This window comes from Streptomyces smyrnaeus, from assembly GCF_017676345.1.
GTDB classification, from domain to species: domain Bacteria; phylum Actinomycetota; class Actinomycetes; order Streptomycetales; family Streptomycetaceae; genus Streptomyces; species Streptomyces smyrnaeus.
Genome location: NZ_JAFFZM010000013.1, coordinates 115,344 through 171,971, shown reverse-complemented (window position 1 = coordinate 171,971; position 56,628 = coordinate 115,344). Strand labels below are relative to the sequence as shown.

The following is a 56,628-nucleotide window of genomic DNA, read 5'->3' as shown; positions in this document are numbered from 1 at the left end:
GCGCGCGGCGAGTGGCTGCGCCGCGAGCGTCGGCGCAGGCTCGTCCTCGCGGTGCTCGTCGCGGTCGTGTTCACCCTGGCCACGCTGATCGGCCTGTGGGTGCTGAACCAGACGCCCTCGGAGCGGGGGGTCATCTTTTCCGGTGCGGGGTCCGGCAGCGGGGTTCTCGCGTCACTTCCCCGAACCCTCCCCGACTGCCTCGTGCCCTGCGCCTCAGCCGTGTGACCGCTCGACCGGTTTGCTGTCCTGCTTTGTTCGCGTAGTCGGCGAGGGAAGGGAGCCGCCGTAATGCCGGGGAGACCTCGAATGAAACCAGCGGTGATCACGCCGACCCGGGTAGTGATCGCCCTGTGTCTCGTCGCCCCGTTCGTCGCGATGCTGTGGGTCGGCTCCTACGCCAAGACCGACCCCGCCTTGATGGGCATCCCGTTCTTCTACTGGTACCAGCTGCTGTGGGTGCCGATTTCCGCAGTGCTGACGATGATTGCCTACCAACTCTGGCGGCGTGACCAGCGGGCACGTCGGGGCGGGGGCGCCGCGGAGTGAAACGGGGGCAGTGGCGTCCGGTGTGTGCGTCGCGCTGCTTGAAAGCCGGGCCGTCGAGGAAGTTCTCCGGACACGGCACAGTCGTCGCCCGCCAGGACAGCGGGGCGTGTTCGTGACGCCATGACCCGCCACCTGAAACTCGAGGAAATCTCCTGTCAACCGAACCGCAACCTCCGGCAACTCCTGAGCAGACCGCCGGGCGACCGGCTCGCGGCATCCAAGCAGGAGGTCAGGGGGCACCATTGGCAGACAGCGGGTACGGACTCGTGCCGGGCCGGATGGTGACCGACGGCTGCGGACAGGTGTGCGGACAGATGCGTGTGGCCGTGACGGAAGAGCTCCGCCACCGCCACGGCACAGTCGCCGCCCACCCGCAGCACCCCGTGACCGGATACACCGCCGAGCCGTGCAAAGCGGGCGCAGGCGCCCGATCCCCCGTTCCGGTCGCCGGTCTGACTCGGTCGAGGAAGGCCACGCTCCACCGTCCACGCTGTCTGCCTGCCAGGTGCACATCGTGCACATCCCGTGCAGGGCAACGGCTCAATTCCCCAGAACCCAGAGAGCGTCTCGCATGAACGCACTTCCGCTGCTGTTGATCGGCCTTGCGATATTCGCGGGCGGATACGTCCTCTACTCGAAATTCCTTGGCAACCGGGTCTACAAGCTCGACGCGTCCTTCAAGACACCCGCGCACGAGCTGCAGGACGGCGTGGACTACGTCCCGACCAACAAGTTCGTGCTGTGGGGTCACCACTTCACCTCGGTCGCGGGTGCAGCGCCGATCGTCGGCCCCGCAGTCGCCGTGATCTGGGGCTGGGTGCCCGCTTTCCTGTGGGTCACCCTCGGCACGGTTTTCTTCGCGGGCATGCACGACCTGGGTGCGCTGTGGGCCTCGGCACGCAACAAGGGCCGCTCGATGGGCACGCTCTCCAGCCGCTACATCGGCGCCCGGGGCGCGAACCTCTTCCTCGTCGTGATCTTCCTGCTGCTCCTGATGGTGATCGCGGCCTTCGCGGTGGTCATCAAGGACCTGCTGATCTCCACTCCCTCGGCGGTGATCCCCGCCTGGGGCGCGGTCGTGGTGGCGCTGCTGGTCGGCCAGGCGGTCTACCGCTACAGGATGAATCTGGGCCTGGTCACCGTGGTGGGCGTCGCGGCACTCTACGGCCTGGTCCTCCTCGGTGACGCCTTCCCTGTGGAGCTGCCCGACCCGATCCTGGGCATGTCCCCGGCGACCTTCTGGATCGTCTCCCTCTTCGTCTACGCGGGCGTAGCCTCCCTGTTGCCCGTGTGGGTGCTGCTCCAGCCGCGTGACTACATCAACGGCGTCCAGCTCTTCGTCGGGCTCGGCATCCTGTTCGTCGCGGTGGTGCTGAGCGCCCCGACGGTCGTCGCCCCGGCCTTCAACGACGCCGTGCCCGCGGGCACCCCGGACCTCCTGCCACTGCTGTTCGTGACCATCGCGTGCGGCGCGATCTCCGGCTTCCACGGCATGGTCTCCTCGGGCACCTCCTCGAAGCAGTTGGACAAGGAGACCGACGCCCGCTTCGTCGGCTACTTCGGCGCGGTCGGCGAGGGCATGCTCGCGCTCGGCGCGATCATCGCCGCCATCGCGGGCTATCGCACCATGGCCGACTGGAAGGCCGTCTACACCGCCTTCGGCGAGGGCGGCGTCGGAGCGTTCGTCACGGGCGGCGGCGAGATCGTCAACAGCGGCCTGGGCCTGTCGGCTTCGCTGAGCTCGACGGTCCTGGCCACAATGGCGATCCTGTTCGCCGCTACCACCATGGACACCGGCATGCGCCTGCTGCGCTTCGTCGTCCAGGAGGCCGGCGAGGCCGCGAAGTTGAAGATCAGCAATGGTGTCGGCACCCTCATCGCGCTCGCCGCCGGTATGGGACTGACCTTCAGCCAGGGCGCCGACGGCGCCGGCGGCCTCCGTATCTGGCCGCTGTTCGGCACCAGCAACCAGTTGCTGGCCTCCCTGACCCTGTCCATCGTCGCCGTCATGCTGATCCGCAAGCGGCGCAACCCGGCTCCTGCCCTGGTGCCGCTCGCGGTCGTGTTCGTGATGGCGTTCTGGGCCGCGCTCGCGCAGCTCGGCGACCTCTACGACGCCCGGGACTGGCTGCTGCTGACCATCGACGTCGTCATCATCGTCGCCGCCGTGTGGGTCGCCTTCGAAGCGGTCGTCGCGATGCGGCGGGCGTCCCAGGAGCCGCCTGAGGCCCCTGACGCCGATGTGACGGAGAAGGCCGAGGTGACAGGGTGACATCCCGCTGGGCCTCGTTCCGGGCCGGGCTGGAGGAGTTCTACGCCGGCCCCTACCGGCGTACCTTCGCCCGCGCCCGGCGCGAGGAGGACGACCTCTTCCGGATGGTCGTCCTCGCGGAGGCACTGGGCGTGCCGGACCCGGCGGCGTACTACACCGTCGAGCTGATGCCCGCCCTCTATGAGGACTTCCACGCCTGGCACCGCCGGATGGGCATGGACCGCTCGCCACTGGAGCATGTCGGGTGCTGCTAGATCTCATCGCCTCGCGCCGGGTCGTCTTCGTCGGCGGCAAGGGCGGGGTGGGCAAGACGTCCATCGCCGCGGCGCTCGCCCTCGGCCGTGCCAGGGCGGGCGCCCGCGTGCTGCTGGTTTCCACCGACCCCGCCCACAACCTCGGCCACCTCTGGGACCGCCTCGTGGGCGACGAGCCCACGCGCCTCGCCGGCCCCGGGGACCTCGCCCCCGGGGCCGGGACGGCGGGTTACGTCGACGGACTGGAGATCGACCCCGAGCGCACGGTCGAGCAGCACTTGTCCGCGGTCGCCGGGACGATGCGGCGGCTGCTGCCCGAGCGCATGCACGCACCGGCCGCCCGGCACCTGGAGCTGGCCCGGCTGGCACCCGGCACCCACGAGTCGGCGGTGCTGGAGCGGATCGCCGAGGCGGTGGAGCTCGGGGAGGAGGCGTACGACCTGGTCGTCTTCGACACCGCCCCGTCCGGCCACACGCTGCGGCTGCTCGCGCTGCCCGAACAGCTCACCTCCTGGACCGAGACCCTGCTCGCCAACCGTGACCGGTCCGAGCGGTTCGGCGCCGCGGTGCGCGGCCTCGGCGGCGGTGAGCAGTCGGACCGCGACGCCGACCTGCGCAGGATCCTGCTGCGCCGACGCGACCGCTTCTCCCGTTTGCGCGAGGTGGTGACGGACCCGGCACAGGCCGGGTTCGTACTCGTGCTGACCGCCGAGCTGCTCCCGATCGCCGAGACCATGGAGGTGTACGAGAAGCTCACCGGCCTCGGCGTCGAGGTGGCCGCACTCGTCGCCAACCGCCGTTCTCCGGCGGACGCCGGTGAGGTGCTCGCCCGGCGCCGGGGACAGGAGGACCGGCACCTCGTCCGACTGCGGCCGCAGGTGGACGTACCGCTGCTCGACATACCACTGCTGCCGGGAGATCTGGTGGGCACTCAGGCCCTTGCCGCGCTGGCCGACCTGCTCGGACCCTCCTCTTCCTGAGTTCCCGGATGATTCCGGACCACCGCCTGCTGGGCGGATGGACAGCTCTTCCGAATGATTCATCGTCGACAGGAAGGAACCGGCCTCCATCCTCCTGCCCCTGCCTCCGATGCAGGCGCGGCGGCAGGGTCCGGGCAACCACGAGGAGGCGGTCATCCGGAAGGAACGCCGACGGCCGCCTGGTGAGGTGGTTCGAGGATCTCTCGTCCAACCTGTCGGCGGGTGCGACACGACGTCGAACTCGCGTACGTGGACGGCGACGTCGTCCACGCGAGTCACGGCCGTACGGTTACCGCCCCCGAAGGCGTGACCTCATGGAGGCTGACGTTTCGTCACCCCTGCGGCATGCCGTCTTCACGAGCTGAGCCCTGGTGGCGCTGGAGTGCCGTCGGCACCGCGTCGACGACCGGATGACGGCTGAGGCGAACCGTCCCGTGGATCGCCGTTGCATGGCGGCCAGGTCACCGGACGGCAGTGGCCGGGTATCGGCCATTGGTCGTGCGCGCTTCATGAGCAGCTCACAGGCTCTTCGGCCGGCACTGTGACGATCGGGCGAGAAACCCCCTCCATCACCTGGGCGGAACTGTCCTGCCAGAGCCCGTCGAAGATGTCGACGGGCTCTGGCAGGTCTTCCTGCGGCGCTTCGACATCGAACACACCTTCCGGTTCCTCAAGCAGACCCTGGGCTGGACGTACCCCAAGATCCGTACACCCGATGCCTCCGCTCAATGGACGTGGCTGATCCTCGCCGTCCATGCCCAACTCCGTCCCGCCCGACCGCTGGCAGCCGACTTGCGACGGCCATGGGAGAGACCCAGCGAACCGCACCGGCTCACATCTGCCCGCGTCCGCCGCGACTTTCGGTACCTCCGCTTCAAGGCGACATGTCCGGCCAGAGCACCGAAACCCACCAGCCCAGGCCAGGACGGCCACCAAGCCGCAAGAACACGCGCCCCGCCCCACGCTACGACGTCCACACAGTCCGCAAAACGGACACTCGAAACGAAAGAAGAAGACGTCAACCACCCCTCGCCCACGGCGCACAGGTCAAAGATCAAGCTAGGGGCGCTGCTTCAAGCGGTCGACGATCGCCCACTCCACCGTGTGCGAGAGCTGGACGTACGTCCTGCCGGAAGCCGTGGACCCCTCGCTGCGGAAGCCCAGGAATTCGTAGGATTCCGCATCAAAGATGAGGTAGCTGCCCTTCTGGGCCCCCTGTCCGGTGTAAGCGATCCCCACTCCCGGGCGCCCGGCAGAGTCCTTCACGCCCGGAATCGCCTTGACCCCGGGCACCAGGGCCAGTGCCTCGTACGCGGCGGCACGCATCCCCGGGGGCAGCACCGGGTGCTTCAGGAGCTCACCGAGCAGGAAGTAGGCGCGGAACCAGTCGAAGCCGGAGAGGTCGTCGATCGACTGGTCGGTCGTGCCGCGGGCGGAGACGATGGCCGGAACGAGCTTCTCCGGATCGGTCGGGAGCTTCTTGAGCTTGCTCCACTCCCGGGGAGGCCACACGGAGCCGCCGTCCTTCATGGGCTCTTCCCAGATCACGTTGCCGCGCTCCATGGTCAAGGAGCGCTTGGAGCCGTCCACCGAGTCCCAGTTCACGTCCACAAAGGTCTTGACCTTGCCGGTCTTCCGGTCCCTCTCCTTGATGATCCGCTTCGAGTAGATGAACTGGTCGCCGCGCGGCGCAACGGGCGTCTCCTGATCGCCCGCGTACGCCGCCGCTCCTTTCAGCACCTTCGCAGCGGCGGCGTTGCGCATCTGCGGGGCTACCGTGCCCGCGCGGTCCGGGTCTTCGCCCTCGCTAGTGATCAGCACCGCCGTCCCCGTGATCGCCATGGCGACCACCCCGGCCGTCGCAAGGCGCAGCGCGCGGCGGCGGCCGAGTCCGGTGTCGGGGTGCCGCTCCGTGCGCGTGATCGTGTTGAGCAGTCGGTGCCGGGCCTGTGCCCGGGCCGGTTCGGTGAGCGGGGACGCGTCGGCGTCCCAGTCCCGCAGGAGTTCGAGTTCGTCAGTCATGGCCGGATGCCTCTCGCAGTGCCGTCGGATCGGATCCGCCCAACGCTTCGCGTAGCTTGCTGCGAGCCCGGTGCAGCCGTGACCTGACCGTGCCGATGGGGACACCGAGGGCCTGGGCCACCTCCTCGTAGCCGAGGCCGCCCCACGCCACCAGCAGCAGCACGTCCCGGTGCCGCGCGGGCAGTGCGGCCAGTGCCGCCGCCAAATCGCGGCGTACGGCCAGCGCTCCCACCCGGGCCGCAGCGCGTTCGGCCAGCGGCTCCTCGTGGTCGGCGGGAGCCGGAATGCGGGCCAGGGCCTTGAATCGGCGGGCCTCGGCCCGCCGGTGCCGGCCGACCAGGTTGGTCGCTATGCCGAACAGCCAGGGCCGGGCGCCGTCGCCCGTGGCCCGCGCGGGGTCGTACCGGTGCCGCTGCTGGAAAGCAGTGGTGAAGGTCTCCGCCATGAGGTCGTCGGCCGGCTCGCCGCCGAGCCTACGGGCCAGATAACGGTGTACCGCATCCGCGTGCCGGTCGAAGAGCACGGCGAATGCCTCGGGCTCATCCCGGGACCGCGCAATTACCGAGGCATCACTGTCCACCCCCGTGCGGACGCCTGGTTCGACGGTCATCGGGGCTCCTCTCGTTCTGGGGAACGCTTCGAAGGTTTGGGCTTTCATCTCTCCTTCGCCCGTCGCCCCCGGCGAGTTCCCTCGGGCCCCTGGCCGCTGGTCTCCAGGTCCTGTCTCCCCGATCACAAGTGGTCTTTACGAGCGGGATACTCCGTATGAATCCATCAAGCGGGCCAGTTGTCGGCTCGTCGCCCGTAGTGGTTCCTCGCTGCGGTTGACCTGGGCCGTCACTTCGGCGCCTTCCAGGGCGCCGATGATGGTGGTCGCCAACTCCCGGGCGTCGCGGGCCTGGAAGCCGGAGCGCAGGAGCTTGTCGGTGACCGTCTGCTCCCAGCTGCGCAGTGCGTTGACACATGCCTGCTGGATTTCGGAGTCGGTTCCCAGGGTTTCCAGTGCCGCTGCCGTGACCGGGCACCCGTCGGTCCAACCCGACGCGCGCAGTCCTTCGGCGAGCTGCCGGGCGCAGGCTTGAACGCCCGCGCCCGGATCCTCCTCGCTGTCCAGCGCGTCGCGGAGGACCGCCGCGAACTCCTGACTGCTGTACTTGATGGCGGCGACCGCAACGGCCTCCTTGCCGCCCGGGAAGAAGTGATAGACGGAGCCCAGTGTGGCCTCCGCCTCCTTGGCGATCTGCTTGATGCCCGTGCCGACATAGCCCTGGCGCTGCAGGAGGCGCGCTGCGGCGATGACGATCCGGTCCCGGGTGCTGGCCTGTCCCATGTGCACACCCTACTGGTTAGAGCGTTCGTTTTAGAGCCGTGTTACATTGCCTCCATACTCTAAATAGAGCGCTCGTTTTAGTCGCCTCGTCACTCGTACCGCGGAGGTCTTCCCAATGAGCAGCAAGCAGTCCGTGACCGTCATCGGACTCGGCCCCATGGGGCAGGCAATGGTGCACGCCTTGCTCGGCAAGGGTCACCAGGTCACCGTCTGGAACCGCACCCCATCCCGTGCCGATGCCCTCGTCGCGCGCGGCGCCGTACTCGCAAAGAGCGCCGAAGACGCCCTGAGCGCCAATGAGCTGGTCGTCCTGAGCCTCACCGACTACGACGCGATGTACGCCGTGCTGGAGCCTGCGTCCCACGCCCTGGCCGGTCGAGTGCTCGTCAATCTCAGCTCCGACACCCCGAAGAAGACCCGCGCTGGGGCGCGGTGGGTGTCCGAGCACGGCGGGGTCCACCTCACGGGTGGCGTCAACGCCTCGCCTTCCGGCATCGGACAGCCCGGGTCGTCCACCTTCTACAGCGGGCCGCGCCAGGTCTTCGATGCGCACCGATCCACCCTCGAAGTCCTGACCGGCACGGACTACCGGGGCGAGGACCCCGGCCTGGCCGCGCTCCTGTACCAGATGGGCATGGTCATGTTCTGGACGTCCACGCTCAGTTATTGGCAGGTCATCGCACTCGCCGACGCCAACGGACTCACGGCAACGGACGTCCTCCCGCACGCCACCGAGACCATGACCGGGATGCCGGACTTTCTCTCCTTCTACGCAGAGCGCATCGACGCCGGCGAGCATCCCGGCGACGTGGACCGCCTCGCCATGGGCATGGCCAGCGTCGAACACGTACTGCACACCAACGCCGACGCGGGCGTCGACACCACTCTGCCGGCCGCCGTGGCCGCTCTGTTCCGGCGCGGCATGGACGCCGGGCACGCGGCGGACAGCTTCTCCAGCCTGGTGGAGCTGATGAAGACGGCCAAGGCATAGTCGCGGCACAACGCGATGCCTGCAGGTCTGGACATGACCAGCAGGGGTGACTTGACCGACACGGGATCTTCCACCGGTTCAGCACCGGGGCGCAGTGGAGAGAGTTGCCCGGACGCTTCGGCCCACGGAAGACCGTGCACAAGCGGCACTTACCGTGGTCGGCCGATGGTGCCTGGGAGAGTCTCCTCCAGCACGTCCAGGCCCAGGCCGACGCCGAGGGTGACATCGCTTGGGACATCAACGTCGACTCCACCGCTGTCCGCGCCCACCTGCACGCCGCCGGGGCACCCAGGGCGGCACCGTCCGCACCACCGGGTTCCTCAGAAAGGAGGGCTCCGCGAAGATCAGTTCGCGGAGCTGATGAGGGCGAGTCCGCGGCTCCTCGTGAGTTGCACGGTGACCGCACATTTGCCCGATGCTTCCTGTGTCGTGAAGGTCAGGTTGCTCCACTGGTCCGGATCGCCCGGCAGGGGCGGTGTGCTTCAGCGCGATGGCTGGCGGGTGCGCGGTCATGAAGTTGCACTGGCAGGCCATCTCCGGGACCTGATGCGGCCAGGACCATCGTTCTGCACCACGGAGGCGTGGGCCCCAGAGAGTTGCCCCACGCGTCTCGTGCCGGTGCCCGAGTCGCCCATCAGGCAGAGCGGCTGCCCCCTCTTGATCCAGTCACAGCTGGTGACCCGACGCCAGATCCCGAACAGCGGGTTCCTGGATAGAGACCGGGATGAAATGAGCTTCTCAGTAGGACGGAGCGGCTGGGCGGGCGAAGCTTGTGATGTTTCCGCGGAACCGCTCGGAGTGCGGTGTGGCAGACAGGCTTCGTGCGAGGCGGCAGGCAGCCGCGGGATCTTCGTGCTGGTTATGGGAGACCGGGCGGGGCACGGTCGATAACGGTTTCATCGTCAGGCCCCACATCCTCAAACAGGGTGATCTCCGAGAATTCGGAGACGACATGAATTGGATATGTCGGTCCTTCATCACGGTACGAGTGCATGCGGTCAAGGTGGTCGTTCTGAAAGAGGACGGTACGTTCAGGGTGTTGCGCGACCCAGCGCGGAAAGAAGATCACGCCGTGGGAGAGTCGCGCGGCCGGCACCAAGGTGACGCACACTGATGTGCCGGTGGGTTCGTTCCAGGAAATCTTGTACACGCCCTCGGTGAGGGTGACGAGGTCGACTTTCTGGTCTTTGACCCAGCGGCCGCCGACCATGCCGCTGTGGATGCGGTAGTCGATGGTCGTGGCGTTCTTGACGTACATCTCGTAGCGCCAGCCGTTGGCATAGGTGTACTCGATCCGATGGCCGATGATGCCTTCGGTGTCCCTTTCGTCTGTCGTGCTGAGAGGGGATATCACTTGGTGCGTCATGCGTGGCTCCTGGGCGGGCGCTGGGCGGTCAGGGTTTGCGGGCGATGACGCCTGCGTTGGCGGTGGGTGCATGGATGCGGGTGACGTGGACGTCAGTGAAGCCTGTCCGGGTGAGCCAACTGGTGAGCTCGGCGGCGGTGAAGCTGCGGCCCCAGGTTTCCACCTGCATCGCGAGACCCATCAGGGCAGCGTCAAGGGGTCCGTCCTCGGTGTCATCGATCAACAGCTCGGCGATGACGAGCCGGCCGTTCGAGGGCAGGGCGGTGAAGGACCTGGCCAGCAGTTCGCGGCACTGCGCATCGGACCAGTCGTGCAGGACGGAGGAGACCAGGTGGGTGTCGTAGCCTTCGGGGAAGGATGTGTCAGCGAAGAAGTCGCCGGGGATGGTGGTGATGCGGTCCCCCAGGTTGGCCTGGTCGATCTTCTTCTGAGTGAGCTCGCACACATGCGGCAGGTCGTAGACTGCCGCACGCAGCGGCGGATGCATACGGCAGAGTTCGATGTCCCAGGCGGCACCACCTCCCCCCACGTCCAGCAGGGCGCGCGTCCGTGTGAGGTCGAGGCGGGAGCCGAGTTGGCGGGCAGTGACGGTGGAGACCGTCGTCATGGCTTCCCAGAACGTGTCGAGCATGACGGGGTCGGCGTTGTCGAAGAGGGAGTTTTGCTCGTCGGGATTCCAGGCGGTGGGTCGGTTGTGGCGTAGGGCGTCGTGCAGTTGCATCCAGCCCGGGTAGTCATGGCGGTCGAGCATCTCGACCCAGCCACCGAAGTAGTCGGGGCTCGTGCGCACGAGGTGACGCTGCGAGAGAGGGGTGTTGAAGCACTTCTCGCCGACGCGGGTCAGCAGGCCGAGCGCCGCGCAGGCGGCCAGGAGTGATCGCATGGGGCGGGCGGAGATGCCCAGCCGGTCGGCCAGTTCGGTGTGCGTCGCACCGGGGTGGGCGGCCAGGGCACCGAAGAGGTCCAGGTGCAGTGCAGTGGACAGGGTCTTGGAAGCCCACAGGCCGGAGGACAGCTCCATGATGCGCTGCGGCCCCTGTGCTTCGTTGGGCAAGTCCGTCATGAGCAAGCCTCCATGGTGAGGTGTTCGTCATTGCGCTTGCGGGTCAGAGTCAGGCCGTCCGCGATGGGAAGCATCACGTTCTCGACGCGGGGATCGTTGTGAACGTGAGCGTTGAAAGCCCGGATGGCCTGGGCGTTGCCGGTGGCGTCGGGGTTTGCCGCGTCGCCGGAGTAGAGCACGTTGTCGGCGAGGAGGACGCCTCCCGGACGGACACGAGGGAGCAGCTCCTCCCAGTAGTCGCAGTAGGAGGGCTTGTCCGCGTCGATGAAGGCCAGGTCGATGGTCGGCTCGTGGGGTAAGGAGCGCAGGGTCTCCAGTGCCGGGCCCAGGCGCAGCTCGATGCGGTCGGCGACGCCTGCCTGCTTCCATGCGTCCTGGGCGATGCCTGTCCACTCCGTGGAGGTGTCGCAGGTGATGACGCGACCGCCGGGAGGGGAGCCCAGGGCGAGAGCCAGGGCCGAATAGCCCGTAAAGGTACCGATGTCGATGATGTCGCGGGCAGCGGTCAATTTGGTGAGCAAGGTCAGAAGCGCCGCCTGCTCATGGGGGATCCGCATCTCGGCGACCGTCCCCAGGGCGTGGGTGTGGTCCATGAGGTCTTGCTGGACGCGGCTGGGCGCCATTGTGTGGCCGACCAGGTACCGGTGCAGAGCTGGGGTGATGGGCACGGTCTTCGTGTCGTCGGTCAGGGACGTCATCGCACCTCCCGTGTGCGTGCTGAGGTCGACGAGGCTGGGTGAGGAAGTCATGAGGAAGTCGGCCAGCTCTGTGAAGCGGCCGATGGTGGAGCCGAGCAGAGCGTCGAGGTCTGGCCGGTGCCGTGCTGCGACCTGGGGCGGTGGTTCCAGGTCGGTCAGGCCATAGCTACGGATGTCGCATACGACCTGGACGAGGCGCCGGATGGCCTGAGCGATGAACGCCTTCTCACAGATGGGCGCGCGCCGCACCTGGAAGAAGTCGTCGATGACATCACACTCGGCTTCCGTCGGCTGGACGCCTGCTTGCTTCCCGGCCTGTTGGAGGAGTGATTGGCCGCTGGGGACGAGCTTGCCCGCAACAGCCATGTGGATGTGGTGACTGCGTTTGACTGCCGCCGTGAGCGGAGCCAGCACGGACGCCGGGCAGCTGGCTCGCGCCTGGCGCAGCAGGTCGGGCAAGGCCATGTGGTCGCGGTGCCACTCACCGCTGAGCGCGGGGTCGTGGGCCGCCATGTCGGCCCGCACCGTCGCCGCGTAGCGTGCGGCCGAGCAGCTGCCGGTGTAGAGGAACAGCACGGTGTAGATGTCGTACAGCCGTGCTGCGCGTTCAGCGGCCTGGGGAGCTGAGGTGCGGATGAGTTCCTGCAGGGTGTGCCGGATCAGCCGCCAGACGGCGAAGGCCAGTTGATGGCCGATGAGCCACCGGTGGCGAATGCGGGCACCGGGGTCCGCAGGTGGCCGTTCGCCGGGGGGCGCCGGCCCGTGCACGACTTGGGTGAGAATGCTCAGGTCGCCTTTGATGTGCTGGGCAGCACGCGCGCACATATCGCCCGGACAACGGCGACAGGCGGTGAACTCCTCGTCCGGTAGAGGCAGTGTCAGCACAGCACCGTCGGCAGCGGTGCCGTGCGTGATAAGTGCGGGGCAGTGGCGGTCGGTCAAATGTGTCATTACAGGCCCTGCCCGTCGGTCAGATAGGTGTCGGCCATGTCGTCGAGGAGAGCGGCGGCGCGACGAACATCAGCATCCAGGGGGCGGTCCCCGTCGATGGGTGGGATCTCCGCACTGATCTTGCTGAGAAGCTCTGTGCACAGCGGCGCTGTTGGCTGACGCGTTCCCACACATGCGGCTTGGCGCAGGGCGACAGCAAGGGATCCGTGCAGGAGCCGCAGCTTTGTGGCGAGGTCGAGGGCGTTGAGCGCAGCCTGAGTACCGAACGGAATCACATCCTGGTTGTGGAGGTTCGTCGGCAGGCTCTGGGTCGAGGCAGGTATGGCGGCACGACGCATCGACGCAATGAGTGCCGTGGCCGCGAGTTGCACTCCCTGCACGGCATGTTGACGGCCCGGCTCGGGCGCCAGCATGGGCGGCAGTCCTCCGTTGCGGTGTGGATCGATGAGTAAGTCGAGTTGCCTCTCGGCCAGATTCCCGAGCTGCACGGCGGTCACGGCGAGCGCGTCCCCGCTGAACGCGGCCGGCTGCCCGAAGAAGTTACCGCCGTGCGCGACCACGTCCTGCTCCGGGAAGAACAGCGGATTGTCACTGATGGCGTTGATGTCATCGCACATCACCCCGGCGCAATGCTCCACGAAAGAGGCCGCGGCACCGATCAGCTGAGGAGCGCAGCGGATACTGTACGGCTCCTGCAATCCGCGCGTGCCCGAAGGAACGAGGCCCTTGAGCAGCTGGTTGAGGCGTTCACCTGCCAGAGCTGCGTGCGGGTGCCCGAAGGCGGCGAGCAGCCTCGCGTCCACGAACGCAGAGGAGCAGCCCAGGATGTCCACGAGCAACGCCACGAGCAGCACCGCACCGCGCAGCGACCTCTGCAGGGAGGACACGGCCAGGGCACCCGCACCCGCGGTCAAGGATGTTCCATTCACCAAGGCCAGAGCGTCACGCCCGTCGAGCTCCACCGGCTTCAGACCCAGCTCCGCGAGAGCCTCACCGGCGGTAAGACGTTCTCCGCCGGTGTAAGCATGACCATGGCCCTGCAGTGCACGGGCCACATAGGCGAGCGGAATCAGATCGCCACTTGCCCCGAGTGACCCCAGCCGGGGCACCGCTGGCGCGAAGTCCGTCCCCAGAGCATGTGCCAACCCTTCCACCACGGCGAGGGACGCCCCGGATCGGCCCTGGCACAGCGAATGCAGTCGTACGAGCATCGCCGCCCGCACCACCGAAGACTCCAGATCCACGCCCTGCCCTGCAATGAGGTGGTTGAGCGCGTTCTCGCACTGCTCCGCCGTGGTCTCACGCCCGCGAAAACTGACCAGCGGGCCGAACCCGGTCGTCGCCCCGTACACGGAGCGGCCCCTGTCCAGGCTGCCGAGCATGAAGTCGCGACACACCTCAATGCGGTGGCGCACGGTGCCATCGATCCGAATTCTCACCGGCTCACGCATGCGCTCCAGGTCGCGCAGCCGGAGCTTCGTACTGGTGGATATCTGCAGCATCGTTTCGGACTGATCGGCCGGCGAAGTCACTCACACCTCCGTACAGGCAGCAGCAGAAGCCCCGCATCTCGCGGGCTCCAATGCCACGGCGCGGCATTGCCCTTCGTGTTCTGCATGGTGGGCAACGAGAACTCCGTGCCGGAACCCGGGCCCTCCCCCGGATGCGTGAATACGTTGAAAGCGCGCCTTGCGCTCTCGTGGACTCTTCTGCTGGCTACGTGAGCCAGGCCGACCTCCGACTTCACACAGACGGTGCCGGGTCAGTGAGTCATTTCGACTTCAGTTCGAGCAGGTCATGTGCAGGGTGAGGGGCGGCCTGGACAAGTCTGGTGACGCGGATGGTGCAGCATCGCGGCTTGCGCAGCAGACGCCAGCTCTTACGGGTAGCCATGGCCTGTCCGAGGAGCGCGCGGAGCCTTCGCCTGCGAGCAGTGCGCGGCCTGCTCAGTGAGCGCCGCCGAGTCGGCGGGCGGCGGGCCTGATTCGCCCAGCACTACGAGGCCCTGCCGTCACCCCTCAGTGGGGGCCGTCCCATGTGGCGGGCCGGCACGACTCCGGCGGTGTGCCCCTGCGGCGGCTCTCCCAGCCGTGCGTGATGAACACATCTGTGGCCGGGGAGCCCGGCCGCAGGTAGTTCGAACTGCGGCGAGTCCCGCGCTGTCCTGCCGGCCGCGATCGGCATGGGCCCCTGGCGCTGCTCGACGGCGTTGCACGGCCAGGTGCAGCTTCGTGGTGAACCCGCCACGCGAGCGTTTGCGGTCACGTGGACGTAGGTCAGGTCGCTGACCGGTTGAGCCACGCGGGCAGGAGCCTGGTGGATCCGTCTCGTCGGAAGCACCGGAAGCACCGTCAGCAGCTCGCGTTGATGTGCGTTCCCGGCTCGTGCGCACGCTCTCCGCCTGCCGTCCGATGCTTCCTGGACGGCCGAAGAGGCGGGGATGACCCGCACATCAGGCAGCGGTCACGGATCAGGCGAAGGCAGACCGGCCCGGTCGCATGGCGGATGGCGGATGGCGTTGGTGACCAGTGCGCTCACGCATAGAGGCACCCCGGGTCACACCGCCTGTGACGTTCACCGTGTCCGCTGTCCGACTGGTGTGTCCGCCCCGAGCTGTGGCGGTGCGCAGCGGCCGAGCATTCGCACGGCACCCTTGCATCGCAGACAGAGTGCGTCTGGACCGGAGCTGTTCCGGTAGCACCTCGCCGCGTCGCGCGCTTCGGGAGACTCCGGTGGACAAGTTGCCGATCATCTACGTGCGGGGATACGCCGGGCCGACGGCCGGTATCGACAACGTGGTGGACGACCCCTTCTACGGGTTCAATCGCGGCGCCACGCACGTACGTATCGGAGGAGACGGCGACCCCCGCTTCTACCAGTTCGAAGGTCCACTGCTGCGTTTGATGGGCGACGAGGGCTACCGGTTGCTCGTACAGGGAGACCAGCACCGGCACCTCCTCGACTCCGCCGACGCGGCGCTTCCGCCTGCCTCACTGTGGGTGTACCGGTTCTACGACCAGGCAGCCACCACCTTTGTTCCGCCCCCGCACGAGAACGTGTTCAAGCACCTTTGGAGCAAGGTGCACCACCGGGTGACCGCCAACGGTTTCAACATCGAGGCGGCAGCCGCCGGCCTGTACGACCTGATCACGCTGATCCTGCAGAAGACCGGAGCCCCCAAAGTCCACCTCGTGGCCCACTCGATGGGTGGTCTGGTCGTGCGCTGCATGATGCAGAAGATCTGCTTCCAGCCACAGGAGGACGGCCGGTCCCGGCTGCTGGCCAAGGACCTGGTGGCGAAGTTCTTCACCTACGGCACTCCGCACGGCGGTATCGACTTCCAGCTCGATGCCCTCGACTGGGCGCAGCAGGCCTTCGGACCGGCCGGTTCGGACATCTTCGCCCCGGAGAAGATGTACGGCTACCTCGAGCCCGGGGCGAAGTTCGGCGACACTCCCCCGCGCTCGTCCGCCTTCGATCCGCAGACCGTGCCAGAGGAAGTTTTCCCCACCGAGGACATCTTCTGTCTCGTGGGCACCAACCCCAAGGACTACGGGCTCGCCCGGCTCACCGTCGGCCCCAAGAGCGACGGCCTGGTGTCCATCGACCACGCCTATGTGCGCCGCGCCCACCGCGCCTACGTACACCGTTCCCACTCAGGTCCCTACGGCGAGGTGAATTCCGAAGAGGGCTACCAGAACCTACGGCGCTTCCTCTTCGGGCCCTGGCAGGTCGCCCTCGGTCTCACCGGCCTGCCTGCCGCCGTGGAGGACGAACAGTGGCAGGCGGATATGCGCCTCGCCATCCGCGGACTTCCCGTCATCATCAGTGACCAGCGAACCTCCCACTGGTGTCCGATTCAGCTCAGCCAGGAGGTCCGACGCCTGGAAGGAAGCCCCGACGGTGCCGTTCCGCTGGCCGCCACCTTTCTGTTGGAGCCTGCTCGCCCCGAGCCGGGGATTCCCTCGGACAAGAGCGCCGCTCCGCGTATGCGCTACAGCCTCACGCTTCGGGTGTTCAAGCTCGACGGACACGACGACCACTTCCGCTTCGCCGACCACCTGGAGCAGGTGCCGGCCTGGAGCGACTCCCTCATCGTCGACATCGGGCCCGACGCCCAGAGCGGCGATATCCAGGCATGGGCGGCGTGGAATTCCATGGTCGAGGGCCCCAGCGACAGCTTCGACCCGATCACCGACGGCCTGCCTCCGGCACAGCGCCACCCGGCGACGATGGAGCGCGACGGCGAGGACCGCCTTTGCCGTATCGATCTGCCACCCACGGCCCGCGCTCTCCCCGTCCTGGGCGCCGACGCCACGGTGAGGATTCATGTGCACGACCGCCGCACCGCTCGGTGACCGATTCATACGCGGTCGGCCGTCGGCCGCCTCCGTCCCGCACATTTTTGCCTGCGTCGATGCACGCCAGGCGACAGCAGGTGTCAGCCGATCGGAGGACGCGGCTGCTCTCCGAGCTGTCGTCCTACTCCTCCTCTCGGCCAGTTGGCGGCTGTCGTGGTTTGCGCGGAGTGGCGCGGAGTGATCCATGGAGTCGGATCCCATCACGGCCGACAGGCCCGCAGCTCGCCCTGGAGTGCCGAGGTGCGCTGTTTGCAGCTGGGGCGACGAGTACCCGACGGCGAGGAGGCACTGCGTCATGCCGGAGTTCGACCGCGGGCCGACGGCTCAGTTCGCGGAGCTGTTCGCGCAAGTACCCGACCCGCCCGTCGAGTCCGCGTTCTGGTACGACTGGGGGCCGATCTTCTACCGCGGCCGGCTCGACGGCTCAGCCCGTGTGCTGATCGTCGCCTCGGACCCCGGACCGACCGAGCGGATCGCCGGACGCAGCCTCGTCGGCAACGCCGGCCAACGGGTGCAGGGCTTCCTCACCAAGCTGGGGCTGACCCGCTCCTATGTCTGTCTGAACGCGTGGGCGTACGCGGTGCACCCGAGTCAGGCGTTCGCGATGAAGGACGGCCTGGCCGATCCGGCACAGACGCAGTGGCGGAACGCGGTCTTCGACCGGGCGACCGATCCGACGCTCCAGGCCATCGTCGCGATGGGGTTCATGGCCCGGGAGGCGGTGCGGTTGTGGACGTCACGGCCACAGGTCACGCTGGTCGAGGTGCCCCACCCCTCCAGCCACGACCCCGAGGCGCTACTCGGCGCCTGGCGCGGCGCCGTCACACAGCTGCGCGAGATCGTGACGCCGGACGACGACGGCGACAACACCGGCCCCACCTACGGGGCGGACTTCTCGGAGGCCGACTACAGCCCGATCCCCCGGCGCGACCTGCCCTTCGGTGCGCCCGCGTTCCTGGGCGACGACGCGTGGGTGCGTGCCAGACCGAGTGGAGCGCAGAACTCCGTCAGCCGCCCGTCGCCGGACGACGGGCACACGCTGGTCTGGAAGGCGCCGGACTGATGGCACTCGTGCTCCGAGGCACGGTCGTCACCTTCGACGACGACCATCGGGTCCTGGACCCTGGCGCCGTGTACGTGGGCGACGACGGCCGGCTGGCCGCGGTACGGTCGGCCGGTCAGGCTCCGCCCGCGGGTTTCTCCGACGCGCCGCGGATCGACACGGAGGCGATGATCCTCCCCGGTCTGGTCGACCTTCACAACCACCTCGCGTACAACACGCTCCCCCTGTGGGAGGCGGTCGGTGTGCCCTACGCGCACCACGACCGCTGGGTCGGCGAACGGCGTCCGCCCGACTATTCCACCTCTGTCACCTGGCCCGCCAAGGTGCTCGGTCACGCGGCGCCCGAGGCACTGGTCAAATACATCGAGGTCAAGGCGCTGATCGGTGGCACAACGGCCATCCAGGGCGCCCCACGCTCCACCCGCCACGTCGACGGCTGGCTGCTGCGGATCATCGACAACGAGAAGCTGCCGACAGGCACCGACATGGTGATGACCGCGGCGCTCCAGCTCGACGCCGAAGAGCTGCGCGACAGCCGGGCGGACAAGCTCGACGGCACCCGAGTGCTGATCTACCACGTCGCGGAGGGCAGGCGTGGCTCGACCGTGCACGACGAGTTCGTTGACCTCGGGCCGTGTCTGAAGCCCGGCCTGATCGGCGTGCACGGCACCGCACTGACCCGCGCCGACTTCGGGACATGGCAGGAGGCGGTGGCGGCGATCGACGCCGCGGCGCGGGGCACGGTCGTATGGTCGCCGTTCTCCAACTACTGGCTCTACCACGAGACGACGAGCGTGGTAGAGGCCGACAGGAAGGGGCTGCGGATCGCGCTGGGTTCCGACTGGTCACCGTCGGGAACCAAGCATGTGCTCGGCGAGCTGAAGGTCGCCGACGCCGTCAACCGGCATGAGTTGGATGGGCACTTCAGCGACCGGGAGCTGTGCGACATGGTCACCGCCAATCCCGGTGACGCGCTGGCGACCGCCTGGGGGCCGCAGGTGGGCCGGTTGCAGCGGGGCAGCGCCGCGGACCTGCTCGTACTCGATCGCCACGACCCGGACCGGGACGTGTATCGCAATCTGATCAACGCCACCGAGCGGCACGTGCGGCTGGTACTGGTGCGCGGCCGGCCGTTCTACGGGACGCCGGGGCTGATGACCGCCTCCGGTGCGACACACACAGACACCCTCACGGTGGCCGGGCTCAAGCGCCGGGTGGCCGTACGGCAGCCGGACCGCGCCGACGCCACCCTCGACTGGCCCGGCGTCAAGCGCGCGCTGGAGAAGGTACGCGCCGATCCGGTGGCCGCCTGGCATGCCGCGCAGGACGCGCTCGCGGACTGGGGCGGCCCGCTGGACGATCCCGAGGCGCCGCTCGTGCTCTTCGGGGACATGCCGGAAGGCGACGCGGGCACGTTCGCCGCCGCGGCCGAGGTTCCGCAGGACCTGGTCGTACCGCGTCTGGACCCGCTCACGCACGACGCCGCCTACTTCGCCGCCGTGGCCCGCAGCGGTGTGCCCCAGCTCCAGCACCTCGCGGAGTACTACACATGAGCACGACGGTGGCACAGCCGACCCACACCCTGCCCGACTCGATCGGGCTCGACGCTTTCCTGGAACGGGCCGCCGACGACCCGCTGCCGCTCGCGGACCGCTACCGCCTGGTGGCCGCGGCCCGGGTGCTGCTCGAGGAGTTGTACGTGCACCTCCCGCTGAAGCGGGCGATGCACGCCACCGACCCGGTCCAGCGCCTGAGGCTGCTGGAACGCCGCCTGAGACCGCTCAGCGAGCCGCAGTTCCACGCCGAGCTGGCGGGTGTCTTCCGGGAACTGCGGGACCTGCACACCGGCTACCAGCTGCCGGACCCGTACCGCGGTCATGTGGCGACGCTGGGCTTCCTCGTCGAGCGCTACGTCGACCCGGACGGCAGGCCGCACCACATCGTCTCCAAGATCGACCGCTCGCTCGTGCACGCGGGCTTCGACGTCGGGGCCGAGCTGGAGACCTGGAACGGCGTGCCGATCGAACGCACGATCGAGCGCAACGCGGCAGCACAGGCGGGCTCCAACCCGGACGCGCGCCTGGCGCGCGGCCTGGAGGCGCTGACCCTGCGCTCGTTGCGCACCGGTCCACCGCCCGACGAGCGCTGGGTACTGCTGACCTACCGCACCCGTGCCGGCCGGCGCCGCGAGACGCGTCTACCGTGGCGGGTGCGCGCCGCCGAGTGGCGCGCGGGCCGCGCGCAGGACCCGGTGCCCACCCTGGCCACCAGCCTCGGCATCGACGCCGGAAACGAGGCCACGCGGCAGATCAAACGCGCCTTGTTCGCCCCGCCCCAGGCGCGGCGCCCCTCTCCGCGTGCCTTCCGCGGTGTGGTCGCCTATCGGACGCAGCGGCTGCGCGGACGTTCCTACGGCTACCTGCGCATCTTCTCGTTCAACGTCTCGGGGGCGCGGCTGTTCGCCGAGCACCTGGCTCGGATGGTGGCGCGCGCTCCGTCGGAGGGGCTGATCGTGGACATCCGTGGCAACCCGGGCGGCCATGTCCCGGCGGCGGAGTCCGCGCTGCAGATCCTGAGCGGGCATCCTGTCGTCCCGGTGAGCTTCTCGCTACCGACCACGCGCAGTGCGCTCGTACTGGCCCGATCCAACCCGAGCTTCCGCGTCTGGTCGAGCTCGATCCGCGACGCCGTGGAAACCGGCGAGGTGCACTCCCAGGGCTTCCCGCTCACCGACCCGGAAGCGGTCACCGCAGGGCTGCCACGCTACACCGGACCGAAGATTCTGATCACCGACGCGCTGTCCTACTCGGCCGCAGACATCTTCGCCGCCGGCTTCCAGGACAACGACCTCGGCCCCGTTCTGGGGACCGCGTGGCGGTCCGGGGGCGGCGGTGCCAACGTGTGGACGCACGAACTGCTGCGCGTATGGCTGCCCGAACTGCTCGGCGAGCTGCCGCGCGGCGCCGGGTTCCGTGTCGCACTCCGGCGCGCCACCCGGACGCGCGGCAACGTCGATGTTCCGCTCGAGGACCTCGGTGTGCAGGCGGACGAGGTGCACGAGCTGACCGAACGCGACGTCACCGGCCGTAACCAGGACCTCCTGACGGCTGCCGCCGCCCTGCTGTCCTGACTCCCCCGGGGGCAGTGCCGGCTTCGCTCCACGGCGACCACAGGCAAGTCATGGCTTGCACATCATTGGTCATGGTCGACGCCGATCGGTCAAACTCCATGCGGACAAGGCCTACGACAACCGCCACTTGCGACAGTGGCTCCGTTCCCGGAAGATCACACCCCGCATCGCCCGCAAAGGCACCGAGTCCTTCGAGCGGCTCGGGCGCCACCGCTGGACGATCGAGCGAACGATGTCCTGGCTTGCAGGATGCCGCCGTCTGCACCGTCGCTACGAGCGCAAGGCCGACCACTTCCTCGCCTTCGCCGGTATCGCCGCTACCCTCATCTGCTACCGGCGACTCGCCAGGTAGCAAAACCCGTCGACACTCCAGGTCAGCGCCACTCGGGTGGAATGTTGGCGAGCTGCGTCATCAGGTCCCAGTCGGTTGAACGGAATTTTGGGGCGTGCCATTGGGCGCCGCTGGCGACCCAGTATCCACGCAGCTCGCGGACCTGCGACACGTTGTCATCGCCAATGCCGGATTCGTTGTAGCAGCAGGGGCAGATGACGTACTGCGGTACGCCGTACTCGTCGAACACCGCTTCGCCATCATCGTACCCGCAGATCCGGCAGGCGGTCTCGGTCTTGTCGTCCACGCTCATCTCGGCCAGAGCCTACCGATCGACGCCAAACGACACGACGTCTAAGTCTTTCGGGTCGGACTTTGGTGGCCAGCCGCCCTGGGAGCCTCGGTTCTTGCGGGAGGCGTACGCCTTCTCGGCGCGGGCCCGCACCTCGGTCCGGGTCCGCGGCCTTTCCGAATTCGAGGCGGCAGCGTATGCCGTCGATCAGTTGTCGCCTGATCCTTATCGGCGGCCCTCCCGGCTTTCTGCCCGCTTTCGAGGGCCGTCAGAGCAGAACAACGGGGTCTCCGACCCGCACGTGCCCTGGCGACACAACCGTGGCAAGCCCATCCAACCGCATGTCGTGCGCTTTCGTGATGGCTCGCAATACCAGCGGGGAGTGAGGGAGGTCATGCTGAGCCTCGTTGGTCATCACGCATCGCTCACTCGACCGCACGAACTCAATGCATACCGCGTCGCCTATCCGCGCCTTGCTCCCGAACCACTCGTCCTCTACGAACGGAGGAGTGCCTGGTGGTGTGCGTACCAGGAGGTTCGGCCGGAAGCGTCGCTCATCGACGGGTACATCGGGCACCGCCGAACGCACCCAGTCAAGGGTGGCCGTGGTCAACACACTGATAGGCAACTGGTCGAAGTGAGAGATTGCCCCCTCGCGAGCCACCTCGACGTCCTCGCGACCGAGGTAACGGCGAAGATAGGCGCTCCGATCCGGTACCACCGTGCCCCTCGGGTCGAGCAGTTCAGGCTCACCAGCGTCGTCCACGTACCGGGAACGCAGCTGCAGCAGTCCCTGCATCCTGCGGAAGCGACGGGTGTTCTTCCCCGAGCCGAACTTACCGTGAGCGTCGCGCACCGCGAAGAGACGGTCGCCGACAAACCCTCTTTCCTCGACCTCCGCTTGGTCGAGTATCTCGCCCCCTGTCGACTTGATCGGATACCGCCAGATCCGTTCGATCACGCCCGCTTCGGTTACCATCCGGATGAGGCTACAAGAGCGAGGGCCTACTCACTGGCCGGGCAAGACTGACCCGAGCCCGGACACGCCGCCGACCCGGCGAAGGTGAGATCCGACTTCCTGTCCGTGCTCAACACCGGCGAAGCGCGCGGACGGGACGCCATGCGGCGCGTTCCTCCGCCATCCTGAGCGCCGACTCTTGCCCAGGAAGGCCCGCAGCAGCGGGTATTGGCGAGGAAGCAATGCTTTTGAGTGAATAGCGGTAATGCTTCTGCTTCTTTGAGCGGGTGCCGGGCATGTCCCTGCTGAGAGGTCGTTCTCGCCTGGTCCTGGCAGCGGAGGCGGCGGCAAGCGGGCCAAGGCGACCCGAGAGGAAGGGGGAATCGCACATGAACCTGCGATCGCTTGTCCGCCGTCCGGTCATCGCCATCGTCACCGTGGGGCTCGCCGCCGCGACGTCGATCGGGGTCACCGCGCCCGCATCGAGCGCCGTCGCATTCCGCGACTACCAGTGCCGACACCTGGACTACGACTCCGGTCTGCACATGCTGGACGGATTCAACTGCACGCCCTTGTTCATCAATCATGAACCCATGGAAAACACTCTGATCACGAAGCCGGACAGTCGACGCTGGCTCTACGAATGCGAGATCGTCAAAGTCGTCGTGGGCAGCAACAACGATATCGTCGGCTCCCACTGCAACCCCATCTGAGTATCCCGTAAACGCTCTCTGTCGTGCTGGATGGCCTGCTGGTCCCTGCGTCACCCAGCAAGGACAGTTGTGCATGCGGGCGATGCCGAGAATGGCGTGATGGACGCCGTCGCCTTTGCAGCGCAGCCGCGCGCAATCGTCCTGCCGGAAGTTCGGCCGGCCGCTCTCGTGGCGGTGCGGGTGACCAGGCCGGTGCCCCCGCAGCCGCCGCCCCGAGCACCGTGTTCTTCCCGACGGCATCCCTGACGCCGGACAGCTCCCACGCCTTGCAGTCGTTGCGATTCCCGGGCAGGGGACGGCCGATGGTGACGCGCCGGGTGTCGGTGTCGAAGACGACCTGGTGGCTGGCTGCGTACCTGTAGTTCTTCGGTTGCTCGGCGCTGGTGTGGCCGCGGGCGGGAACCGGGGTTCCGTCCACGATCAGCACGGTGTCCTTGGGGGCACTGTTGGCGTCGCTGGAGCGCGGGCGCAGGGTCGAGGTGGTCGATGATGCGGTCGGGCGTCAGGGTGTGCCGCCTCATTTGATGTTGCTGGTGAGTGAGCCGATCGCCTGTCCCACACCGGCGGATCCTTAGGCTTCGGCAAGTACGCCCACTGTGTCGGCCATGGCTTGACGCAGTTCGGTCGGCGCGACGACCTCGACCCATCCCTCGCCCCAGCGGCGGTCGCGGTGGAGTCGACTGCCCGCGCCACCGGGTCACCCGGTAGGTCGCGATCCGGTTCTTCCCAGCGGCCACGAAGTACCAGACACCGGACTTGAGAACCAGGCCGTAGGGTCGAAGGCGGCGGCGCACCTCTTGCGGCGCGTGCCAGCGACGGTGGCGCACGTGCACCGCACGCTGGGTGATCACCGCATCGACGAACAAGGGCAGATACGGCGTCTGCTCGGGTTCCCGCTACCAGCCGGGAGCATCCAGGTGGAACACCGCCGCCCTCCGCTCGGCCTCCTCACGCAGTCCGGTCGGCAGCGCGGCCAGCAGCTTCAGCCGTGCTGCGGTCATCTCAGCCGCGAGCCCCAGGTCGGCGGCGGGCCGGGCAGCCCGGCGAAGAACAGCGCCCGCGCCTCGCCCTCGCTCATCCCGGTCAGGCGGGTGCGATAGCCGTCGACCAACTGATAGCCGCCTCCGCGGGCGCATTCTCCCCCGAAGCCCTGACGGCACCTGGCACACAGCTCCCCTACCGTCAGCTCACCGCCCGGTTCCGACCGAACGAGCCGGCATCACGTGCCCGCAGAACAAGACTCAACAGGAGCCTGCCGTGCCCCTCCCCAAACCCTGCCGAATCGCAAGGCAAGTCGCTTCGCCTTGAGCAAGACAAGATGGGCACCCGCGACTGCACGCTCCGTACTGCAATGCCGGCTCAAGCTGCGATGTCGGCTTCGGGTTGCAGTGCAGGGCCGAGCAGCAGGCCCCCGTCCAGGACGAATTCCGAGCCGGTGGCGAAAGATGCGTCCCGGGAGGTGATGAAGAGCAACAGGCGGGTGATCTCAGAGGGTTCGGCGAGGCGGGGAATGGCGAAAGGATCGGGCGAGTAGAAGTCGGCGATGGCCGGCTGGCCTGCGACGGTGGGTTCGTTGATCAGCGGTGTGGAGACGACGCCGGGGTGGATGGAGTTGACCCGGATGTTGTCCCGCCCCAGCTCCAGCGCGGCCGTCTTGGTCAGCCCGCGCACGGCCCACTTGCTGGCGGCGTAGGGGGCGTAGAAGGCCGTGCCGACGTGGGCCATGGTCGAGGCGATGTTGACGATGGTTCCGCCGCCGCCCCTGCGCATCGACGGAGCCACGGCCCTGATGCCGAGGAACTGGCCGGTGACATTGACGCTGAAGGTGTGCTCCCAGGTGCGGAGTTCGGTGTGCTCGATAGGGGCCGCCGGGTTCTGGACGCCCGCATTGTTCACCAGGGTGGTGATCGGCCCGAAGTGGCCTTCGACTTCTCGCACCAGTGCCTCCCAGTCGCCCTCGCTGGCGACATCCAGGTGAAAGGACAGAGCCCGATGACCGAGCTGAGCAGCGAGATCGCGGCCGGCGTCGTCGTCGCGGCCGACAATGACGACGTTCGCCCCCTCGGCGTGGTAGCCCCGCACATGACTGCTGCCCATACCCCCGCTGCCGCCCGTGACGATGACGGTCTGGCCCTCAAAGCGCCCCATGATGCTTCCTTCCAGGCTAATGGTGAGTCGAGTGACTCACCTCCTCTCACAAGGTAAGAGCAGGCTGAAGGTGAGTCAAGTGACTCACCTTGCAGCGAGAGGCATACTGGAGGGCATGACGGCACAGCCTTCGGAATACCACCGGCGCGTGGCAGCGCAGAAGCGGACGTCCATCATCGAGGCAGCGACGAAGCTGTTCCTCGACTCCGGCTACGACGGCACCTCGCTGGCCCGCATCGCCGAGGCGGCCGGAGTGTCGCGGGCGACTCTGTTCAAGCAATTCACCACCAAGGCGGCTCTGTTCGAGGCGATCGTCACCGAATACTGGAAGGTCGACGACGAGGAGGCGCCCCTCCCCCAGCCAGGGAACCTCCGCGCAGGACTTGAGACCATCGGACGCCGCTACGTGGACCTTCTCACCCAGCCCGGCATGGCCGCCCTCTTCCGCATCGTCATCGCCGAGGTACCGCGCTTCCCCGGACTCGGCGAGACCCAGTTCAATCTCGGCAAGATGCCCTACTTCGAATCGGTCCGCCGCTACCTGGAAGCGGAAAACGCCGCCGGCACGGCACGGCTCGACGATGCGGAGATGGCGGCGACCCAGTTCCTCGGGATGATCTCCAACTACGTGTTCTGGCCGCGGATGCTGCTCGCGCGCTGGGAGCCCGACGACTCCGCCATCACCAACGCGGTCGACCAAGCGGTGCTGACCATGCTCGCCCGATACGGCGCGCCGGGGACCCCCGGCGCCTGAGGCACCAGTGCCCCACCGCTCTGCGTGATCATCCGATATCTCCCGCACAGGCAGGCCCTCGACCCCTTCGGCGAGTTGCCGATCATCCAGCAGGCGCTCGGAGTGAGCGCGTGGGTCTTGAGGAAGACGCGATAGGTTTCGTCGCCCTTCTCCCGGACGATTCCGACCGCCCGGAAGTGCTGCGCCAGCCGGGAGATGTCGATCTTGCCCTGCTGTTCGTGTGGGTATTGGTCAGCAGGAGCAGCTCATGAGAGGTTCAGGCTCCAACCACCCCGGGCATCCCGCTGCCATCGCTTTCCCGCGAGGGCACGGCCCCCCTCGGCGCCAATGAGTACAACGGCGGGTCACCCACAAGACACCCGCCGTCAAGCAGTGGCTGCTGGCACACCAGGAGTTCGGCGTGGCCGAACCTCGTGGAGCGGTGGTTGGCCGAACTCACGCAAGAGAAGCTCAAGCACGGTGTCCACCGCTCCGTCCAAGCGCTCGAACGCGACATCCGCAGCCGGCTCGCCAATTGGAACGCCGTCCGGCCAACCGGCCCCCAGCGATGGTGGACACGCTGCCAGTGATGAACGGTGCCCTGTCACCGGCCAGGAACCGACCAGGTCGGCGACCTCCCGACTGCCCCGGTCGGCGCAGTGCAGGGGCAGCAGCGAAACCGATCCATGCGCCGTCATGGTCATCAATTTGCTTCCTTTTCTGATCCGAGACCCAGTCCGTTGGTGCTCAGCGAAGAGTGAGCGGGGTTGCGGAAGTGACGTGGGGCAGCTTTTCGGGGTTGCGGACGTAGTAGAGGCCGGTGATGAGGCCGTTCTCGACACTGATCGCCATGACACCGTCGATCTCGCCGCCCATGCGCACGAGCAGGGCCGGGTGGCCGTTGACCAGGGTCGGTTCGGTGGTGAACGTGCCTTCGACCTTGCCGATGCCGCCGGCGAACATCCGGGCCACGCGCTCGGCGCCGGTCACCGGCCGCTGTGCGGCGTGCTTGAGGCCGCCGCCGTCACTCATCAGGACGACCTCGGGGGCGAGCACGTCGAGGAGGGCCTGCGAGTCCCCGGTCTCCACGGCACGCCGGAAGGACTCCAGGACCGCCTGGCCCTCGTTCGAGGAGACCATCTGGCGGGGGCGCCGGGCGTCGACGTGCCGACGGGCGCGGTGGGCGATCTGGCGGACGGCCGCAGGGCTCTTGTCGACGGCGGCGGCGATCTCGTCGTAGCCGATGTCGAAGACCTCGCGCAGCACGAAGACAGCCCGCTCGGTCGGCGACAGCGTCTCCAGGACCAGCATCAGGGCCATCGACACGCTCTCGGCGAGCTCGACGTCCTCGGCCACGTCCGGCGCGGTGATCAGTGGTTCGGGCAGCCAGGGGCCGACGTACGCCTCCCGGTGGCGCCTGATGGCGCGCAGCCGGTTGAGCGCCTGGCGAGTGGTGATCCGCACCAGGAAGGCGCGCTGGTCGCGCACCTGCCCCCGGTCGGCCTTGGCCCATTGCAGCCAGGTCTCCTGGAGGACGTCCTCGGCGTCGGCCGCCGATCCGAGCACCTCGTAGGCGACGGTGAAGAGCAGGTTGCGGTGGGCGAGGAACGTTTCGGTCACCGGTTCGGTGGCGTCGTCGCTCAACACTCGTCACTCTCCTCGTCCTTCGCGGTCGGCCTTGGCGGCCGACCGCGTTCGCGTGCGTTCACAGCAAGCCCCTCGAGACAGGCACCGGTCAGCCCGCCCGGCCGGGAGCGGTCGGTGCCTCGGTGTGGTGTGCGCCGTTGGCCTGCAGTAGCCGTCGGCGCTTGGCGACGCCTCCCGGTGCGCGGTGCAGGCGGAACGAACCGGGCCTGTGCGCCTCCTTGGACAGGTGCCCGGGGATGCCTTTGCAGACCAGTTCCTTGATCCTGGCGCCCATGCCTTCGTCGACGTGCAGCCACACGGCGACGTCCGACCGGTTGGCGAACTGGTAAATGCCGGCGCTCCGGCCGAGGCTGATGCACTGGGCGTAGAACCCCTGGTGGATGGTCTCCGGGTGCTTGCCCGCGAGTCGGCTGAGCACGGTGTCGGCGGCGCGCGCGCCCAGCGGCGTGGCGTTCAGGCAGCTCATCCGCAGCGGCTGGTTCGACGGTGCCGCCGAGTCCCCGGCCGCGAGGATCCGCGCGTCGTCCACGCTCGTCAGCGTCTCGTCCGTGAGCAGCCGGCCCACGGCGTCGGTGCTCAGCCCGCTGCGCGCGGCCAGGTCGGGAACGCCGAAGCCCACGGTCCACACGGTGACCTCGCTCGGCAGCTCACGTCCGTTCGCGAGCCGCACGGTGTCGCGGGACACGGCCGTCACCTTCGCGTCCGAGCCGTCGATCACCGTCACACCGAGCTTGGCCAGTCGCTTGGCGACCGAGCGTCGGCCCCGCGTGTGCAGGTACGGGCCGAGCACGCCGCCGCACACCAGGGTCACCCGGCGGCCGGCATCCGCCAGCTCGGCGGCGATCTCGATGCCGGTAGGACCAGCGCCGACCACCGTCACGGGGGCCGCCGCAGGCGTGGCGTCGAGGGTCGCCCGGAGCCGCTGGGCCTCCTCCAGCGTGGCGAGCGGGTAGGCGAACTCAGCCGCGCCGGGCACGCCCGGTTCGGCGCTGCCGCTGCCCACCGCGTAGATCAGGTAGTCGTAGGGCAGCGTGCTGTCGGCCGCCGGCCTCACGCTGCGCTCGGCCGCGTCGATCCTGGTGACGGTGTCGACCACGAGCCTGACCCGCTCGGACAGCACGTCCTGGTAGGCGACGACCGCGTCGTCGGACCCGCCCACCAACTGGTGCAGGCGGACCCGGTGCACAAGGTCCGGGCGCGGGTTGACCAGCGTCACGGTCACGTCGACGCGCTGCGTCAGCCGATTCGCGGCCATCACGCCCGCATAGCCGCCACCGATCACGACGAGGCCTCGTTGCTGGTGGTCGGCAGGCGCGTCCGGCGCCCGGCGCTCGGCCCACGTCTGGGGCCGGTCACCCAGGCCGCCTTGCATCACGCCACCCCTCCGGTAGCCGTTGTCCCGCACACATAGGCTTACCGCCGGTGCGGGCGCGGTTGCTGACAAGGGCCGACCGGTCAGCTCCCGGCCGAGCTTCCAAGGGTGATGGTGCGGCTCTCGCCCGGCAACACGGTCACGGCACGGCCGCGTACGGAGAAGCGCAGAGGCGATCTCTCCGACAGCGGGAGGCCTACTTTCAGGTTGTCACCGCGGATCTGGACATTCACTCCCCAGTGTTCGCGGAAGCGGACGGAGAAGCCGTACGTGCACAGCTCCGGGACGGGTGCCGGGTCGACGTGGAGTGTGTTGTCCCGGACTTCCAGTCCGGCCAGCCCTCGCTGCACGAGGTCCAGCGTGCCGCCCATGGCTCCCAGGTGGATCCCCTCGGGCGTCGTCCCACCCTGGACGTCGGCCACATCCCCCACCAGCGCTTCCTGCATGTAGCGCCACGCATCGGGGCGGCGTTCGCGCGAGAGCAGCCAGCCGTGCACCAGGCCGCTGAGCGTGGAGCCGTGACTGGTGCGGGGAAGGTAGAAGTCCACCGTACGGTCCCACGTCTCGTCGTCGAGGCGGTACCCCAGCCGGTGGAAGACCGCAGCCAGCTCCGCAGGCGAGAACAGGTAGCCGAGCATCAGGGCGTCTGCCTGTTTGGAGACTCGGTAGCGATTGACGTCGTCCCCCTCGGCCTCCAGGAGACGGTCGAGCCGGCGCACCTCCCCGTAGCGGGTGCGATATCGCTCCCAGTCCAGCTCGGCCAGCGCGTGGTAGCCGTCGAACTGGTCGATGACACCGCGGTGGAAGGGGACACGCAAGCGCCTGGAAACGTCCTCCCAACGTTCCAGCTCTTCCGCGGTGAGCGCCAGGTCAGCGAAGAGGTGGTCTCTTCGCGGCTGCGGGAGCTCGTCGACCAACTCCAGAGCCCGGGTGAGTACCCAGGAAGCCGTCACATTGGTGTACGCGTTGTCATCGATCCCCGGCCGGTCGGAGCCGGGGTACGCCTCGTGGTACTCGTCGGGGCCCATCACTCCCCGGATGCGGTACCGCTCGTACTCGGGGTCGTACTCGGCCAGTCCGGACCAGAACCTGGCGATCTCCAGCAGCATCTCCGCACCGTTGGTGTGGAGAAACTCCCGGTCCCCGGTGGTTTCGGTGTACCGCCAGACGTTGTACGCGATCGCCGAGCCCACATGGTGCTGCAACCGCGATCTGTCGGGCAGCCAGCGGTGTGAGCGCGGGTTGAGATGCAGGGTCTGTGTTTCTTCGCGGCCATCACTGCCGCTCTGCCACGGGAACATGGCACCGGTGTGCCCGGCCTCGCTCGCGTTGCGACGCGCCGCGGGCAGCCGTCGGTGGCGGTAGTTGAGCAGCGCCTTGGAGACCTCGGGAAAGTGCAGGTCGAAGTAGGGGAGAACAAACAGCTCGTCCCAGAAGACATGTCCCCGGTACGCCTCTCCGTGCAGCCCACGGGCCGGTACACCGACGTCGAGACCCGCGGTGTGCGGGGAGAGCGTCTGGAGGATGTGGAAGAGATGGAGCCGCAGGATGCGCCCCGTCGTACCCGGAACGTCCAGATGCGCCCGCTGCCACAGGTGCCGCCACGCCCGGCGGTGGGAGACCAGAAGTTCCGGGAAGCCCGCAGCACGGCCCACCGCCTCGGTGGCGGCGCCGAGGGGTTCGCTGATCCCCCGGTCTCCGGACATGAACATCGCCACCGTCTTGTCCACGTGAACGCTCACGCCGGAGCGAAGAGGCAGACGGAGCCGTTGACGGGCCCGGCCGTCGCTCTTCGGCCCGGGCTGCACCAAGCCCTCCCCCGCCGAACACCACAGCCGCGCCGCCTGCGCCACCGTGATGCACGAGTTCCGCGTGCGGCAGCGGACCCACACCACGTCGCCACCGGCCTCACCGGCTTCGAGTGACGTCAGGTGCCTGCCCTCCAGTTCCCGGTACCGTGCCACGCCGCTGTTGGTGACGGTGGCGTCCAGTTCCGCCTCGATCTCCAACTCGCCGGACCAGTCCTCGGCGGTGAACGTGGTGCGCAGAGCAGCAAGATGCGAATCGCCCATATGTACGAGACGCTGCTGTCTGACCCGCAGGCGGCGTCCGGCCGTGTCCTCCCACAGAAGATCTCTCGTCAGGCTGCCTCCCTTCAGGTCGAGAGACTGCCGGTACCTCAGCAGGCCGGGCTGGTCCGGCGACCACCAGTCCGAGGCTCCGCCGACCGCGTCCCGGATGCGGAAGCGCAGGGGCAACCAGTTCGGGAGGTTGACCAGGTCCTCGTTCTCCACCTGATGCCCCGCCACCACCGATGGCAGCCGGTCGTAGCAACCGGCCGCGTAGGTGCCGGGGTAGTGGTGGTCGTCCGCAACGGACTCGGGTGACGCTCCGCGGGTGGCGAAATATCCGTTCCCCAGCGTGCACAGCGCTTCGCGCAGGCGCTCCTCAGCCGGGTCGTACCCTTCGTACACCCACGACCATTCGGCGCTCATCGCCCTCCAAGCCAGTCGTCCGTCTTCAGCCTCTCGAATCGACCGACGGGACCACGGCGATTCTTGTGCGTGGTCACCCAGCGACGTCCGTTGCGGTACGACGCTCCGCCGCACGTGCGACTCCAGCCGTTGCCCGAGCTTCAACACGGCCTGCGGTCTCAGGCAGAAGTTACTCGCCCATCGTTACGGGAGGAGACGACACGGGCCGTGTGTCATGGCCGGGTAGCAGTCAGCCGCCGATGACCGGCCCGAAGACGGCTCCTTCCCGTGAAAGGCCCGCCGGATGTGTTCGCCGACACTGCCGTGGGCCGACGGTGACCCGACCCGTGCGGGCCCAGCCATCTCGCACTGATGGTCGTCGGCGAAGGTGTTCGGCAGATGTCTGCCGCCCCGACCGGCGTCAGTCGCTCAGAGCGGCAAGAGTGGCCGCCAGGTCGGTGGCCCGGGGCCGGTTGTGGGGAAGCTTGGCCAGGACACGGGCCATGCCGCAGGTGTCGGTGAGGGCGGAGAAGACCAGTCCGCCGGCGACGCCTGCGGATATCCAGCGGGTCCTCGGCCAGCGGCGGGCGGCGAGCAGTCCGGTGAGGACAAGTGCTCCTGCGGCGAGGCGGACCTGGCGCTCCATGGCCCAGATGGCGGGGGTGTCCGCGGGGTGGTGGAGAGTATGGCCGAGCCGGCTCCAGGCAGCTGTGCCGCCGGTGAGCGTAGCGGCGGTGACGCCGTGTTCGGTCAGGCGCTGGGAGGCTTGCGCGGAGCGGGCACCAGAGGCGCACACCATGAGCAGGTCGCAACGGCCGGCTGCCGCCTTGAGTGCGTCGAGTGCCGCATCCAGGTGGTCGAGGGGGACGTTGTGGGCGCCGGGCAGATGCCCGGAGGCGTACTCCCCCGGCGTGCGCACATCGATCACGGTCAGCTTGTCCAGGCGGGCGTGGGCCTGCGCGGGAGTGAGGGCGGTGGTGGCGGTCACGTGGATCTTTCCATTTCTCATCGGGGGTTCCCCTCCGGGTAGGATACCCGCAGGGGTATCTATGAAGGAGAAGGAGTTGCGGTGGAACTGACGATGGCGGCCGAGGAGCTGAAGAAGGCGGTCAACCGGCTGCGTAGAGCGCAGGGTCAGATCGCCGGGGTGATCAAGATGATCGAAGAGGGGCGGGATTGCGAGGAAGTGGTGACCCAGTTGGCGGCAGCTTCCCGGGCTCTGGACAAGGCGGGGTTCGCGATCATCGCCACCGGCCTTCAGCACTGCATGACGGACGCGGAGGGCTCCGCCCCCGGTGACCGGGAGGAGATGCGGGCCCGTCTGGAGAAGTTGTTCTTGTCCCTTGCCTGACCGGTCCCTGCGGCCGCATCCACGGGGGCGACATCATGTCACGGCGTCGATGAGCATGAAGGCGGCCACGGCCAGCAGCACGACGGCGAACGTACGTTGCAGCAACGTACCGGAGATCCTGCTCGCCACCTTCCTGCCGTCCCAGGCGCCCAGGATCGCTGCCCCGGTGAACGGCGCGATCACCGCCCATTCCAGTCCCGCCAGGGTGGCCCCGCGGGTGGCGAGGGAAGCAAGTGAGTTCGTCGAGATGACCAGCAGGCTGGTGCCGATGGCGGCCTGCATCTCGAAGGCCAGAACCGCGACCAGGGCAGGAACGGCGAGGAAGCCGCCGCCCACCCCGAGCAGCCCGGTCAGGGCGCCCAGCCCGGCCCCGGTGCCGGCGGCTTCGGCCGGCCGCACGGGCTGCGATCCACCGTCGGTGGAGCTGCGGCGGGAGCGCAACATCTCGACGGCCGCGAAGGCGGCGACGGCGGCGAACGCGGCCGTCATGACCGGCTGTGGCAGGCGGTTCGCAGCGGCACCGGCTACCGCAGCGGGGACCAGACCCGCTGCGGCGAACAACGCACCGGTTTTCCACCGTACGTTTCCCGCACGGCTGTGGGCGTAGAGAGCGGTGAGCGAGGTGACGGTGACAATGATGAGACTCGCGGTGGTGGCTGCGGCCGGGGTGAAGCCCAGCAGATAGATCAGAGCAGGCACCGCCAGCACGCTGCCGCCCCCGCCCAGCGCACCGAGCGCAAGCCCGACCACGCCACCGGCGACAAGGGCAAGAAGCAGGGCACTCACGCTATGGAACCGCTGCTCTCATCGGCGACCGGAAGGCCCTCGCGCGCCCACGCGATCATGCCGCCTGTGATGTCACGCGCCTCGACGCCCCGGGCGGTCAGCAGCTCGGCAGCCTGCTGCGAACGGTGGCCGGAGCGGCAGATGACCAGAATCGGTTTGCCGTGCGCAGCTGCTGGAAGAGGCGACCCGGCCCGCAGGCGGCTCAGCGGCAGGTGCAGCGCGCAGGGGGCGTGCCCGGACAGCCACTCCGACATCTCGCGGACATCGAGCAGCACCGCCTGCTCATCACGCAGATGCCGGTGGGCCTGCGCAGGGCTGAGACGGCCGGGGCTGCGACGGAGAAGACGGAGAGAGGAAGGCAGGGAGAACAAAGCGCGATCACTCCGGGTGGGTGCTGTGAGTGGGTGTTTCAGCCGATGCTCTGAGGACGGGTGAGGGTGAGCCCGGCGTCGGAGGCGGCATCGAAGCCGTCATCGACGGCGATCACCTCGCGGCCGACCGCGTCCAGGAGGGAGGCGGCGATCGCCGCGCGCATCCCGCCGGCGCAGTGCACCCACACCTGACCGGACGGCACCTCGCCGATACGGTCGGGCAGCTCGTGGATGGGAATGTGGACCGAGCCGTCGAGGTAACCGCTCGCGCGCTCCGAGTCGCGCCTCACGTCCAGCACGACCAGGTCCTTGCCGCTCTCACGTACGTCGGCCAGGTCCGCGAAACGGGCCCGGGGAAAAGAGACGAGCTGGGAGTCGTCCCGGACCCAGTCGTCCGGTTCGCCGGTGGCGGCAGCGGCCGGCCGGTCGATACCCACCCGGGTCAGCTCCCGCTGCGCGTCGGCAATCTGCTCAGGAGTTTCGGCCAGCAACGTGACGGGCTTGCCCCACGGGATCAACCACGCGAGGTAGGTGGCCAACTTGCCCTCGCCCTCGAAGTTGAACGACCCGGCCACATGCCCCTCGGCGAAGGCAACGCGGTTACGCAGATCCACCACCCACTCCCCGGCGGCGAGCCGCTCGGAGATCTGCTCGGCGTCCGCCTGCCGGGGTGGCGTGAGGTCGACGGGGGCGGGCCCGGCGGCGTTGACCGGCCCCATGTGGGTGTAGTACGCGGGCACGTCGTCCAGTCCGGCGAGCATGTCGGCGATAAATGTGTCCGCGTCCTTGACCAGCGCCTCGTTCACCCTGCGCTCCGCGCCGATGGTGGTTGTGTCCCCCTCGGCCTGGGAGCTGGAGCAGAAGCTGCCGAAGCCATGGGTGGGCAGCACCTGCACCTCGTCGTCCAACTGGTCGGCCAGCCGGTGTGCGGAGGCGTGCTGGGCGCGGGCCAGCTGCTCGGTGAGCCTGGGCTCGACCAGGTCCGGCCGCCCGACCGTGCCGATCAGCAGTGACCCGCCGGTGAAGGCTGCCATCGCCTGACCGTCCTGTTCCAGCACGTAGGAGGTGTGGTGCGGAGTGTGACCGGGAGTGGCCACCGCACGCAGCGCCAGTCCCTCGTCCAGGGCGACGGTGTCACCGTCGTCGACAGGGGTGTGTTCGAACGAGACCGAAGCGCCCGTCGGAACCAGGTATCGGGCGCCGCTGACGCGAGCCAGCTCCAGGCCGCCGGTGACGTAGTCGTTGTGCAGGTGGGTCTCGGCAACGAAGGCGATGCGCACACCGCGCCGCGCGGCCGCCGCCATGACCCGGTCGATGTCGCGGGGCGGGTCCACCGCCACGGCAGCCGTGGAGCCCCCGGCCAGGTAGCTGCGGTTGCCCAGGCCTTGCACTTCCAAGGTGTCGATGAAGAACACCGGCTGTGCCTCCTCTCATCAGAGTACCCAGGGGGGTATTACGTCTCACCATAACAGGGATACGGGTGGGGGTATTCCTTGAGTGGTGATGGTGCATCGAGGGACCCGCACCCTGCCGCAGGGTGCGGGCGGGCCGACGGGGCAGCGGCCCGCTCCTGGTCAGGTCGCCGTTGCCTGTGAGCCACACATCAGCCGTGTGTCCTGGGACACCGCAGCAAAGACACACATGTCGACGACGGACGACGACAGCCCATCGCCGAACAACGAACCCGACATCGCCGACCGCCCAGACAAGCAGCTGCCTCACGGGGCGAGGGAGAAGTAGGTCTCTTCCTCCTGTGCGAAGTGCAGGCGCAGCACGCTGTGCAGCCCGTACAGACAGACGCGCAGATCATCGAGCTGCTCCAGCGCCAGGTCACCCTCGGTTGCGACCAGTTACAGATGGGTGGCGATGCGCCGGGCGAGACGCTCGATCTCAGTGTGGGCACGACTCATCGTGGCGGTCGCTTCAGGACCGCCCAGAGTGGGCGCGAGGGCAGGGTAGAGCTGGTGCTCTTCGGCCTGTTCATGCGGCAGGAGCCGTTCGTTGACCAGCCGGTGCGCCTCGCCCACTGCCGCGAGCGCCTTCGGGCCCGAGCTGTCGGACAGCTGGTCGGCGGCACCCCGTACGGCTTCGAGCACGTCCTGGAGGTCCTCGTGTTCGGCTGCGAAACGGTGGACGAGCGCTTCCGTCGCGGGTTGGAGGGCGGGGCGCGCAGCCTGGTCGAGGCGCAGCGCACGCAGGGCGTTGAGGATGACCGCGACATCGATCCCCTCCTGAAGCAGAGCACCGACGGCGGGCGGTAGCAGGCCCACGGCGGCTGCCGCCATGGCGGCGAGGGACATCAGCATGCCGCCGAGCGCGCTCTGCACGGCGATGCGGCGTGCTCGTACGGCGATGGCGACGGCGTCGGCGAGGCGGTCCACGCGGTCGGTGGTCAGGACGACGTCAGCGGCCTCGGAGGATGCGGTGGAGCCGCGGGCCCCCATCGCCACGCCGACATCCGCCGCTGCGAGCGCCGGGGCGTCGTTCACGCCGTCGCCCACCATCACTGTGACCGCGCGCCCGCGTTCGGCACGTACGGCGGCGACCTTGTCGGCCGGAGTGAGCTCGGCCCGCACGTCGTCCAGGCCGAGGACTGCCGCGATCTCGCGGGCCGGTTCCGGCCGGTCGCCGGTGAGCAGCGTCAGCCGCCCGATGCCCGTCGTGCGGAGTCGGCGCAGCGTCCGCGGCGCGTCCCGGCGCAGAGGGTCACGAAGGAGGACAGCGCCGACGGGACTGCCGTCAACAGTGAGCCAGGCGACGGCCGCCCCATCCAGGAGCGCCCGGTTGTCGGCCGCTCGTGCCCAGTTGGGCTTGTCGGATCGGGCCTCAAGGCGGCCGACGGACATGCGGCGGCCGTCGAGAGTTGCGGTGGCGCCCCGTCCCGGTTCCTCGGTCACGTCCGTGGGCGGCGACAGTTCCAGTCCGCGATCGCGGGCCGCATCGACGATCGCCCGCGCGAGGACATGCGGGGAGTACTGGTCGAGCGAGGCTGCCAGCCGCAGTACATCAGCGGGTTTCCAGCCGGGTGCGGCAACGACGTCGAGGGCGTGCGGGCGACCGCTGGTCAGGGTGCCGGTCTTGTCGAGCAGCAGGGTGCGGGCCCGGCCGAAGTTCTCCAGCGCGCCGCCGTCGCGGATCACCACACCCAGGCGGGAGGCCCGCGACAGGCCGGAGACGACAGCCACCGGCGCCGCGAGAAGCAGCGGGCACGGGGTGGCCACCACCAGAACCGCCACTGCCCGTACCGCCGAACCGCTGATCAGCCAGGCCAGTCCCGCTGCCGTCAGTAGGCGTTTGAGAACCCTGGCCATGAGGTCTGGCCTGGTCGGATGATCGCGCTATGAGGCCGGGTGCGGTGGTCCGGAGGTATTGCCGGGAGTGTGGTGATCCGTTGCCGGTGTCGAAGGCGGCGGGGGCGGTGTTTTGCTCGGGTCGGTGCAAGTCGCGGCGGTGGCGGCGGTTGGAGGCGACCCGGCGGCGGGTGGCTGCGATGCAGCAGGGGGAGCTGGCGGAGTGCCCGGTGTGCGGGCGGTCCTGGACGGTCGGGGTGGAGCGGGCGCGGTCGGCGGTGTACTGCTCGACGCGGTGTCGGGTGCGGGCCTGCCGCGAGAGGCGGGCGTCGCGGAAGGGCGTTACGGAAACGCCGTAGCCGAACGCCTCGGCCGACCCAGCGGCCCCGGGTGTCGTGCACGGGTTGGCTGGCGCGCGGGGTCGTGGCTACTTCCACTCCTGTTTGCGCCTGCCGCCGGGGCTCGCGCCCGCGTCACCGTGAGGGGTGACGCGGGCCGGTGCCGCGTTGACGGCCCGTGCCGGTGGCCGTCCCCCGGCTCGCCTTCGAGGTGGTGGCTGGTTATGGCGGAGCGGGTGGGCACCGTCTCTTGGGAACGTTACGAGCAGCTCGTCGCTGAAGGGCGGAAGTTGGTCGCGCAGGTGGCGCGGGCTCAGTTCGCGCTCGGTGACGCTGCGCTGGAGATCGAGCCGATGCGGCCGGTGGGCGGGTCGATGCCGAACGGCAGCGAGGATTTGTTCACGGTGCAGGAGTCGCTGGGGCTGTTCGCGCACGACACGGGGTGGCGGCCTCGACGGTGGAGGACTGGCGGTGGGTCGCGTCCCGCTGGCCGAAGGGGCGGCGGGCGGATGGGGTGTCGTTCACCGTCCACAAGATTTTTGGCGTCGGTGACCGGCGCCGCCGAGCGGTGGGCCGCGGTCCAGGACGTGCCGTTCGACCGGCACGGTCGCCGGCGATGGACCCCGGACGCCGCGAAGCGGCTGGTCGGGCAGCGGGTGGACCGGCCGGAGACGGTCGAGGAGAAGGTTCGGGCGGTCACCGATCTGACGCGGGACGGCGAGGTCGCCGGGCGGGTGGCGGCGGATCTGCTGCGCTGGCCGGAGCCCGCCGGCCAGCTCTCGGCCGAGGAACGGATGCGGGTGGTCCGGGAGCTCACGAGGGATGACGAGGTGGCCACGCGGGTGACCGCCGATCTGCTGCGGCGCCCTGAGGTGGCGCAGGAGACGATGCGGGACGACACCGCCCGGTTCCTGGTCAACCGGGCCCAGTTCGACAACTCCCACCGCACCCGCGGGGAGATCCGCGAGCGGACCCCGGCGGTCCGCCGGATCGAGCACAGCATGGAGTACGTGGGCCTGGTCGGCTCCTGCCACCAGTTCGTCGCCACCCTCGGCCGCCTGGTCCCGCGCCTTCGCGGGCAGGAGTTCAGCGAGGACGAGCGCGAGACCGTCCGGCGGGGGATAGCGAAGGTCCGTGCGGCGGCCGACTGGCTGGAAGACGCGATCGACGCGGGCGAGTTCACCCTGGACGAACAGCTCGCCCGGCTGCTGAAGGGCGAGTGAAGGCGGTGGCCCGCGAGGCGCGGCCGGTGGCCGTGCACAACGGCGACCTGGTGCGGGCCGCCCTGATGGAAGCCCGCCCCGCCGGCTTGCAGACTCGGCAGCTCATCGCCGCCACCCGCCTCACGCGCTCACAGGTCGAGCGCGGTATCCGGCACCTGCGGGACGTCGGCGCGGCCGAGCACCTGACGCCGATCATCTGGCGCCAGCGGGACGGCTACCTGTTCTCCGACGACCCGGCGGACTGGATCGAATACGAGAAGCGGCAGTTCCTGGAGATCCTCCACCGGCTCACCCGGATGATCACGGGCACGCTCGACCCGCACCTGGCCCGCCACCCGGACGACGAATGGGCACAGCTGGCCATCGCCCAGCTCACCGGCGTCCGCGCCACGCTGGCCCAGCTCACCCGATAACCCCGCCAGGGAACGACGGGCCGATGCCCGCACCCCGCCGACACCGCTATCCCTCCGACACCACCGCCGCGGAATGGGCCCTGATCGAGCCGCTGCTGCCCGTCCCGGCCTGCCAGACGAAGACCGGCGGCCGGCCGGAGAAGTGGCCGCGGCGCACCGTCGTGGACGCCATCCGCTACATCGTGGACAACGGCGCGAAGTGGCCGGCCCTGCCCGCCGACTACCCACCCTGGGAGACCGTCTACGCCATCTTCGCCCGCTGGAACCGGGCCGGGGTCGTGGCCTGGATACGAGACCAGCTCCGCCGCCGCATCCGCACCGGCGCCGGCCGCTGCCCCTACCCCGTCACCCTCATCGTCGACTCGCAGTCCGTGAAGGGCGCCTCCACCGTGGGCGCCGCCAGCCGCGGCTACGACGCCGCGAAGCGGATCAACGGCCGCAAACGACATATCGCCGTCGACACCCTCGGCCTCCCGGTGATGATCACGGTGACAGCCGCCGACATGACCGACCGCGACGCCGCCCGCGAACTCCTCTGGCACCTGAGGCTCACCCACCCCCAGATCACCCAGGTCTGGGCCGACTCCGCCTACGCCGGCCAACTGGTCACCTGGGCCGACGAACGCCTCCGGCTCACCCTGCGCACCGTCTCCCGCCCCCGCGGCACGAAAGGGTTCGTCGTCCTACCCCGCCGCTGGCGCGTCGAGCGCACCATCGGCTGGCTCATGAACGCGCGCCGCAACGTCCGCGACTACGAACGCCTGCCCCAGCACGCCGAAGCACATCTCACCTGGGCCCTCATCACCCTCATGACCCGCCGCCTCACCCGCAAAGGCTCACGGCCGAACTGGGCGAAGAAGCCATGACCGCACCCGCCTACCCGTTCTCACGAGGCCCCTCAACTCACCGGCCAGCAGCGACGGCGATCAAGCGCGGCGCCGGCGGCTGACTGGTTGAAGGTCCGGCTCAGGCGGGGGCGGACAGCCCGTGCTGGCGGGCGTATGCCGCTCGGCAGCTCTTCGCGCAGAAACCCATCGTCCGGCCCTCGTGTTCGAGAGTGAGGGCGCTTCCTCCCAGTCGTACATGCATGCCGCACATCGGGTCGATGGTGACTCCTTCGGGGAGGTCGGCGCTGTCGGCACTCGGGGCATCGTTCTTCGCCCGGTACGCAGCGGTCATCTGGCCGACGACGTCATCAGCGGTGCCGGGCTTGCCATCCATCCCGATGCTCCCGTCGATGACGCCGACGAGGTTGATCCACAGATGGCCCTCAGGGCGCTGCCACCCGTGCGAACGATCGAGCCGGCGCACCCCGCGACGCACCATGCCGATGGTGGTCAGCGACATCTCAGCGCGCCACGCCTCCGGCACGGTGATCGTGACCCAGAGCGGCGGCGCGTTCCCGGGTATCCACGGGCCGTCGCCGGTGGTCCAGCAGTCGAGCTCTCGGAAGCCGACATGCATCATCGCGCGGGCACGGCTCATGGTTTCCTCTGCCACACCCTCTTCGGCACCGACCAGCAGCCGGCACACTTCGCCGGCAAGGTCTCTTCGGTCGTCATCGGTCAATGCGCCGCGTGGGCAGGCGATTTCGATGAGAAACATTTGGGCTCCTTCGTTGCTCGGTGACACCCCACCGCAATATACCCTGGGGCGGTATCGGGGGCGCGCGTGTGGGGCTTGGGCTTCCCCGGTGAAGCGACCATTTCGGTCCGACAGCCGCCGCCCCGAGCGGCAGTCACCGCGACGCGTCGATCAGGTCGGCGGCCAGATGGGCGGCGGCGAGCGCCTCAGGGTTGCCGGTTCGCTCGAACGAATCGACGGCCGTGTCCGCGAACTTGATGACGTGCTCGTCGCGGTGGTCGGCGGCCCGTTCCAGCAGGACAGCGGCGGGGTTGTCGGCGACCGGGAGCGCGGCATGGGGGTTGCCGGGCGCGCCGGCGTAGGTGATGGTGATGGCGGCCGTGGCAACCCAGGCGGCGGCCAGGCTCACCCGCCACAGCTCGGCCGGAAGCACGGGCAAGCAGGCCAGCACCGCGTTGGGTGCGGTCGCGGTGTGCACCAGCAGCACGGGAGCGTGGGGGCCGATCCGCAGATACCGCACGGTCGCGGCGTCGACGAGCGCGGCCAGGGCGGCGGGTACGTCGCCGGTGCCATCCGGCGCGGGCAGAGCGGCAAGTGCTGAGGGCCACTGCGGCATCCGGGTGAGCCGGGCCAGCCGTTGGGCTATCAGCCCGGCGCGGTCGGGCAGTTCGGGCAGCGCGTCGAGGGCGGCGGCCGGTCCGGGCGCGGGGGCGCCGGAGGTGTCACCAGGCAGCGGACGCCACCTCGCCGCCCAGAACGCGAGGCCGTTGGCCAGTTCGTCGAGGGCCGGTCCACCGGCGCCGGTGCGCAGGGTGCGGACCGCGTGCCCGACGCGGATGACGCCGTGTGTCGAGCCCGCCGCGATGCCCGGGAGCAGCCGCGACCACCACGTGGCGAGCGTGTCCTGCCACGGACGGCATCGAAGCTCGGCGCGGAAGAACGCCGTCCAGTCGGCGATCCTGCGCGCGTCACCGAGCGCCTCGCGCCAGTGGGCCGCGGAGATCCGCTCGGAGGGCGTGGGGAGGTCGGTCAGCCGTGGCACGTAGTCGTCGAGCCAGCGCTCCATGTCCACATCGAGACCACGTCGTGCCATCACCTCGGCCGCCATCGGCCCGTGGTTGGTCAGGCCGTGGTTGCCCTCCTCGTCACCGCCGAACTCCGGCCCGAGGTGATGCAGCCGCTCGTAAGCCGCCAGCAGGTTCCCGGTTGTCGCTGTCATGGTGAAGAAGATGACAGCCGACCGCTCCGCCGCCCAACGATTCGCCCCCAGACTAATCTTGAGGGGTGATTGAGCTGGAATTCGCCCCGGCCGACTATCTACGGATCCATTTCGCGTTCTCCCCGATTGCCGAGCTGGTGACGAGCCTGCGGACGTTCTCCCTCGGCCGCCGCAACGGCCTGCACGGACCGTGGTTCCGGTACGTGGACTCCCGCCTCGGCGGCGTGGACATGGAACTGCTGACCGCGCTGGTGCGCCCGATCGGGTACGTGCCGGACTTCCTGCTCCCGGACCCGCAGGGCCGCACCGGCAGCCTGGCCGCCGGCCTCGAGCAGATCGCCCGCACCGACTTCGCCGTCGTCTCCGCGGAGCTGGCGCACTTGGCCGGACACCGCACCGCACAGCAGGGACCTGGTCGCCAGGGCCGGGCCGCGCTGATGCGCGAGCTGCTGGCCGATCCCTCACGTGCCGTCAAGCGGATCACCACCGAGTTCGCCGCCTACTGGCAGGTCGCGCTCGCACCGCACTGGCCCCGCATCCATGCGGTCCTGCAAGCCGACCTCGCGCACCGGCTGGAGGAACTCGCCTCCGCCGGGGCCGCCCGGCTCTTCGCCACGCTGCACCCCTCCGTGGCTCTCCGTGGCGAGCGGCTCACGATCGTCAAGTACTACGACGGCCGCGCCCCGTTGCGCGGACGTGGGCTGCTGCTCGTGCCCTGCGTGTTCGCGTGGCCGGACGTGCTGGTGCGCACCGCCGACCCTCAGCCTCGCCTCACCTACTCGTCGCGCGGACTCGGCCGGATGTGGGAATCGGCGCCGGACATGAAGTCCGTGCCGCTGGCCGCCGTCGTCGGCAGAACCAGGGCAGCGATCCTCGCCGCTCTGGAGCTCCCCATGTCCACCACCCAGCTTGCGACGCAGCTGGCCCTCTCCGCACCCACGCTCAACGCACACCTCAAAGCGCTTCAGGCCGCGTCCATACTCACCACCCGGCGCGATGGCCGGTCCGTGCTCTACCGGCGCACCTGCCTCGGCGACCAACTCGTACACACCCAGGCCCCCGACATCCCGTAGTAGCACCACGCCCACTCCAATCCGCCACCAGAACTCCGGGCCCTTGCGACTCTGGGCGGCCGGGTTCTCAAACACCTACTCAGGGACAGCGGCAGGAACCATGCCGCGTAGCGATCGGCCAGCCGGACGACCGGAGCGGACTCCGCCCCGGCCTCGCGGGCCAGCCGCACGATCCCCGCGTAGGTGCTGTCCTGCGCGGTGGCGGAGGCCCGCAGGTCGAAGGCGCCGCCGGCATTGACCGCGCCACTGCGCACCGCGCGACCCGCCGTGCGCTCCACGGCCTGGGGTTCCCCGGTGAGTACCGACTCGTCGAGTACGGCGGTTGAGCCGACCACACGGCCGTCAACGGGAACCACCTCTCCGGGGCCGACGACGAGCACATCACCGACGGCGACCTCGGCCAGCGGCACCGTGCGCACATCGCTGCCGATACGGCGGCGGGCGGAGCGCGGCGCGTGCTCCAGGAGCGCCCGCAGATCGTGGGAGGCCCGCGGCTGTGCCGCCGCCTCCAATGTGCGCCCGGTGGCGAGCATCAGCGCGATCAAGGCCCCGGCCAGGTACTCACCTACGACCAGCGTTCCGCCGAGAGCGAGTACGGCGATCAGGTCCACCCCGGCACGGTGCTGCCGCAGCGCGCTCACCACCCATGCCGAGGCGGGCCCGACGGCCGCTACCGTCCCCAGGCCCCAGCACAGGTCGGCGGTACCGCGGGTACCGCCGAGCCAGGTGGTCCCGCCGGCTGCCAGGGCGGCGGCCGTCACGGCCAGAAGAACCTGCTCAAGGCGCGAGCGCGGGACCGCTGAGAACACACGACGGGTGAACTCGACGGAAGTGAAGCGGAGGAAGTGGTCCATGGCATTCCTCGGTCCGACGCCGACCCTGGGCCCTGCTGGTTGTTCAGCACACTGCCACGGTTGATGTCAGCAACGAGGGACGAATCCCCCGACAGCGGAGCCACCCATACGTATGGCCGGATCGTACGGCGCCCAACGGGGCACCGAGGCTTCATGGCACGCCCATTCGGCCAACGGGACACGAAGCGAAGGCCGCAAGCGGCTGACGGGCGACGTCGTGAGCAACGCCCCCGAGAGATAGGGGGCGATGTAGGTGATGACGGCAGTCAGCGAGAGCAGGACCGCGCAGACCGCAGCGACGAGTGCGGCGCCGATGAGCGTCGCCCGCCAGCCCAGGGACCGTGCCGCCCAGCGAGGCCAGGGGCGCGCCGAGAGCGATGCCGACGGTGTTCGCACCGAAGACGATGCTCGGCGCGCGCCTTTCGTGTTCTAGGCCGGCGACACCGAGGGCGACCGCCGGGGCGAGCGACATCAGCAGTCCGGGCGCGCCCCCGGATATGAACCGGCCGGCCAGGGCCGGGAGCAGGTCGGAGGCGAAGAAGACAATGCGTTGCCCGTTACATGGACGCGGGGCAGCACCACATCAACATGTTCGGCCGCTCCTCCTTCCAGCTTCCCGACCTGCCCGGCGGCCTGCGGCCCCTACGCGAAGGATGCCGACGACGAGGAGTGACAGGGGCGCACCCGTCAGTGCTGGGCGGTGGGGGTGTCGGGGTCGGTTACGGTCCAGCTGATTCCGTGTGGGGCGAGGGAGGTGAGGAAGCTGGTCGGGTCGTACGCCTGTGCCGGGGCGAGCACGCCTGGTTCGGCGCCGTCCGCGACCAGTCGGCGAGCGGCTTCGGCAGCGATCACGGCGGTGCTGCCGTAGGTGTCGCGACCCTGCACAACGCCGCGCGCACGTCGGCCATCACGACCGACGGCATCAATGAGGTAGGTGAACCGTTGGGTGCGGCGGTTCTCGTCGGTCGGCCCTTCGGGAAGACTGTCGATGATCTCCGGGGTGATCGGGGTGCCCAACCGGGCGCCGACTGCGGCATCGATGAGGCTCTCGACATGCCGGACCGGGACGTGGCGCGGGATGGTGACCACCTCGGACAAGGGGCATTTCACCACTTCGGTCGGATGCTCGGCGCCGGGAAGAGTGACGGAGGTGTGCCGGGCGGGGATGCCGGTACGCCAGTCACCGTCGTCGTAGCCGAGGCCGCCGTTCTTGAGTGCGTCGATCGTGTCGAGAGCCGAGCGCAGGGAACCCCGGGACAATCCGGCACTGCCGACGACGAAGTGGCTGACGGTGATCTCCTCGACCGGTTGGACGCGCTCGGCGAGCAGGTGGGCGATCAGGTCCCCGGGGACGCACCCATCGTTCGTGGCGGGGACGACGGTGACCCCGGCGCGCTCAGCCTCGTCGGCGAAGGTGTCGAAAACCGCTTTGATGTAGAACTGTTCACCAGCAGTGTCGACGTAGTGGCAGCCGGCGGCGATGGCCGCTCGGACCACGGCGGGACCGGCGCTCGTGAAGGGGCCGGCGCAGTTGATGACCGCGTCGCATCCACGGAAGGCCGCCACGAGGGCGTCGTGGTCGTCGGTGTCGGCTACCCGCTGCTCGGCGTCGACCATCCCCGAGGTCACCGCGGCCTCACGAAGGCGCGTGGCGTTGCGGCCGACGAGCCGCATGTCGATTGCGCGATGGGCCAGTTCCGCGATGACGAGTTTTCCCTGGTAGCCGCTTGCGCCGTAGATGGCGATCTGCACGTGGATCTCCTGGTTCGAGGATGAGTGCTGTCGTGCAAGATGGCTGACCAACTCACCGACGATCTCACCGTATGGCGACGTTGCGAGACGCCCTATGCGTGAACGTCGCCAGACCATGCGCGATCGTCTTCCTCAGGACGACGGCGGTAGGTTGATAGTGTGGATGTTCTCTCTGATGCAGTCGCGGCCATGCGCACCGGCCAACCGCACTCCGGCCGGGTCCACCGGCCGGCGCCATTTGGAACGCGCCATCCGTCCGTCGCGGCGGCCGGATTCCACATCGTCTTGCAGGGATCGTGCTGGCTGTTCCCACCGGACGGCGCACCGATCGCTCTGAGCGTGGGGGATGTAGCGTTCCTGCCCCACGGCGCCGCCCACGGCCTCGCCGACAGCCTGTCGACCCCGCTGGTGGATGCATCCACCTCCCTGGCCGAGATTCCACCCGGCCAGGACGACCGCCAGAACGACGACGGGGTGGGGGCATCGACCGGCCGACACCCGACACCCGGGCCGACCGCTGCGACGGTCATGCTCTGCGGTGCTTACCTGCTGGACCGGTCCCGGGCACATCCGCTACTCGCAGACCTCCCGGAGGTCATCCACCTTCCGGCCCGGGTCGGACACCGACCAGAGCTACGCGCCGCCGTCGACCTGCTCGGCGGTGAACTGGAGCAGCCACGGCCGGGCAGCGACGCCATGCTGCCCGCCCTGCTGGACGTGCTGCTGCTGCACATTCTGCGCGCTTGGTTCGACGAACAATCCGCCCGCGGCGCCGCTACCGGCTGGGCAGCAGCGCTGCGCGATCCCGCCGTCGCCGCCGGGCTGCGCGTCATCCACGGCGACCCGGCCCGACCGTGGACCGTCGCGGAACTGGCTTCCCAAGCCGGGGTCTCCCGCGCGGCCTTCGCCCGGCGATTCGCCGCACTGGTCGGCCAACCACCGCAGACTTATCTGACCTGGTGGCGGATGACGCTGGCAGCCCGGCTACTACGAGACAGCGACGCGCCACTGGCCACAGTGGCACGAAAGGTGGGCTACACCTCGGAGTTCGCCTTCGCCCACGCGTTCAAACGAGAATACGGTTCAGCCCCCGGAGGATTCCGCCGTTCCACGCCCGGCGAACAATACTGAGCCGCACGCATGTCACCGACCCGCTCATGTCGGCTCGTCCACGCGACCGGCCGGAGCGGTCCAACTGCCTGCCCCGGCACGGTCTCTGTCAGACCTGCCTGGGAGGCTTCAGGCATGGAGGTGACAGTGCAGCTGACGATCGACTGCTCCGATCCGCAGAGAATGGTGGCGTTCTGGGCCCAGGCCCTGGGCTATGTGCCCGAGCCCGCGCCGGACGGGCACGCCACGTGGCGCGCCTACTGGGAGGCGATGGGGGTGCCCGCGGAAGAGCTACCGACCGGGGCCGGCGACATTCCGGAGTCGATCGTCGATCCGGCGGGGCGCGGACCACGCGTGTGGTTCCAGCAGGTTCCGGAGTCCAAGACCGCCAAGAACCGGTGGCACTTCGACCTGAAGGTGGGTGGCGGCCGTGACATCCCGCTGGACGTCCGCGCGCAGCGGGTCAGGGCCGCGGTGGACCGGCTGGTCGAGGCCGGTGCCACCATACTGAGGGTCACGGACGAGCCGGAGAGGGGCCTCTACGCCGCCGCAATGCAGGACCCCGAGGGCAACGAGTTCGACGTCGTCTGAGGGCCGTTGCGGTGATGCTGGTCGCAGCCACTCGTCCACGGCTGCGACCAGCACCATCGCCTGGTATCGACCGCGAGCTTGCCGTAGCGCGTGGCGACAGCGCGGCTTCTCCTGAGGCGGTTGCTGCCGCATTCGACCGCATGGCGTTCGCGGTGGTCGGTCGGGGCGAAGCACGGCGGTCGGCCGCCGCAGAGGCGAGCTTCTGGCGGTTGCGTGCCTGGTCAGCCTTGTCCGGGATGGTGCAGCGGATCCCGCGGCGGCGCAGGTCGATGCGGTTCTTGCGGAGGCGTACGCCTTGTCGGTCCGCGCGATCGGGGTGGACGCGTGGCCGGCCCTCCCGATGCGGGGCACGCGGACCCCCTGGTGGTGCCTTGTCACTCAGGTGGGACTCGTGTGGGCTGACGGCTGGCTCGTCCACTGCGGTATCACCGATGTATGCGGCTCCACAGGGGGCGGGCTGACTGCTGAACGACAGCAGTCAGCGAGGAGTTGTGGCCCAAGGCTGCCGAGCGTTTCGCCCGGGGCGAGGTGAGTTCGGAGATCACCGAGGACCTACGGGTCAGCGTCCGCTCAGTGCACCGGTGACGGACAAACGCGGGAAAAGGGCCATCCACGGGCTCTGCGGTCGCAGGGGCCGGCGTCACTCCCCAGGCTGAGCCACTGACCGCCTGCTTCCGCCAGGCCGCCCCCCCGTATGCAACACGCCGCCCACTCATCGCCGCCGACCGACACCCACGACCTCCGGCCAGTAGACGCGGTCACCGACGAGCTCTGTGGATCGGCTGCACCTTCGCGCCTGACGCCCTTCTGTACCTCCTGCCGAAGCACACGTAACCCAGCCTGAAACCCGCCGCCGCGTGCTCTGGCAATCCCCTGCCGGGGTGACCTGACCCCGTTCGAATGATCCCTGCGCCAGGCTTCGGCCTCCCGTCAGGCCGAAGCCCCATATCAGAACACCTGTTCACCAAATACCCGTTACAAACTCCTTGCCGGGGCTGTTTCTAGAGCACATGTACCCCTCGTCCATCCATATGGAGGATGCCTTGCCGTCTGCCTCTTCTCATGCGTCCGAGCGTTCCGGAATCGAACGGCTCCCTGGTGACCGGGGCCCTTTGGGGCGGCGTCGCGTTGACCTTCCCGGAAGCCCCGCGGGCACGGGGGTGTGGTCAGCATGAGGAAGCAGTCGCAGGGGAAGCGCGTGAGCAGCGGTGGACCTCGCCGCGGTACGAGTCCGTCCGCGAAGGTGATCAGGCACGACCGCGCCGCACGCGGGAAGACTGGTCTCACGGAGGCGTCAGCAGACACACCGACAGTGCCTCGGCAGGCCGAAGGCGGCGCTGCGGGGGGACAGGAGGCCGCCGAGCCGGAGATGCGGTACGTGGACCTGACCGGTAGCCGGGAGGCGGCCGGCCGCTCGATCCGGCTGATCGACATGGCCCGACGCCTGCCCCGGCTGGTGCGCCGGTCGCTGATGTTGGCCTGGCGGGTGGACCGGCCCGCTACCGCGGGGCTTCTGGCCTGCCAGATCGTCTCGGGCATCATGCAGGCGATGGGCCTGCTCGCCATCAGCGGCACGCTGACCGCTCTGCTGGCCAGCGGGAACGTCTTCCACCGGCTGCTGCAGGCTTGGCCGTCGGTCGCACTGCTGGCGGGCGCCGCCGCAGCGCGTGCGGTGATGGGCATCACGGTCAACTGGCTCTCCTCGCGCCTGGGGCCGCTGATGACGCGCGAGGCCGAGCAGATGCTCCTCGACGGATGCACCGAGGTGGAGCTGGCCGCCTACGATGAGCCGGACTTCAACCGCGACCGGGAGGCGGCCGACCGCGGCGCGCAGGTCACCGGGGACCTGATCAACGAAGGCCAGGACCTGATCGCCTCTTCCGCCAGCTTTCTCGCCGGTGCCGTGGTACTTGCCGGTGTCCACCCGATCCTGCTGCCGCTGCTGGTGGTCGCGAGCCTCCCGCAGGCCGTCTCCCAGGTCAGCGCCGCGCGTGTGCGCTACCTGGCCAACCTGCGCAGTAACGGTGACAACCGCATGCTCGCGGTGCTGCGCTGGCACATCTATACGCGCGACGCGGCCGACCAGATCCGCGCCGGCACCATGGCGTCCTTCCTCTCCGAGAGGTACCGGCGCACCGTCGCCCGGATCAACCGCGAGGACCGGGTCGCCGCCGATCAGGGAGCCCGCTTCTCCCTGATCGGCGCGATGTGCGCAGGGGTGGGCTCGACGATCGTGTGGGCAGCGGTGGTCTGGCTGCTGGCGACCGGTCAGATCAGCGTCGGCCGCGCGGGCGCGGCAGTCTTCGCACTTCAGACGGCCGGACAGGCCGTGCGCGGCCTGGTGTCGGTCGGCTCCCGGGCCGTGCGCACAGGCCTGTACATGGACGACTGGACCCGCTTCCTGGAGAGGGCGGGTGGGTTCCGTATGCGCCGCGGTACCCACCGCCCCGGGCCGCCGGAGACGATCGAGATCGCATCCCTCTCCCATCGCTACGCGGGTAAAGACAAGGACGCGCTGTCCGAGGTCTCCCTCACGCTGAAGCGCGGTGAAGTGACCGCGCTGGTGGGCTTCAACGGTTCCGGCAAGACGACGCTCTCACGGCTCGCCAGCGGACTGTACCTCCCCAGCAACGGACAAGTCCTGTGGGACGGCGTCCCCACGCAGGAGGCCGATCCGCAAGCGCTGTGGAAGCAGGTGGCCCTGGTGCCGCAGGATTATGCGCGCTGGCCGTTGACGGTGCGGGAGAACGTCACCCTCGGGCAGCCATCGCCGCGTGGGGACGCAGCTGTGCATGAAGCCTGCGAGGCCGCCGGTGCCGACGAAGTCGTCACCCAGCTCGGCTCCGGGCTGGACACTCTTCTCGCCCGGGAGTGGCTCAACGGGGAGGAGCTGAGCGGCGGACAGTGGCAACGTATCGCTCTGGCCCGGGCTTTCATGCGAGATGCGGGCCTGCTGGTCCTCGACGAGCCGACTGCCAACCTCGATCCCCGAGCCGAATACCGGATCTTCCAGCGGCTGCGCGGTCTCGCACAGGACCGGGTGGTGCTGCTGGTGACCCACCGCATCACCAACCTGGCCGTCGCCGACCGGATCGTCGTCCTCGATGAAGGACGGGTTGTCCAGGACGGCTCCTACCACGAGCTCGCCGAGCAGCCGGGCCTTTTCCAGGAGCTGCTGTCCTACCAGGTCACCGCGGAGACAGCCCGCAGCGACCGCGAGCAGCCCGGAGCACGTCAATGACCCCTACCCGCACGTGGGCCCGCGCCGCGCAACAGCTTCCGCGACCTGTCCCCTTCGTAACTGACTTCGTGAATTACGAGGTACTGACGTGCAGCCCACGCATTCTCTGATCTCCTCCACCGACGGCTCCAGCCACGTCTCCGTCAGCCAGGCGCCGGCCGCAGCGCCGCAGGGCCGCAGGGCCGCAGGGCTGCGGGAGACCGTGCTGAACGTCGTCGGGGGTATCTCTACCTGGAGGACAGGGGCGCGGGTGCTGCTCGGACTGCGCCACCCCGGCTCGGCATACGCCGCGTCCCATGCATCACTTCCTGGCGGGCCACTGCGAGCGCGAGAGCGCCAAGTCCTGCCCCGAACTCCCGGGCCAGCTGGACCAGGAGACTGCCGGTCCCGCCCGCGGCGGCATGGACCACACGCTCTCACCGGGTCTGATACGCGCGACCGACCGAAGCAGATGCCACGCCGTCAGCCCTGCAGGGGAAGTGCCAGCGCTTCGCCCGCCCCCCGGCGGCAACGCGGCCAGGTGGCGGTCGGCGACAACCGTCTTGGCGACGTAACCGGCCTGCGGGACGTAGCCGAGGACTCGTTGGCCGGCTGCGGTCCTGCCGACGACTTCCATGCCGGGAGTACGGGGCAGTGGGCCTTGGGGGGGCGTACGGACCGTCGGTGAACTCGCCCGCGATCTGCTTGATGTCGCCGAAATTGACACCCGCGGCCTCCACCTGGACCACACTCTCGCCCGGCCCCGCCAACGGATCCGGTACATCGGCCTCCTCCAGGGCCCCGGGGCCACCGAACCTCCCGAAGCGCATGGCACGCATGAATTCCCTTCCTCGAGATCCTGTTTCCAGCCCGTCCGAAAAGCTGTACCGCAACGCTGGCCAACGGCCGGATATGTGCGGGGTGCGGTCACCGGGCGCGAGCACTTCAGTGAAGATCCGACTGCATCTCCGTCAGTCGATGCCTTCGACGATGCGGAAGTCGCGCTCGACGCCGTCGGAGAGGGCGACCAGCGCCTCCTGGTAGGCAGCACTCTCGCGCGCCGCGACGGCCTGCTCGAAGCTGTCGAACTCGACCAGGACGGTGCGCTCGGCGATTCCGGCGTCATACGCCACGACCCGACCGCCACGGACGAAGGTCCGGCCGCCCCAGGGCTGGACGGCCTGGCGGGCCAGCTTGTTGTAAGCAGCCAGCTTCTCAGGGTCTGAAATGGTGCGGTAGACGCTGACCCAGTAGCCCTTGGGCATGGAACCTCCAGTGTGGGGATGAGTGCATCTGACCATGATCAGTGTGCGGAGATCGGCTCGGTGCCGGGCTCAAGGGGCAGACGGAGCACCCTGACGGCGAACGAAATGGCGTGGTACCAACCGCAGACCAGGACCAGTTCGAGTGCGGCATCTTCATCGGCGACAGCGACCAGGTTCGCCCAGGTGTCGTCGGACAGGTCAAAGGTCGCATGGAGCTCGTCGACCGCTTCGAGCACGGCACGATCGGTGGTGTGCCAGCAGTCGTCCGTCGGCCTTCCATCCGCGAGGGACGCGAGCTGCGCCGCGTCGAGTCCCGCCTTCTCGGCGAAGCCCGCGACGTGCACGGCCCACTCGTAGTCGGCGCCACACAGCGCGGTGGTCCGGTCGATGACCAGCTCGCGCTGGCGCAGAGTGAGAGCGGAGCGCCGAGAGAGGTAGTGGCTTCCCCAGCCCGCGATGGAGCGGGCGAGCTCGGGCCGCCGGGCCCACACCCGGAACAGCTGGATGGGTGAATGCCCCAGGAGCTCAAGGGCCTCGCTGGCACCCTCGCCATAGGGCGGCGAGAGCGGTTCGATGCGCGGCTGCTTCGATTTCAGAGGCATAGCGGGACGTTAGCATTGGCGCTTTGGAAAGGAAAGCAGATGACACGACCAACGCCGCTCCCAGGCCGCCGAGTTCGCGGCTCGCACACGGGGCGCCCGATCATGGCGCTCCTGGACCTCTTGGGTCGACGCTGGGCGCTGCGGGTCCTATGGGAGCTACGGGACGGCTCATCTCCGACCTTCCGCCAGCTCCAGCAACGATGCGGCGGCGTCTCATCAAGCGTCCTGGCAGACAGGCTTCGTGAGCTTGGACAGGCCGACCTCGTCGAGAACACCGGCGAGGGGTACCTGCTCACTGAACAGGGCAGGACCCTTCAAGAATCTCTCGCCCCGCTCGATGATTGGGCCTCCGGTTGGCGGCCCAAGGCGGCGGACTGACGGCCGTGACGGCGGGACGGGCACAGTCTCTCCAGTGGTCGGTCACAGAGTGTCGCGTCTCCATGTGCGTCGGGACCGTCCCCGCCCTGCTGCCCAGGCTCCCCACACCGCCTATTTGCGCGAGCTCTTACGGGTTGGTCTCGGACGAGCGTCGGCGGGCGAGAGCGAGGCTCGTCGGCATCGCTCCCGTCATGCGGTGTGGCTGGGCGCAGCAGCGCTGTTCATCGGCGTCTTGCCAGTGCTCCCCACCTATCGCAGCAGTGCCGAGCCAGGCTCCCCCGGCAGACGCGGCGATGACAGGCCTTCACCCGGTTACCCAGGGCCGACGCGGCCTGACCGTAAGTCAGCGGGTACTGTGCCCACATGGCGATACCGGGGGCCCAGCCGCAGCAGCCGCACTCACAGCGGCCCACCTCCGCCGCGATGCCCGCGTACCAGGTCAACCCGTACGCGCAGCCTCAGACTCCGCCGCCTGGCCAGCCCGGCCCGCCGGGAGGGCCGGGGCGCGGCGGGGGTCCGCGCTGGCTGTGGGCACTGGGCGGTGTGATGGTCGCCTCGGTCACCTGGGCCGCGACGCTGATGGCCACCGGCGCGCTGGACAAAGGTGCCACCGACTCGGCCGCTGCCGACGCGGCCGCGCCCGCCTCGGCCACCCCCGTCTACAAGGGCTACCGTTTCCACCACGACATGTGTGAGACGGCCGAGCTGGCGGCGTTCGAGCGGAAGTACGAGATCCAATCGCCCACCCTGGACGACCCCGACGGCTACTCCTCACGGCAGAAGGGGCTCGATGTCAGTTCCTGCCACCGCACGCTGCTCAAGCGCGGCGAGAAGTCGACGACGCCCGTGACAACATCGGTGACCACCACCGTGACGTGGCACAAGAAGGCCGACCCCGCAGGAGAGTTCGCCTCCCAGCAGCGGACGTGGAAGGACCAGGGAGCCGGCAGCAGTGCCTACCAGGTCTCCCCCGTCTCAGGTTTCGGTGACGAGGCGTACCTGGTCGAGGCGAAGGGCGGCGACCGGGTCATGCTGGAGGTGCGCGCGGGGTGGATGACGTACGAGATGAGCTGGAGTTGGTGGGGCGCCGGCCTGGGCAAGGAGAAGAAACCCCCGTCCAAGTCCACCGTCATCGGCTGGCTCAAGGAAGACACCCGCGCGGCGCTGAAGGCACTGAAGAAGCCGGATTCCAAGGAGGCTCCCGGACGCGACCCGAGCACATGACGGCTGTCGCTCTCGGCAGTGGCGCTGCTGTCCGCCGGTCCACGGTTCCGCTCGATCCACCCCGCTCGGAAGCGCACCAGTTCCGGCACCTCGAACGGGGCCGGATGGCCCGCGCCCCGTCTCTCGCCAACTCGCTGGCGGATGGGTGCCGGAATTGGCCGCGTCTGCTCACCATGCCAACGATCGCGTTCCCGGGCTCCGCCCCGGACGGCCGCGACGGCGCGACAGGTTCCTAGGCACACAGGCACCGTAGAAGAACGTGTCGTGGGGGGTGTCCAGGGCCAGGGCCGTCGCCGGGGTGCGAGCGGCGCTGTTGTTCAACCGGGCAACGGTCTCCTGCTGCTTGGTGGCGAGCAGGGTGGCGATGTCCAGTGGGCCCAAGCCGAAGCTGCTGGGCAGCAGTACGACGACCCCAGGCCGACAGCGTGCCGTGCGGGCGCGGCACTTATTTGATGCCAGCTCCGATTCCCGGATGCTCCGGCCCCCCTCGCGGCGTGCGGCAGCCATCAGGACTGGCAGGCGCTCGGCCACCTGGGCTGCGCACGTCATCCGGGAGACCGGCCATGGCAGCCGGGGCCATCGCCTCCTTGGGACCGGACCGGTGGCCCGTATACCGCCAAAGTTTGCCCCACTTCAAACCAGCACTGGACGACGCCAGGTCAGGCCGTTCATAGGCTGAGGAACAGGGAGGGGGCACAGATGACCGATGACCACGCCTATCGCGAGGCACAGCGCGCAGTGGCGCGCATTCAGCGCCTGTCGGACGAGTGCTGGCACGCACTGGACGCGTCCAGCCAGTCCATGGACGACGACGCCTGGGTCGGGCCGGTTGCCCGAGGCTTCCATGAGGCCGTACGTGCCGATGTGGGCGAGCTGCAGGCCCAACTGGCAGAAGCGGTACGGGAAGCCAACGCGAAGCTCCAGTCCATGCCGAGGACGTCATGAGTTACCCGGTGGGCAATCCCAACTTCTCCGGCGTCCAGCAGCCGGCCTTCGACCATCTGGTGAGCAGGCATGGGCGGGCCGCGTTCGTGCTCGAACAGCTCGCCGGGGACCTGTGGTGGGAGCTGCAAAGGCTGAATGTCGACACCTCTCCCGCGATGCGGCTGCGCACGCTCGCACAGCGGGTCCGCAGCCAGGCCACGGAGCTGCAAACGCGCCAGAGCCGGGTCCATGCGATGCAACGGCAGCGCAGCGGTGCCAAGCTCTGCACTCCTGGGAGCATCTACTGGGAGCTGCCCGAAACCGCCGTCCCCACGCCGCAACCGGGCCACCCGCCTCCCACCGATCCGGCGAAGCTGTCCATTGAGCTGTGGGACGCCAATCTGCTGCCCCGTGCGGGCCGGAAGCGCTCCGACGGCACACCGTTCTCCCCGGAGGAAGACGCGGTGCTGAGCTGGATGGCCGCGCACCGGGAATCCATCATCGCGGAAGCTCGGAAGTGGAACATCTCCCCGCAGGCGATCGCCGCCGCGATCGCGTGGGAGGCGATGGAGAATGTGAAGGGTATCCCCGCCAACCAGATCGCCGGCTCGGGGATCGGCAGCATCGTGAAGAAGGCGTCCTTCGGGCCTGGCAAGGTGCATGTCGGCGCGCCCCTCGTCAACCAGGTCGAGGAACGGGGATATCTCCCACGCAGAACCGTTCGGGAACGGGAGTCGCTGCTCACCAGCGATGAGGGATCGATCCAGTACATCGCCGGAATCATGGGGGCGTTTTCCAAGGTCACTGAGGACAGGGGGAAAGGGCACTACAACATCCGCTACGACGTGCCGATGCTCACCCAGCTGTATCAGGGACGCGACCTGGCACAGTGGGAAGCGGATCTGGACGAGAGAGCCAGGGAAGGCCGGTTGGGGGAGAAACTCGTTCCCGGCAACTCGATGCCGCAATGGGCGATGCGCAACCAGGAATTCCTCAACGCCGCCGTGCCGCTGCGCCCCTGGAAGACAGAGCCCACCCCTCCCCAGCCCATCCCACCTGCCGTCCCCCAACCGAGCCCCGGACTCAGCCCCACGCCCCGAAGCGCGCCGTAGGCCCCCCGCCACAACGGACTCCGGTACATGGCGTGGCGGCCGAGCCGCCCGCCGTTGCGTCGGTGCATGGGCTGGTCGGCGAGGACGACCGCGGGTGGCATCCTCATCCGCGGCCGATCGCCGCGCCGTTCCGGGCGCGAAGGGCGAGTTGCTGCCCGGTCTCGGACACCCGCGCATCCTTGAGGATCCCCCGCGAGCGGGGCACCGGCACCGACCGGATATCCGTCTGGCAGGAGGGCGCACGGCGTCCCCT

The 56,628-nt window shown here is 69.0% G+C and carries 50 protein-coding genes and 8 pseudogenes (1 of these 58 cut by a window edge); 32 read left to right on the top strand and 26 right to left on the bottom strand.

The window, feature by feature from the left end; genetic code table 11:
- From JW613_RS21780 to JW613_RS35930, 6 genes and pseudogenes are all read left to right on the top strand, one after another.
- On the top strand, positions 1 to 225 hold the 3' portion of the coding sequence (locus JW613_RS21780; protein WP_209212523.1) for a hypothetical protein. Its footprint begins 99 nt before the window's first position; 225 of the gene's 324 nt are visible here — the last part of the coding sequence; its start codon lies off the left edge, out of view; it ends in the stop codon at positions 223 to 225.
- 81 nt (positions 226 to 306) lie between these two features.
- Positions 307 to 546: a DUF3311 domain-containing protein gene (locus JW613_RS21775; RefSeq protein WP_209212522.1), complete on the top strand. Its 240-nt coding sequence runs from the start codon at positions 307 to 309 to the stop codon at positions 544 to 546.
- Between the two features lie 571 nt (positions 547 to 1,117).
- Positions 1,118 to 2,818, top strand: coding sequence for a carbon starvation CstA family protein (locus JW613_RS21770; protein WP_209212521.1), 1,701 nt, complete (start codon positions 1,118 to 1,120; stop codon positions 2,816 to 2,818).
- Positions 2,815 to 3,072, top strand: coding sequence for a cory-CC-star protein (locus JW613_RS21765; protein WP_019359067.1), 258 nt, complete (start codon positions 2,815 to 2,817; stop codon positions 3,070 to 3,072). The genes JW613_RS21770 and JW613_RS21765 overlap by 4 nt, the downstream gene beginning before the upstream one ends.
- Positions 3,063 to 4,052 (top strand): ArsA family ATPase, encoded by a 990-nt coding sequence (locus JW613_RS21760; RefSeq protein ID WP_209212520.1) that lies wholly within the window; start codon positions 3,063 to 3,065, stop codon positions 4,050 to 4,052. The genes JW613_RS21765 and JW613_RS21760 overlap by 10 nt, the downstream gene beginning before the upstream one ends.
- Positions 4,053 to 4,658: 606 nt before the next feature.
- A pseudogene (locus JW613_RS35930) lies at positions 4,659 to 5,050 on the top strand (NF041680 family putative transposase); the annotation flags it as partial.
- 61 nt (positions 5,051 to 5,111) lie between these two features.
- Here JW613_RS35930 and JW613_RS21750 read toward each other — a convergent pair.
- The 3 genes from JW613_RS21750 to JW613_RS21740 form a co-directional block, all read right to left on the bottom strand.
- Entirely contained in the window at positions 5,112 to 6,074 is a 963-nt protein-coding gene (locus JW613_RS21750) for a CU044_5270 family protein (RefSeq protein ID WP_209212518.1), read from the bottom strand.
- Positions 6,067 to 6,684, bottom strand: a complete 618-nt coding sequence (locus JW613_RS21745; RefSeq protein ID WP_209212517.1) for an RNA polymerase sigma factor — start codon at positions 6,682 to 6,684, stop codon at positions 6,067 to 6,069. Before JW613_RS21745 ends, JW613_RS21750 begins: the two co-directional genes overlap by 8 nt.
- Positions 6,685 to 6,819: 135 nt before the next feature.
- A complete protein-coding gene (locus tag JW613_RS21740; RefSeq protein WP_209212516.1) occupies positions 6,820 to 7,404 on the bottom strand; it encodes a TetR/AcrR family transcriptional regulator in 585 nt (194 codons plus the stop codon).
- Positions 7,405 to 7,519: 115 nt separating this feature from the next.
- Between JW613_RS21740 and JW613_RS21735 the strand changes: the two genes are divergently transcribed.
- Both JW613_RS21735 and JW613_RS36860 read left to right on the top strand, forming a co-directional pair.
- Positions 7,520 to 8,395: an NAD(P)-dependent oxidoreductase gene (locus tag JW613_RS21735; protein ID WP_209212515.1), complete on the top strand. Its 876-nt coding sequence runs from the start codon at positions 7,520 to 7,522 to the stop codon at positions 8,393 to 8,395.
- Between the two features lie 65 nt (positions 8,396 to 8,460).
- Entirely contained in the window at positions 8,461 to 8,910 is a 450-nt protein-coding gene (locus JW613_RS36860; RefSeq protein ID WP_209212593.1) for a transposase, read from the top strand.
- Positions 8,911 to 9,254: 344 nt separating this feature from the next.
- Here the strand turns inward: JW613_RS36860 and JW613_RS21725 are convergent, their stop codons facing one another.
- From JW613_RS21725 to JW613_RS21710, 4 genes are read right to left on the bottom strand one after another with little or no spacing between them, the layout of a single operon-like run.
- Complete coding sequence (locus tag JW613_RS21725) at positions 9,255 to 9,761, bottom strand: phenolic acid decarboxylase (protein ID WP_209212514.1); 507 nt, start codon at positions 9,759 to 9,761, stop codon at positions 9,255 to 9,257.
- Between the two features lie 28 nt (positions 9,762 to 9,789).
- Positions 9,790 to 10,824, bottom strand: coding sequence for a methyltransferase (locus JW613_RS21720; RefSeq protein ID WP_209212513.1), 1,035 nt, complete (start codon positions 10,822 to 10,824; stop codon positions 9,790 to 9,792).
- The gene (locus JW613_RS36620) at positions 10,821 to 12,464 is read right to left on the bottom strand and encodes an O-methyltransferase (RefSeq protein ID WP_307865988.1); all 1,644 of its coding nucleotides are present in this window, start codon (positions 12,462 to 12,464) and stop codon (positions 10,821 to 10,823) included. Before JW613_RS36620 ends, JW613_RS21720 begins: the two co-directional genes overlap by 4 nt.
- An 8-nt stretch (positions 12,465 to 12,472) precedes the next feature.
- Positions 12,473 to 14,005 carry an aromatic amino acid ammonia-lyase gene (locus JW613_RS21710; protein ID WP_307865987.1) on the bottom strand — a complete coding sequence of 511 codons (1,533 nt, stop codon included), beginning with the start codon at positions 14,003 to 14,005 and terminating at the stop codon, positions 12,473 to 12,475.
- A 1,200-nt stretch (positions 14,006 to 15,205) separates the two neighbouring features.
- Between JW613_RS21710 and JW613_RS21705 the strand changes: the two genes are divergently transcribed.
- The 5 genes from JW613_RS21705 (at position 15,206) to JW613_RS21685 (ending at position 21,379) form a co-directional block, all read left to right on the top strand.
- The gene (locus JW613_RS21705; protein ID WP_307865986.1) at positions 15,206 to 16,831 is read left to right on the top strand and encodes an esterase/lipase family protein; all 1,626 of its coding nucleotides are present in this window, start codon (positions 15,206 to 15,208) and stop codon (positions 16,829 to 16,831) included.
- 298 nt (positions 16,832 to 17,129) lie between these two features.
- Positions 17,130 to 17,897 (top strand): uracil-DNA glycosylase family protein, encoded by a 768-nt coding sequence (locus JW613_RS21700; protein WP_209212512.1) that lies wholly within the window; start codon positions 17,130 to 17,132, stop codon positions 17,895 to 17,897.
- Positions 17,897 to 19,450, top strand: coding sequence for an amidohydrolase family protein (locus JW613_RS21695; protein ID WP_209212511.1), 1,554 nt, complete (start codon positions 17,897 to 17,899; stop codon positions 19,448 to 19,450). Before JW613_RS21700 ends, JW613_RS21695 begins: the two co-directional genes overlap by 1 nt.
- Complete coding sequence (locus JW613_RS21690) at positions 19,447 to 21,027, top strand: S41 family peptidase (protein WP_209212510.1); 1,581 nt, start codon at positions 19,447 to 19,449, stop codon at positions 21,025 to 21,027. Before JW613_RS21695 ends, JW613_RS21690 begins: the two co-directional genes overlap by 4 nt.
- Positions 21,028 to 21,082: 55 nt before the next feature.
- The gene (locus JW613_RS21685; RefSeq protein WP_372447979.1) at positions 21,083 to 21,379 is read left to right on the top strand and encodes a transposase; all 297 of its coding nucleotides are present in this window, start codon (positions 21,083 to 21,085) and stop codon (positions 21,377 to 21,379) included.
- A gap of 22 nt (positions 21,380 to 21,401) precedes the next feature.
- On the opposite strand, the gene JW613_RS21680 is transcribed toward JW613_RS21685, so the two are convergent.
- Positions 21,402 to 21,671, bottom strand: coding sequence for a hypothetical protein (locus JW613_RS21680; RefSeq protein WP_209212509.1), 270 nt, complete (start codon positions 21,669 to 21,671; stop codon positions 21,402 to 21,404).
- 247 nt (positions 21,672 to 21,918) lie between these two features.
- Entirely contained in the window at positions 21,919 to 22,629 is a 711-nt protein-coding gene (locus JW613_RS21675; protein WP_209212508.1) for an MOSC domain-containing protein, read from the bottom strand.
- A 368-nt stretch (positions 22,630 to 22,997) separates the two neighbouring features.
- Here JW613_RS21675 and JW613_RS21670 point away from each other — a divergent pair, with 368 nt between their 5' ends.
- Positions 22,998 to 23,321, top strand: a complete 324-nt coding sequence (locus JW613_RS21670; RefSeq protein WP_209212507.1) for a hypothetical protein — start codon at positions 22,998 to 23,000, stop codon at positions 23,319 to 23,321.
- A gap of 66 nt (positions 23,322 to 23,387) precedes the next feature.
- Here JW613_RS21670 and JW613_RS35915 read toward each other — a convergent pair.
- The 3 genes and pseudogenes from JW613_RS35915 to JW613_RS21660 all read right to left on the bottom strand — a co-directional run.
- A pseudogene (locus JW613_RS35915) lies at positions 23,388 to 23,818 on the bottom strand (transposase); the annotation flags it as partial.
- A 255-nt stretch (positions 23,819 to 24,073) separates the two neighbouring features.
- Positions 24,074 to 24,148: pseudogene (locus tag JW613_RS35910) on the bottom strand (hypothetical protein); the annotation flags it as partial.
- A gap of 532 nt (positions 24,149 to 24,680) precedes the next feature.
- Positions 24,681 to 25,469 (bottom strand): SDR family NAD(P)-dependent oxidoreductase, encoded by a 789-nt coding sequence (locus JW613_RS21660; RefSeq protein ID WP_209212506.1) that lies wholly within the window; start codon positions 25,467 to 25,469, stop codon positions 24,681 to 24,683.
- Positions 25,470 to 25,584: 115 nt separating this feature from the next.
- Between JW613_RS21660 and JW613_RS21655 the strand changes: the two genes are divergently transcribed.
- From JW613_RS21655 to JW613_RS36855, 3 genes and pseudogenes are all read left to right on the top strand, one after another.
- Positions 25,585 to 26,223: a TetR/AcrR family transcriptional regulator gene (locus JW613_RS21655; protein WP_209212505.1), complete on the top strand. Its 639-nt coding sequence runs from the start codon at positions 25,585 to 25,587 to the stop codon at positions 26,221 to 26,223.
- Between the two features lie 110 nt (positions 26,224 to 26,333).
- On the top strand, positions 26,334 to 26,474 hold the full coding sequence (locus JW613_RS21650; protein ID WP_209212504.1) for a hypothetical protein: 141 nt from the start codon (positions 26,334 to 26,336) through the stop codon (positions 26,472 to 26,474).
- A 95-nt stretch (positions 26,475 to 26,569) separates the two neighbouring features.
- A pseudogene (locus tag JW613_RS36855) lies at positions 26,570 to 26,792 on the top strand (IS630 family transposase); the annotation flags it as partial.
- Between the two features lie 157 nt (positions 26,793 to 26,949).
- On the opposite strand, the gene JW613_RS21645 reads toward JW613_RS36855, so the two are convergent.
- Together JW613_RS21645 and JW613_RS21640 are read right to left on the bottom strand one after the other, a co-directional pair.
- On the bottom strand, positions 26,950 to 27,846 hold the full coding sequence (locus tag JW613_RS21645) for an RNA polymerase sigma-70 factor (protein WP_209212503.1): 897 nt from the start codon (positions 27,844 to 27,846) through the stop codon (positions 26,950 to 26,952).
- A gap of 91 nt (positions 27,847 to 27,937) precedes the next feature.
- Positions 27,938 to 29,104, bottom strand: a complete 1,167-nt coding sequence (locus tag JW613_RS21640) for an NAD(P)/FAD-dependent oxidoreductase (RefSeq protein ID WP_245226109.1) — start codon at positions 29,102 to 29,104, stop codon at positions 27,938 to 27,940.
- Here JW613_RS21640 and JW613_RS36850 point away from each other — a divergent pair.
- Entirely contained in the window at positions 29,015 to 29,260 is a 246-nt protein-coding gene (locus JW613_RS36850) for a universal stress protein (RefSeq protein ID WP_372447978.1), read from the top strand. The genes JW613_RS21640 and JW613_RS36850 overlap by 90 nt on opposite strands.
- A gap of 44 nt (positions 29,261 to 29,304) precedes the next feature.
- Here the strand turns inward: JW613_RS36850 and JW613_RS21635 are convergent, their stop codons facing one another.
- Together JW613_RS21635 and JW613_RS21630 are read right to left on the bottom strand one after the other, a co-directional pair.
- A complete protein-coding gene (locus JW613_RS21635; protein ID WP_209212501.1) occupies positions 29,305 to 31,716 on the bottom strand; it encodes a glycoside hydrolase family 65 protein in 2,412 nt (803 codons plus the stop codon).
- A 400-nt stretch (positions 31,717 to 32,116) separates the two neighbouring features.
- Complete coding sequence (locus tag JW613_RS21630) at positions 32,117 to 32,683, bottom strand: rhodanese-like domain-containing protein (protein WP_209212500.1); 567 nt, start codon at positions 32,681 to 32,683, stop codon at positions 32,117 to 32,119.
- An 81-nt stretch (positions 32,684 to 32,764) separates the two neighbouring features.
- Here JW613_RS21630 and JW613_RS21625 point away from each other — a divergent pair, with 81 nt between their 5' ends.
- Positions 32,765 to 33,046, top strand: a complete 282-nt coding sequence (locus JW613_RS21625; protein ID WP_099876960.1) for a metal-sensitive transcriptional regulator — start codon at positions 32,765 to 32,767, stop codon at positions 33,044 to 33,046.
- Between the two features lie 33 nt (positions 33,047 to 33,079).
- On the opposite strand, the gene JW613_RS21620 is transcribed toward JW613_RS21625, so the two are convergent.
- From JW613_RS21620 to JW613_RS21605, 4 genes and pseudogenes are all read right to left on the bottom strand, one after another.
- On the bottom strand, positions 33,080 to 33,832 hold the full coding sequence (locus tag JW613_RS21620; protein ID WP_209212499.1) for a sulfite exporter TauE/SafE family protein: 753 nt from the start codon (positions 33,830 to 33,832) through the stop codon (positions 33,080 to 33,082).
- Positions 33,829 to 34,203, bottom strand: a complete 375-nt coding sequence (locus tag JW613_RS21615) for a rhodanese-like domain-containing protein (protein ID WP_372447977.1) — start codon at positions 34,201 to 34,203, stop codon at positions 33,829 to 33,831. The genes JW613_RS21620 and JW613_RS21615 overlap by 4 nt, the downstream gene beginning before the upstream one ends.
- Before the next feature lie 38 nt (positions 34,204 to 34,241).
- Positions 34,242 to 35,618, bottom strand: a complete 1,377-nt coding sequence (locus JW613_RS21610; RefSeq protein ID WP_209212498.1) for an MBL fold metallo-hydrolase — start codon at positions 35,616 to 35,618, stop codon at positions 34,242 to 34,244.
- Positions 35,619 to 35,921: 303 nt separating this feature from the next.
- Positions 35,922 to 37,490, bottom strand: a pseudogene (locus JW613_RS21605) (heavy metal translocating P-type ATPase); the annotation flags it as partial.
- Between the two features lie 889 nt (positions 37,491 to 38,379).
- On the opposite strand from JW613_RS21605, the gene JW613_RS21600 reads away from it, so the two are divergent.
- Genes JW613_RS21600 through JW613_RS21590 form a run of 3 tightly spaced genes read left to right on the top strand, consistent with a single transcriptional unit; the run spans position 38,380 to position 40,333 of the window.
- Complete coding sequence (locus tag JW613_RS21600; protein ID WP_307865994.1) at positions 38,380 to 39,054, top strand: DUF6192 family protein; 675 nt, start codon at positions 38,380 to 38,382, stop codon at positions 39,052 to 39,054.
- Positions 39,051 to 39,467 (top strand): hypothetical protein, encoded by a 417-nt coding sequence (locus tag JW613_RS21595; protein WP_307865985.1) that lies wholly within the window; start codon positions 39,051 to 39,053, stop codon positions 39,465 to 39,467. Before JW613_RS21600 ends, JW613_RS21595 begins: the two co-directional genes overlap by 4 nt.
- A gap of 23 nt (positions 39,468 to 39,490) precedes the next feature.
- Complete coding sequence (locus tag JW613_RS21590; RefSeq protein ID WP_209212497.1) at positions 39,491 to 40,333, top strand: IS5 family transposase; 843 nt, start codon at positions 39,491 to 39,493, stop codon at positions 40,331 to 40,333.
- A gap of 100 nt (positions 40,334 to 40,433) precedes the next feature.
- On the opposite strand, the gene JW613_RS21585 is transcribed toward JW613_RS21590, so the two are convergent.
- Positions 40,434 to 41,099 carry a hypothetical protein gene (locus JW613_RS21585; RefSeq protein WP_307865984.1) on the bottom strand — a complete coding sequence of 222 codons (666 nt, stop codon included), beginning with the start codon at positions 41,097 to 41,099 and terminating at the stop codon, positions 40,434 to 40,436.
- Positions 41,100 to 41,205: 106 nt separating this feature from the next.
- Positions 41,206 to 42,270, bottom strand: coding sequence for a questin oxidase family protein (locus tag JW613_RS21580; protein ID WP_209212496.1), 1,065 nt, complete (start codon positions 42,268 to 42,270; stop codon positions 41,206 to 41,208).
- Positions 42,271 to 42,335: 65 nt separating this feature from the next.
- Here JW613_RS21580 and JW613_RS21575 point away from each other — a divergent pair, with 65 nt between their 5' ends.
- Positions 42,336 to 43,343 (top strand): ArsR/SmtB family transcription factor, encoded by a 1,008-nt coding sequence (locus JW613_RS21575; protein WP_209212495.1) that lies wholly within the window; start codon positions 42,336 to 42,338, stop codon positions 43,341 to 43,343.
- Positions 43,344 to 43,420: 77 nt separating this feature from the next.
- Here JW613_RS21575 and JW613_RS21570 read toward each other — a convergent pair.
- Together JW613_RS21570 and JW613_RS21565 are read right to left on the bottom strand one after the other, a co-directional pair.
- A pseudogene (locus tag JW613_RS21570) lies at positions 43,421 to 44,197 on the bottom strand (P-type ATPase actuator domain-containing protein); the annotation flags it as partial.
- Between the two features lie 687 nt (positions 44,198 to 44,884).
- The gene (locus JW613_RS21565) at positions 44,885 to 45,949 is read right to left on the bottom strand and encodes a saccharopine dehydrogenase family protein (RefSeq protein WP_209212493.1); all 1,065 of its coding nucleotides are present in this window, start codon (positions 45,947 to 45,949) and stop codon (positions 44,885 to 44,887) included.
- Positions 45,950 to 46,108: 159 nt separating this feature from the next.
- Here JW613_RS21565 and JW613_RS21560 point away from each other — a divergent pair, with 159 nt between their 5' ends.
- From JW613_RS21560 to JW613_RS21550, 4 genes and pseudogenes are all read left to right on the top strand, one after another.
- Positions 46,109 to 47,080 carry an AraC family transcriptional regulator gene (locus JW613_RS21560; protein WP_209212492.1) on the top strand — a complete coding sequence of 324 codons (972 nt, stop codon included), beginning with the start codon at positions 46,109 to 46,111 and terminating at the stop codon, positions 47,078 to 47,080.
- Positions 47,081 to 47,194: 114 nt separating this feature from the next.
- Positions 47,195 to 47,650: a VOC family protein gene (locus JW613_RS21555; RefSeq protein ID WP_209212491.1), complete on the top strand. Its 456-nt coding sequence runs from the start codon at positions 47,195 to 47,197 to the stop codon at positions 47,648 to 47,650.
- 424 nt (positions 47,651 to 48,074) lie between these two features.
- Positions 48,075 to 48,308: pseudogene (locus JW613_RS37040) on the top strand (hypothetical protein); the annotation flags it as partial.
- A 711-nt stretch (positions 48,309 to 49,019) separates the two neighbouring features.
- Positions 49,020 to 50,891 carry an ABC transporter ATP-binding protein gene (locus tag JW613_RS21550; RefSeq protein ID WP_209212586.1) on the top strand — a complete coding sequence of 624 codons (1,872 nt, stop codon included), beginning with the start codon at positions 49,020 to 49,022 and terminating at the stop codon, positions 50,889 to 50,891.
- 950 nt (positions 50,892 to 51,841) lie between these two features.
- Here JW613_RS21550 and JW613_RS21545 read toward each other — a convergent pair.
- Both JW613_RS21545 and JW613_RS21540 read right to left on the bottom strand, forming a co-directional pair.
- The gene (locus JW613_RS21545) at positions 51,842 to 52,135 is read right to left on the bottom strand and encodes a DUF1330 domain-containing protein (RefSeq protein WP_209212490.1); all 294 of its coding nucleotides are present in this window, start codon (positions 52,133 to 52,135) and stop codon (positions 51,842 to 51,844) included.
- Positions 52,136 to 52,173: 38 nt separating this feature from the next.
- On the bottom strand, positions 52,174 to 52,737 hold the full coding sequence (locus tag JW613_RS21540) for a carboxymuconolactone decarboxylase family protein (RefSeq protein WP_209212489.1): 564 nt from the start codon (positions 52,735 to 52,737) through the stop codon (positions 52,174 to 52,176).
- On the opposite strand from JW613_RS21540, the gene JW613_RS21535 reads away from it, so the two are divergent.
- The 5 genes and pseudogenes from JW613_RS21535 to JW613_RS37035 all read left to right on the top strand — a co-directional run.
- A complete protein-coding gene (locus JW613_RS21535) occupies positions 52,648 to 53,115 on the top strand; it encodes a winged helix-turn-helix transcriptional regulator (protein WP_307865983.1) in 468 nt (155 codons plus the stop codon). The two genes, JW613_RS21540 and JW613_RS21535, sit on opposite strands and share 90 nt — an antisense overlap.
- A gap of 363 nt (positions 53,116 to 53,478) precedes the next feature.
- Positions 53,479 to 54,339 carry a hypothetical protein gene (locus JW613_RS21530; protein WP_245226068.1) on the top strand — a complete coding sequence of 287 codons (861 nt, stop codon included), beginning with the start codon at positions 53,479 to 53,481 and terminating at the stop codon, positions 54,337 to 54,339.
- A 699-nt stretch (positions 54,340 to 55,038) separates the two neighbouring features.
- Positions 55,039 to 55,284, top strand: a complete 246-nt coding sequence (locus JW613_RS21525; RefSeq protein ID WP_209212487.1) for a hypothetical protein — start codon at positions 55,039 to 55,041, stop codon at positions 55,282 to 55,284.
- The gene (locus JW613_RS21520; protein ID WP_209212486.1) at positions 55,281 to 56,375 is read left to right on the top strand and encodes a hypothetical protein; all 1,095 of its coding nucleotides are present in this window, start codon (positions 55,281 to 55,283) and stop codon (positions 56,373 to 56,375) included. Before JW613_RS21525 ends, JW613_RS21520 begins: the two co-directional genes overlap by 4 nt.
- Positions 56,376 to 56,446: 71 nt before the next feature.
- Positions 56,447 to 56,571, top strand: a pseudogene (locus JW613_RS37035) (alpha/beta hydrolase); the annotation flags it as partial.
- Positions 56,572 to 56,628 lie beyond the last annotated feature (57 nt).

What these genes read in the sequence shown, in the direction of transcription:
- JW613_RS21775 (WP_209212522.1), top strand. Translation starts at nt 307, where the DNA reads ATGAAACCAGCGGTGATCACGCCGACCCGGGTAGTGATCGCCCTGTGT.
- JW613_RS21770 (WP_209212521.1), top strand. Translation starts at nt 1,118, where the DNA reads ATGAACGCACTTCCGCTGCTGTTGATCGGCCTTGCGATATTCGCGGGC.
- JW613_RS21750 (WP_209212518.1), bottom strand. Translation starts at nt 6,074, where the DNA reads ATGACTGACGAACTCGAACTCCTGCGGGACTGGGACGCCGACGCGTCC.
- JW613_RS21745 (WP_209212517.1), bottom strand. Translation starts at nt 6,684, where the DNA reads ATGACCGTCGAACCAGGCGTCCGCACGGGGGTGGACAGTGATGCCTCG.
- JW613_RS21740 (WP_209212516.1), bottom strand. Translation starts at nt 7,404, where the DNA reads ATGGGACAGGCCAGCACCCGGGACCGGATCGTCATCGCCGCAGCGCGC.
- JW613_RS21735 (WP_209212515.1), top strand. Translation starts at nt 7,520, where the DNA reads ATGAGCAGCAAGCAGTCCGTGACCGTCATCGGACTCGGCCCCATGGGG.
- JW613_RS21725 (WP_209212514.1), bottom strand. Translation starts at nt 9,761, where the DNA reads ATGACGCACCAAGTGATATCCCCTCTCAGCACGACAGACGAAAGGGAC.
- JW613_RS21720 (WP_209212513.1), bottom strand. Translation starts at nt 10,824, where the DNA reads ATGACGGACTTGCCCAACGAAGCACAGGGGCCGCAGCGCATCATGGAG.
- JW613_RS21700 (WP_209212512.1), top strand. Translation starts at nt 17,130, where the DNA reads ATGCCGGAGTTCGACCGCGGGCCGACGGCTCAGTTCGCGGAGCTGTTC.
- JW613_RS21695 (WP_209212511.1), top strand. Translation starts at nt 17,897, where the DNA reads ATGGCACTCGTGCTCCGAGGCACGGTCGTCACCTTCGACGACGACCAT.
- JW613_RS21690 (WP_209212510.1), top strand. Translation starts at nt 19,447, where the DNA reads ATGAGCACGACGGTGGCACAGCCGACCCACACCCTGCCCGACTCGATC.
- JW613_RS21680 (WP_209212509.1), bottom strand. Translation starts at nt 21,671, where the DNA reads ATGAGCGTGGACGACAAGACCGAGACCGCCTGCCGGATCTGCGGGTAC.
- JW613_RS21675 (WP_209212508.1), bottom strand. Translation starts at nt 22,629, where the DNA reads ATGGTAACCGAAGCGGGCGTGATCGAACGGATCTGGCGGTATCCGATC.
- JW613_RS21670 (WP_209212507.1), top strand. Translation starts at nt 22,998, where the DNA reads ATGAACCTGCGATCGCTTGTCCGCCGTCCGGTCATCGCCATCGTCACC.
- JW613_RS21660 (WP_209212506.1), bottom strand. Translation starts at nt 25,469, where the DNA reads ATGGGGCGCTTTGAGGGCCAGACCGTCATCGTCACGGGCGGCAGCGGG.
- JW613_RS21655 (WP_209212505.1), top strand. Translation starts at nt 25,585, where the DNA reads ATGACGGCACAGCCTTCGGAATACCACCGGCGCGTGGCAGCGCAGAAG.
- JW613_RS21640 (WP_245226109.1), bottom strand. Translation starts at nt 29,104, where the DNA reads ATGGCCGCGAATCGGCTGACGCAGCGCGTCGACGTGACCGTGACGCTG.
- JW613_RS21635 (WP_209212501.1), bottom strand. Translation starts at nt 31,716, where the DNA reads ATGAGCGCCGAATGGTCGTGGGTGTACGAAGGGTACGACCCGGCTGAG.
- JW613_RS21590 (WP_209212497.1), top strand. Translation starts at nt 39,491, where the DNA reads ATGCCCGCACCCCGCCGACACCGCTATCCCTCCGACACCACCGCCGCG.
- JW613_RS21580 (WP_209212496.1), bottom strand. Translation starts at nt 42,270, where the DNA reads ATGACAGCGACAACCGGGAACCTGCTGGCGGCTTACGAGCGGCTGCAT.
- JW613_RS21555 (WP_209212491.1), top strand. Translation starts at nt 47,195, where the DNA reads ATGGAGGTGACAGTGCAGCTGACGATCGACTGCTCCGATCCGCAGAGA.
- JW613_RS21550 (WP_209212586.1), top strand. Translation starts at nt 49,020, where the DNA reads ATGCGGTACGTGGACCTGACCGGTAGCCGGGAGGCGGCCGGCCGCTCG.
- JW613_RS21545 (WP_209212490.1), bottom strand. Translation starts at nt 52,135, where the DNA reads ATGCCCAAGGGCTACTGGGTCAGCGTCTACCGCACCATTTCAGACCCT.
- JW613_RS21535 (WP_307865983.1), top strand. Translation starts at nt 52,648, where the DNA reads ATGCCCCAGGAGCTCAAGGGCCTCGCTGGCACCCTCGCCATAGGGCGG.
- JW613_RS21540 (WP_209212489.1), bottom strand. Translation starts at nt 52,737, where the DNA reads ATGCCTCTGAAATCGAAGCAGCCGCGCATCGAACCGCTCTCGCCGCCC.
- JW613_RS21530 (WP_245226068.1), top strand. Translation starts at nt 53,479, where the DNA reads ATGGCGATACCGGGGGCCCAGCCGCAGCAGCCGCACTCACAGCGGCCC.
- JW613_RS21525 (WP_209212487.1), top strand. Translation starts at nt 55,039, where the DNA reads ATGACCGATGACCACGCCTATCGCGAGGCACAGCGCGCAGTGGCGCGC.
- JW613_RS21520 (WP_209212486.1), top strand. Translation starts at nt 55,281, where the DNA reads ATGAGTTACCCGGTGGGCAATCCCAACTTCTCCGGCGTCCAGCAGCCG.